General features: G+C 72.7%; 44 protein-coding genes and 1 tRNA gene (1 of these 45 only partly in view). 19 read left to right on the top strand and 26 right to left on the bottom strand.

The genetic code is table 11. The features are described from left to right. A protein-coding gene (locus tag ACIG5E_RS21360) for a pirin family protein (RefSeq protein WP_396535528.1) crosses the window boundary here: on the top strand, nucleotides 1-331 show its end. Its footprint begins 446 nt before the window's first position; only the last 331 of its 777 coding nucleotides appear in the window; its start codon lies off the left edge, out of view; the stop codon is at nucleotides 329-331. A 12-nt stretch (nucleotides 332-343) separates the two neighbouring features. On the opposite strand, the gene ACIG5E_RS21355 is transcribed toward ACIG5E_RS21360, so the two are convergent. Next, the gene (locus ACIG5E_RS21355; protein ID WP_396535526.1) at nucleotides 344-1,195 is read right to left on the bottom strand and encodes a serine hydrolase domain-containing protein; all 852 of its coding nucleotides are present in this window, start codon (nucleotides 1,193-1,195) and stop codon (nucleotides 344-346) included. Nucleotides 1,196-1,313: 118 nt separating this feature from the next. Between ACIG5E_RS21355 and ACIG5E_RS21350 the strand changes: the two genes are divergently transcribed. Together ACIG5E_RS21350 and ACIG5E_RS21345 are read left to right on the top strand one after the other, a co-directional pair. Further along, nucleotides 1,314-1,817 (top strand): MerR family transcriptional regulator, encoded by a 504-nt coding sequence (locus ACIG5E_RS21350; protein ID WP_396535524.1) that lies wholly within the window; start codon nucleotides 1,314-1,316, stop codon nucleotides 1,815-1,817. Next, complete coding sequence (locus ACIG5E_RS21345; RefSeq protein WP_396535522.1) at nucleotides 1,814-2,827, top strand: aldo/keto reductase; 1,014 nt, start codon at nucleotides 1,814-1,816, stop codon at nucleotides 2,825-2,827. The genes ACIG5E_RS21350 and ACIG5E_RS21345 overlap by 4 nt, the downstream gene beginning before the upstream one ends. A 75-nt stretch (nucleotides 2,828-2,902) precedes the next feature. On the opposite strand, the gene ACIG5E_RS21340 is transcribed toward ACIG5E_RS21345, so the two are convergent. After that, nucleotides 2,903-3,481 carry a TIGR03086 family metal-binding protein gene (locus ACIG5E_RS21340; protein WP_396535520.1) on the bottom strand — a complete coding sequence of 193 codons (579 nt, stop codon included), beginning with the start codon at nucleotides 3,479-3,481 and terminating at the stop codon, nucleotides 2,903-2,905. 114 nt (nucleotides 3,482-3,595) lie between these two features. Here ACIG5E_RS21340 and ACIG5E_RS21335 point away from each other — a divergent pair, with 114 nt between their 5' ends. Then, nucleotides 3,596-4,609, top strand: coding sequence for a helix-turn-helix transcriptional regulator (locus tag ACIG5E_RS21335; RefSeq protein WP_396535518.1), 1,014 nt, complete (start codon nucleotides 3,596-3,598; stop codon nucleotides 4,607-4,609). Here the strand turns inward: ACIG5E_RS21335 and ACIG5E_RS21330 are convergent, their stop codons facing one another. The 9 genes from ACIG5E_RS21330 to ACIG5E_RS21290 all read right to left on the bottom strand — a co-directional run bounded on the left by ACIG5E_RS21330 (nucleotide 4,610) and on the right by ACIG5E_RS21290 (nucleotide 16,342). Beyond that, complete coding sequence (locus ACIG5E_RS21330; RefSeq protein WP_396535516.1) at nucleotides 4,610-5,824, bottom strand: alpha/beta hydrolase; 1,215 nt, start codon at nucleotides 5,822-5,824, stop codon at nucleotides 4,610-4,612. A 186-nt stretch (nucleotides 5,825-6,010) separates the two neighbouring features. Beyond that, complete coding sequence (locus ACIG5E_RS21325; protein WP_396535514.1) at nucleotides 6,011-6,358, bottom strand: MmcQ/YjbR family DNA-binding protein; 348 nt, start codon at nucleotides 6,356-6,358, stop codon at nucleotides 6,011-6,013. Between the two features lie 84 nt (nucleotides 6,359-6,442). After that, nucleotides 6,443-8,872: a Dyp-type peroxidase gene (locus ACIG5E_RS21320; RefSeq protein ID WP_396535512.1), complete on the bottom strand. Its 2,430-nt coding sequence runs from the start codon at nucleotides 8,870-8,872 to the stop codon at nucleotides 6,443-6,445. 31 nt (nucleotides 8,873-8,903) lie between these two features. Next, nucleotides 8,904-10,817, bottom strand: coding sequence for a galactose oxidase-like domain-containing protein (locus ACIG5E_RS21315; protein WP_396535510.1), 1,914 nt, complete (start codon nucleotides 10,815-10,817; stop codon nucleotides 8,904-8,906). Nucleotides 10,818-11,056: 239 nt separating this feature from the next. Beyond that, the gene (locus ACIG5E_RS21310) at nucleotides 11,057-12,286 is read right to left on the bottom strand and encodes an acyltransferase (RefSeq protein WP_396535508.1); all 1,230 of its coding nucleotides are present in this window, start codon (nucleotides 12,284-12,286) and stop codon (nucleotides 11,057-11,059) included. A 35-nt stretch (nucleotides 12,287-12,321) separates the two neighbouring features. Continuing rightward, nucleotides 12,322-13,443, bottom strand: a complete 1,122-nt coding sequence (locus ACIG5E_RS21305; RefSeq protein WP_396535506.1) for an alpha/beta hydrolase — start codon at nucleotides 13,441-13,443, stop codon at nucleotides 12,322-12,324. Between the two features lie 143 nt (nucleotides 13,444-13,586). Continuing rightward, the gene (locus ACIG5E_RS21300; protein ID WP_396535504.1) at nucleotides 13,587-14,261 is read right to left on the bottom strand and encodes a response regulator; all 675 of its coding nucleotides are present in this window, start codon (nucleotides 14,259-14,261) and stop codon (nucleotides 13,587-13,589) included. Further along, the gene (locus tag ACIG5E_RS21295) at nucleotides 14,258-15,577 is read right to left on the bottom strand and encodes a sensor histidine kinase (RefSeq protein WP_396535502.1); all 1,320 of its coding nucleotides are present in this window, start codon (nucleotides 15,575-15,577) and stop codon (nucleotides 14,258-14,260) included. The genes ACIG5E_RS21300 and ACIG5E_RS21295 overlap by 4 nt, the downstream gene beginning before the upstream one ends. Before the next feature lie 84 nt (nucleotides 15,578-15,661). Continuing rightward, nucleotides 15,662-16,342 (bottom strand): TetR/AcrR family transcriptional regulator, encoded by a 681-nt coding sequence (locus ACIG5E_RS21290; RefSeq protein ID WP_396535500.1) that lies wholly within the window; start codon nucleotides 16,340-16,342, stop codon nucleotides 15,662-15,664. Nucleotides 16,343-16,558: 216 nt separating this feature from the next. Here ACIG5E_RS21290 and ACIG5E_RS21285 point away from each other — a divergent pair, with 216 nt between their 5' ends. Beyond that, entirely contained in the window at nucleotides 16,559-18,160 is a 1,602-nt protein-coding gene (locus ACIG5E_RS21285; RefSeq protein WP_396535498.1) for an MFS transporter, read from the top strand. 67 nt (nucleotides 18,161-18,227) lie between these two features. On the opposite strand, the gene ACIG5E_RS21280 is transcribed toward ACIG5E_RS21285, so the two are convergent. Beyond that, a complete protein-coding gene (locus ACIG5E_RS21280) occupies nucleotides 18,228-18,686 on the bottom strand; it encodes a nitroreductase/quinone reductase family protein (RefSeq protein WP_396535496.1) in 459 nt (152 codons plus the stop codon). A gap of 107 nt (nucleotides 18,687-18,793) precedes the next feature. Continuing rightward, nucleotides 18,794-21,544, bottom strand: a complete 2,751-nt coding sequence (gene aceE / locus ACIG5E_RS21275) for a pyruvate dehydrogenase (acetyl-transferring), homodimeric type (protein ID WP_396535494.1) — start codon at nucleotides 21,542-21,544, stop codon at nucleotides 18,794-18,796. A 517-nt stretch (nucleotides 21,545-22,061) separates the two neighbouring features. Here aceE and ACIG5E_RS21270 point away from each other — a divergent pair. From ACIG5E_RS21270 to ACIG5E_RS21250, 5 genes are all read left to right on the top strand, one after another. Beyond that, nucleotides 22,062-22,502, top strand: a complete 441-nt coding sequence (locus ACIG5E_RS21270; protein WP_030287538.1) for a DUF3052 domain-containing protein — start codon at nucleotides 22,062-22,064, stop codon at nucleotides 22,500-22,502. A gap of 297 nt (nucleotides 22,503-22,799) precedes the next feature. Continuing rightward, nucleotides 22,800-23,258 (top strand): peroxiredoxin, encoded by a 459-nt coding sequence (locus ACIG5E_RS21265; protein ID WP_396535492.1) that lies wholly within the window; start codon nucleotides 22,800-22,802, stop codon nucleotides 23,256-23,258. Between the two features lie 188 nt (nucleotides 23,259-23,446). Beyond that, entirely contained in the window at nucleotides 23,447-24,022 is a 576-nt protein-coding gene (locus ACIG5E_RS21260; protein ID WP_396535490.1) for a TerD family protein, read from the top strand. Between the two features lie 406 nt (nucleotides 24,023-24,428). Beyond that, nucleotides 24,429-25,007, top strand: coding sequence for a TerD family protein (locus ACIG5E_RS21255; protein WP_396236129.1), 579 nt, complete (start codon nucleotides 24,429-24,431; stop codon nucleotides 25,005-25,007). 147 nt (nucleotides 25,008-25,154) lie between these two features. Next, entirely contained in the window at nucleotides 25,155-26,249 is a 1,095-nt protein-coding gene (locus tag ACIG5E_RS21250; protein WP_396535488.1) for a DUF475 domain-containing protein, read from the top strand. Nucleotides 26,250-26,332: 83 nt separating this feature from the next. On the opposite strand, the gene ACIG5E_RS21245 is transcribed toward ACIG5E_RS21250, so the two are convergent. Then, nucleotides 26,333-27,508, bottom strand: a complete 1,176-nt coding sequence (locus tag ACIG5E_RS21245) for a DUF2637 domain-containing protein (RefSeq protein WP_396535486.1) — start codon at nucleotides 27,506-27,508, stop codon at nucleotides 26,333-26,335. Nucleotides 27,509-27,943: 435 nt separating this feature from the next. Between ACIG5E_RS21245 and ACIG5E_RS21240 the strand changes: the two genes are divergently transcribed. Further along, a complete protein-coding gene (locus ACIG5E_RS21240; RefSeq protein WP_396535484.1) occupies nucleotides 27,944-28,699 on the top strand; it encodes a Tellurium resistance in 756 nt (251 codons plus the stop codon). Nucleotides 28,700-28,775: 76 nt separating this feature from the next. Here ACIG5E_RS21240 and ACIG5E_RS21235 read toward each other — a convergent pair whose 3' ends face one another. Then, complete coding sequence (locus ACIG5E_RS21235) at nucleotides 28,776-30,071, bottom strand: TerD family protein (RefSeq protein WP_396535482.1); 1,296 nt, start codon at nucleotides 30,069-30,071, stop codon at nucleotides 28,776-28,778. Between the two features lie 317 nt (nucleotides 30,072-30,388). On the opposite strand from ACIG5E_RS21235, the gene ACIG5E_RS21230 reads away from it, so the two are divergent. From ACIG5E_RS21230 to ACIG5E_RS21220, 3 genes are all read left to right on the top strand, one after another. Then, the gene (locus tag ACIG5E_RS21230; protein WP_396535480.1) at nucleotides 30,389-31,582 is read left to right on the top strand and encodes an HpcH/HpaI aldolase/citrate lyase family protein; all 1,194 of its coding nucleotides are present in this window, start codon (nucleotides 30,389-30,391) and stop codon (nucleotides 31,580-31,582) included. A 217-nt stretch (nucleotides 31,583-31,799) separates the two neighbouring features. Further along, nucleotides 31,800-34,274 carry a phosphoribosyltransferase gene (locus ACIG5E_RS21225; protein ID WP_396535572.1) on the top strand — a complete coding sequence of 825 codons (2,475 nt, stop codon included), beginning with the start codon at nucleotides 31,800-31,802 and terminating at the stop codon, nucleotides 34,272-34,274. Beyond that, entirely contained in the window at nucleotides 34,274-35,083 is an 810-nt protein-coding gene (locus tag ACIG5E_RS21220; RefSeq protein ID WP_396535478.1) for an HAD family hydrolase, read from the top strand. Before ACIG5E_RS21225 ends, ACIG5E_RS21220 begins: the two co-directional genes overlap by 1 nt. Here the strand turns inward: ACIG5E_RS21220 and ACIG5E_RS21215 are convergent. Together ACIG5E_RS21215 and ACIG5E_RS21210 are read right to left on the bottom strand one after the other, a co-directional pair. After that, on the bottom strand, nucleotides 35,080-35,295 hold the full coding sequence (locus ACIG5E_RS21215) for a zinc ribbon domain-containing protein (RefSeq protein ID WP_396535476.1): 216 nt from the start codon (nucleotides 35,293-35,295) through the stop codon (nucleotides 35,080-35,082). The two genes, ACIG5E_RS21220 and ACIG5E_RS21215, sit on opposite strands and share 4 nt — an antisense overlap. A 97-nt stretch (nucleotides 35,296-35,392) precedes the next feature. Beyond that, on the bottom strand, nucleotides 35,393-36,808 hold the full coding sequence (locus tag ACIG5E_RS21210) for a hypothetical protein (RefSeq protein ID WP_396535474.1): 1,416 nt from the start codon (nucleotides 36,806-36,808) through the stop codon (nucleotides 35,393-35,395). A gap of 111 nt (nucleotides 36,809-36,919) precedes the next feature. Between ACIG5E_RS21210 and ACIG5E_RS21205 the strand changes: the two genes are divergently transcribed. From ACIG5E_RS21205 to ACIG5E_RS21185, 5 genes are all read left to right on the top strand, one after another. Continuing rightward, a tRNA-Val gene (locus ACIG5E_RS21205) sits at nucleotides 36,920-36,991 on the top strand. 317 nt (nucleotides 36,992-37,308) lie between these two features. Next, entirely contained in the window at nucleotides 37,309-38,238 is a 930-nt protein-coding gene (locus ACIG5E_RS21200; RefSeq protein ID WP_396535472.1) for an ABC transporter ATP-binding protein, read from the top strand. A 5-nt stretch (nucleotides 38,239-38,243) separates the two neighbouring features. Further along, nucleotides 38,244-38,981, top strand: a complete 738-nt coding sequence (locus ACIG5E_RS21195; RefSeq protein WP_396535470.1) for an ABC transporter permease — start codon at nucleotides 38,244-38,246, stop codon at nucleotides 38,979-38,981. Between the two features lie 50 nt (nucleotides 38,982-39,031). Further along, nucleotides 39,032-40,147, top strand: a complete 1,116-nt coding sequence (locus ACIG5E_RS21190) for a sensor histidine kinase (RefSeq protein ID WP_396535468.1) — start codon at nucleotides 39,032-39,034, stop codon at nucleotides 40,145-40,147. Next, on the top strand, nucleotides 40,144-40,746 hold the full coding sequence (locus ACIG5E_RS21185; RefSeq protein WP_396535466.1) for a response regulator transcription factor: 603 nt from the start codon (nucleotides 40,144-40,146) through the stop codon (nucleotides 40,744-40,746). Before ACIG5E_RS21190 ends, ACIG5E_RS21185 begins: the two co-directional genes overlap by 4 nt. A gap of 38 nt (nucleotides 40,747-40,784) precedes the next feature. On the opposite strand, the gene ACIG5E_RS21180 is transcribed toward ACIG5E_RS21185, so the two are convergent. From ACIG5E_RS21180 to ACIG5E_RS21140, 9 genes are read right to left on the bottom strand one after another with little or no spacing between them, the layout of a single operon-like run. Next, complete coding sequence (locus tag ACIG5E_RS21180) at nucleotides 40,785-41,891, bottom strand: thiopeptide maturation pyridine synthase (RefSeq protein WP_396535464.1); 1,107 nt, start codon at nucleotides 41,889-41,891, stop codon at nucleotides 40,785-40,787. Then, nucleotides 41,888-44,290, bottom strand: a complete 2,403-nt coding sequence (locus tag ACIG5E_RS21175; RefSeq protein WP_396535462.1) for a lantibiotic dehydratase — start codon at nucleotides 44,288-44,290, stop codon at nucleotides 41,888-41,890. Before ACIG5E_RS21175 ends, ACIG5E_RS21180 begins: the two co-directional genes overlap by 4 nt. Then, nucleotides 44,287-46,140, bottom strand: a complete 1,854-nt coding sequence (locus ACIG5E_RS21170; RefSeq protein ID WP_396535460.1) for a TOMM precursor leader peptide-binding protein — start codon at nucleotides 46,138-46,140, stop codon at nucleotides 44,287-44,289. The genes ACIG5E_RS21175 and ACIG5E_RS21170 overlap by 4 nt, the downstream gene beginning before the upstream one ends. 13 nt (nucleotides 46,141-46,153) lie before the next feature. Beyond that, nucleotides 46,154-47,569, bottom strand: a complete 1,416-nt coding sequence (locus tag ACIG5E_RS21165) for a nitroreductase family protein (protein WP_396535458.1) — start codon at nucleotides 47,567-47,569, stop codon at nucleotides 46,154-46,156. A gap of 5 nt (nucleotides 47,570-47,574) precedes the next feature. Next, on the bottom strand, nucleotides 47,575-48,561 hold the full coding sequence (locus ACIG5E_RS21160; protein WP_396535456.1) for a lantibiotic dehydratase C-terminal domain-containing protein: 987 nt from the start codon (nucleotides 48,559-48,561) through the stop codon (nucleotides 47,575-47,577). Further along, nucleotides 48,554-51,217, bottom strand: coding sequence for a lantibiotic dehydratase (locus ACIG5E_RS21155; protein ID WP_396535454.1), 2,664 nt, complete (start codon nucleotides 51,215-51,217; stop codon nucleotides 48,554-48,556). The genes ACIG5E_RS21160 and ACIG5E_RS21155 overlap by 8 nt, the downstream gene beginning before the upstream one ends. Beyond that, nucleotides 51,217-52,806 (bottom strand): SagB family peptide dehydrogenase, encoded by a 1,590-nt coding sequence (locus ACIG5E_RS21150; RefSeq protein WP_396535452.1) that lies wholly within the window; start codon nucleotides 52,804-52,806, stop codon nucleotides 51,217-51,219. The genes ACIG5E_RS21155 and ACIG5E_RS21150 overlap by 1 nt, the downstream gene beginning before the upstream one ends. Nucleotides 52,807-52,817: 11 nt before the next feature. Beyond that, nucleotides 52,818-54,488 (bottom strand): TOMM precursor leader peptide-binding protein, encoded by a 1,671-nt coding sequence (locus ACIG5E_RS21145; protein WP_396535450.1) that lies wholly within the window; start codon nucleotides 54,486-54,488, stop codon nucleotides 52,818-52,820. Beyond that, nucleotides 54,481-56,481, bottom strand: a complete 2,001-nt coding sequence (locus ACIG5E_RS21140) for a hypothetical protein (RefSeq protein ID WP_396535448.1) — start codon at nucleotides 56,479-56,481, stop codon at nucleotides 54,481-54,483. The genes ACIG5E_RS21145 and ACIG5E_RS21140 overlap by 8 nt, the downstream gene beginning before the upstream one ends. Between the last annotated feature and the right edge of the window lie 208 nt (nucleotides 56,482-56,689).

The following is a 56,689-nucleotide window of genomic DNA, read 5'->3' as shown; positions in this document are numbered from 1 at the left end:
CGGCGGGTTGACGCTGCTGGCCTCCGGCCTGGAGCGGGACGCCGGGACGGGCGCCCTGCGGCTGCGCCGCCGCGACGCCGCGCTCTGGCTGGCCACCGCCGGCCCGTGGCAGCCGCTGCCGCAACTGCCCGGGGCACCCTGGCGGTACGCGCACCTGACGGCCGGCTCGCTGGGCTACCGGACGATCCCCGGCCCCAAGGGCGGCGGGCGCTCGATGGTGCCCGGCGACAGCGTGCGGATCACCGGAGAGGCGTTCGCCGACCCGACGGCGGGCGAGACCGGCGCCGAACTCCTGCTCTGGGAGATGCACTCGCCGGTCTCGTACGGCTAGCCCTTCGGCTGTTCAGCCCTTCGGCTCGGCGAGCTCGGCGAGCTCGGCCAGGACGGCGTCGGACAGCGGCGGCCAGGCGTCGACCGACCAGGGGCCGAAGTCCCGGTCGGTGAGCGCGATGCAGGCCGCGCCGGCCTGCGGGTCGACCCAGAGGAAGGTGCCGGACTGGCCGAAGTGGCCGAAGGTCTCGGGGGAGTTGGCGGTGCCGGTCCAGTGCGGGCTCTTGCCGTCGCGGATCTCGAAGCCGAGGCCCCAGTCGTTCGGGCGGCGGTGGCCGTAGCCGGGGAGCACGCCGCTGGTGCCCGGGAAGGCGACCTCGCGCGTGGCGCGGCGGACGGTGGACGGGTCCAGCAGCTTGGGGGACTGGAGTTCGGCGGCGAACCGGGCGAGGTCGGCGACGGTGGACAGGCCGCCGGCGCCGGCCGGGGACTTGCTCGCGGTGTTGATCAGGGTGTCGTGCATGCCCAGCGGCTCGAACACGGCCTCGGCGGCGTACTGGTGGAACGCGATCCCGGCGGCCTCGGCCAGGGTCCGGGCGAGCACGTCGAAACCGGCGTTGGAGTAGAGCCTGCGGTTGCCGGGCTCGGCGTACACCCGGTCCTCGTCGAAGCCGAGGCCGGAGGTGTGGGCGAGCAGGTGGCGGACGGTCGAGCCGGGCGGGCCGGCCGGGTCGTCCAGCTCGAACACGCCCTCCTCCAGGGCGACCAGCGCCGCGTAGGAGGTGAGCAGCTTGGTCACCGAGGCGAGCGGGAAGAGGTGCTGCTGCGGCCCGTGGGCGCCCAGCACCGCGCCGTCCGATCCGCGGACCACCGCCGCGGCGGCGTGGGGCACGGGCCAGTTCTCGATCATCCGCAAGCTCTCCATGCCGTCGACTCTAGTCGGGGCCGAAACCGGGTGGCGGGGCCACCCGGCTGGGCGGCTTGCTTGGAGTGCACTCCAACTCGGTAGCGTCATTCTCGTCACAGGACAGGGGGAATCGATCATGGCCACAACCGCACGTGCCCAGGCCGGTCTGCGCAGCTGTACGGAGGTGTTCAACCGCCCGGTCGGCGACCCGGACCGGACCGCGCGGCACACCATCAGCGAGGTCTCGGCGGCCAGCGGTCTGACCGCCCACACCCTGCGCTGGTACGAGCGGATCGGCCTGCTCGACCCGGTCGACCGCGCGGTCGGCGGCCAGCGCCGCTACAGCGACGGCGACCTGCACCGGCTGGCCTTCCTGGGCCGGCTGCGGCTGACCGGGATGTCGGTGGCGGACATGCTCAAGTACGTCGACATGGTCCGCCGCGGCGAACAGACCTACGTCGAGCGCCGACAGCTGCTGGAGGCGCAGCGCGAGGAGGTCCGGCAGAAGATCGTCGACCTCCAGGCCACCCTGTCCGTCCTCGACTACAAGATCGATCTCTACGCCGGGAAGATCGTCGACGCCGCCGGCACCCCGGTCCAATGCCAGTACTACCGAGTAGAGGAAGAGCAGAGCGCATGACTCACCCCCTCCTTCCCACCGCCCCCCTCGGCACCGACGGCCCGCTGGTGGGCGTCCAGGGCCTCGGCTGCATGGGCATGAGCGAGTTCTACGGCCCGACCGACTCCGACGAGGCGCTCGCCACGCTGGACGCCGCCCTGGAGGCCGGCGTCACGCTGTTCGACACCGCGGACATGTACGGCTCCGGCCGCAACGAGGAGTTCATCAGCCCCTTCGTCCGGGCCAACCGCGACCGGGTGCTGGTCGCCACCAAGTTCGCCATCGAGCGCGACCCGGCCGACCCGACCAAGCGCGCCATCCGCAACGACCCGGCGTACATCCGCACCGCCGTGGAGGGCTCGCTGCGCCGCCTCGGCGTGGACGTGATCGACCTGTACTACATGCACCGCCGCAACCCGGAGGTGCCGCTGGCCGAATCGGTCGGCGCCATGGCCGAGTTGGTCCAGGCCGGCAAGGTCCGGCAGCTGGGCCTGTCCGAGGTGACCGGGGCCGAGCTGCGCGAGGCGCACGCCGTCCACCCGATCGCCGCGGTGCAGTCCGAGTGGTCGGTGTTCGCCCGCGACGTCGAGCGCTCGGCGGTGCCGGCCGCGGCCGAGCTGGGCGTCGCCTTCGTGCCGTACTCGCCGCTCGGCCGCGGCTTCCTGACCGGCGCGTTCCAGGACGCCGCGGCGCTCGCGGCGGACGACTTCCGCCGCACCCACCCGCGCTACACCGGTGAGAACGCCGTCGCCAACGGCGAACTGCTCGCCCCGCTTCGGGAGATCGCCGGGGCCCACGACGCGACGCTCGCCCAGGTCGCGCTGGCCTGGGTGCACCAGCGGGCCGAGGTGCACGGGCTGACCGTCGTGCCGATCCCGGGCACCCGCAAGCGCATCCGACTGGCCGAGAACACCGGCGCGGCGACCCTGCGGCTGAGCGCGGAGGAGCTGGCGCTGCTGGAGCCGCTGGCCGGCCGGGTGGCGGGGGACCGCTACGCCGACATGCGCAACACCTCGGTCGGGCGGGAGTAGTGCCGCCGGGGCCCGGGGAGTCGGCGACTCCCCGGGCCCCGTTTTCCTCAGCCCTCAGCCCTCAGTCCTCAGCCCTCAGGCCTTGCGGCCCATCCAGGCGGCCAGCCGGGCGTGGACGTCGGCGTCCTCGGCGACCGGCTGCACCGCGCCGAACGGGGTGCCCTCGACCCGGCTCTCCGGCGGCAGGACCACCTCGGCGACGGCCAGCGCGGTGCGGGCCACGTCGTCGTCCAGCACGAAGCCGTTGTCGAGGGCCGTGGCGATGTCCCAGGAGTGGGTGGCGAGCTCCATCACGTAGCCGCCGACCGCGATCGCTCCGGGCACCTCGCCCCAGGGGGCGAAGGTCGGGCGGCCCAGCTTGGTGTCGTCGGCCCAGGCGGCGGTCACCCGGCCGCGGGCCCGGTCCAGTGCGGCCGTCCAGCCGTCGTCCGACGGGTCGTCGATGGCGGCCACGACGTCCCGGGCGTGACCGCCCTCACCCATGTACGCGAAGCGGTGGATGCCGCCGATCACGTGGTTCAGCAACTGACGCAGCGTGTACTCCTCGCAGGGAGTGGGCCGGTCGAGATCGGCGGGGGTGACGGCGGCGAACAGCCGCTCCAGCTGGCCGAGGGCGGTCAGGTACTGCGGACGGGCGTCCTGGACGGCGCTCATCTGTGATCAGCTCCCTTGTGCGGTGCGGTGGTTCGGGCCGCCCTTGCGGGCGCGGAACGCAATCTCCCAGTAAAACCTGACAACGGCCGTCAGGATTGTTGGGATCCTGGTGACATGAAGGCCGACCGCCTGCTCTCGATCCTGCTGCTGCTCCAGACCCGCGGCCGGGTGCCCGCCACCGAACTGGCCGAACGGCTGGAGGTGTCCGTCCGCACCATCTACCGGGACGTGGAGTCGCTCTCCGCCGCCGGGGTGCCGGTGTTCACCGAACGCGGCCGGCACGGCGGCATCAACCTGCTGCCCGGCTACCGCACCGACGTCACCGGGCTGACCGCGGACGAGGCCCGGGCGCTGTTCGTGCTCTCCGCCCAGGGCGCGCACAGCGACCTCGGGCTGGACGGCGCGCTCGGCTCGGCGCTGCGCAAGGTGATGGCCGCGCTGCCCGCCCCGCACCGCCCGGCCGCCGAGCGGGTCAGCGAGCGCATCCTGGTCGACCCGGCCCGCTGGATGCAGAACCCCCAGCCGGCCGCCGCCGGCGGTCCGGACCTGGGCGAGCTGCAGTACGCAGTGTTCGCCGACCGGCGGCTGCGGCTGCGCTACCGGCACAGCGGCACGCCCGCGCCGGTGGAGTACACCGTCGACCCGTACGGCCTGGTGAACAAGGCCGCGGTCTGGTACCTGGTGGCCGATCTGCACGGCGAGCCGCGGCTGTTCCGGGCCGACCGGGTGCTGACCGCCGAGGCCACCGGGGAGACGGTGCGCCGCCGGGGCGGGGTGGCGCTCGGCGAGGTGTGGGCGGCCCTGCGCGAACAGGTGGAGCGGGTGCCGAAGGACGTGCCGGCCCGGGTGCGGGTCCGGCGCGGGCGGCTGGACATGTTCCTGCGCATCCACGGCGGCCGGCTCACGGCGCCGCCGCCGGACGCGGGCGCCGGGCCGGCCGAGGAGTGGGTGGAGCTGGCGATGGCCTTCCCGGCCGCGGCGGCCGTCCGCTCGCTGCTGGCCTTTGGCGCGGACGTCGAGGTGCTGGCCCCGCAGGCCGCCCGGCGCGAGCTGGCCCGGGCGGCGGCGGAGGCCCTGCGGCTCTACCAGGACGAGGCGCGGCTCTACCAGGACGAGCTGGGGCCCTGACTAGGCGTTGGGCTGCGCCCGGACCACGTCGCCGTAGTCCCCGAGGGAGATGGCCGCGAAGTTGTGCAGGCTGTCGGTGCCGTCGGTGAAGTAGCCGTTGTGGCCGGAGGCCCGGGCGGAGGAGATCTGCTCGGCGCCGAAGCCGCTGCCGGTTGGGTCGGCGCCGTGGCCGAGCTTGCCGACCTCCAGGAACGGGACGTTGCCGATCCAGTCGCTGGGGTTGCGGGTGGCCCACACGTGCACGCCGCCGCCAAGTTCGCCGGCGGACTGGACGCCCATGCCGGGGCTGCCGAACACCATCATGTCGGTGATGCCCGAGGTGTCGGACGGCGAGGCGGCCGCGCGCGGGATCTTCGGGGCGGCGGTGCCGCAGACCACCGAGCCGTACGAGTGGCAGAGCAGCGCCGGGGGCGCGTCCGGCCGGGTGGTCTCCTTGAGGCCGGCCAGCAGGCGCTGCAGCCGGGGCGCGGCGACGTCGGCGAGCCGGGAGGTGGCCGCGTCCGGGCCGAGGCCGGAGGGGGTGACGTACCCGGTCCAGGCGATCACGGCGGTGCGGGTGCCCGGGGCCTGGCGCTGCTCCTCGGCGTGCAGGGCGCGGGCCATGCCGGCCGGGGAGCGCAGCGGCTCGGCCGTCTGGTCGAAGTGGCCGAGGTCGGCGTCCGAGCCGGGGACGAGGACGGAGACCCGCTCGGCGTCGGCGAGGTCGCCCCAGACCTCGGAGACCAGGCCGCGGCCGCGCGGGTCGAAGGCAAGGATCTGCCGGCCGGGGCTGAGCAGGTGGTCGACGTCGTTGGCGCGGGAGACGGCCAGCGCGCGGGTGTCGGCGTCCAGCTTCTTGTCGGCCGCGCGGACCCGGGCGGCGTCGCGCTCGTTCGCCAGGGCGATCCGGTTGGCGCGGTAGCGCAGGTCCAGCGGGGCGCCGTCGTAGTTGCCGACGACCAGCGGGTAGTCCTTGATCAGCCGGTCCAGCTCGGTGGGGGCGAGCGAGGCGAAGAAGGCGGCGGCGTCGGCCGGGCTGGTGGTGGCCGGGTCGGGCAGGGAGCGGCCGAAGGAGTGGTCCTGCACCCAGGCGGCGCTGCCGGCCGGGGGCGTGGAGATCGCCAACTGCTCGGAGGAGACCGCGGCCGCGGCCGCCGAGGCACCGGCGTCGGCGAGCACGGCACAACCCGCGAACGCCCCGATCAGTACCCGCTTCCAGCGTCGGGGCTTGCGCACCGCACCAACTCCCTTTGGGGCCCGTCACCGTTTCTCGGGCGGTGCCCGGAGGGTGCGATTGGACTGCTGACTTCCCTGCGCAAGCGTAGAGGTCACAGGAGGGTGACGGACCCGCCCAAACTGTGGGATGGATCACATGAACCGCGCGTGTCCTTCCGGCGTCCTCGTGTGGCCCTGCGGACGGTGCTAAGCGGGATGCCCGGCGTCGAATTCGCCGACCAGCCGCTTGGGTGCCGTCCGCCGCCAGGCCTCGGTGACCAGGTCCTGCAGCTCCTCCGGGTCGACCAGGTCCAGCCGGACGCTCACCCAGCCGTGCCGCCCGACGTACCGGGCGAAGGAGAACACCTCGGGCTCGGCGGCGAGCAGTTCGGCCTGGTCCTCGTGCGAGGCCTTGACGGTGACGCTGTCACCCTCGGGGGCGCCCATCGCGAAGACCTTGCCGCGGACCCGCAGCGTCTCGATGCCCCAGGTCGGTTCCTGGGCGGCCTCCGGCAGGGTCAGGGCCATCGCGCGGAACTCCTCGAACGTCACCATGGCGGCAGGTTAGAGCACCGCGCCGACAGTGCGCCCCCGGTGCGCGCGGTGGCGCACCGGGGGGCGCAAGGCCCGGCAAGGACCTCAGCCGAGCGAGGCCCAGTTGTCGCAGGTGCGGTCGCCGTCGACCAGCCGGTCCGGGTGGCCGCTGCCGCCGGCGATCGAGATCCGGCGGTAGCTCTGGCCGCTGAACACCCAGGACTCGAAGGGGCCGCCGACCGGCTGGCGGTCCGGGACGGGCAGGAAGCAGTCCACCCGGCTCAGGCCGTTCAGCGAGGTCCACTGGGAGAGCTCACGGTCGGTGCGCTCGCGCACGTCGGTGTGCCCGGAGCCCCCGGCGATCGAGACCAGCCGGTACTGCTGGCGGCCGCCGGTGGTGTGGAACACCCAGTACCAGCTCTTGGTCCGGCCGGTCGGGTCCTGCTGGTCCGGCACCGGCAGCCAGCAGTCGACCTGGCCGACGCCGCTGAGCGATCCCCAGTAGGTGAGGTCGCGGTCCGAGCGCTCCAGGGCGGTGGTGTACCGGCCGCCGTTGCAGGTGATCGAGACCAGCCGGTACTGCTGGCGGCCGCTGGTGCTGTGGAACACCCAGTACCAGCTCTTGCCGGCCGGGTCCTGCTGGTCCGGTACGGGCAGGACGCAGTCCACCCGGCCGATGCCCTGGAGGCAGGTCCAGCTGGTCAGCCAGGTGTCGTCCTCCACCCTGCGGTCGGTGTGGGCGTCGCCGTCGGCGATCGAGATCACCCGGCAGCGGTCGCCGTGGAAGGCCCAGTACTGGCTCTGGCCGTTCTTGCGGTACTGGTCCGGGACGCGGATGAACTCGTCGCACGGGTAGGCCTTCACCGGCTGCGGCTTGGGCTGGCCACCCGTCTGGCCCCAGGTCTGAGTGCCGGTCTGCCCGCCGGTCTGGCCGCCCGTCTGCCCGCCGGTCTGCGTGCCGTTCTGCCCGACCGGGGTGAGCCGCCCCTCGCAGAGCCCGCGCAGGATGCTCAGCGAGGGCATGAAGGCGTACACCGAGCCGGTGGTCCGGACGAACTGGGCGAAGCTCAGCGGGGTGTGCTCGATCAGGCCGGCCGCGTCCCGGCTCTCGAAGTCGACCGGGGTGTTCTCACGGGTCTCCGGGTCCAGGCAGTTCTGGGTGACCGGGTCCCGGCCGGGTACCGGGCGGGGCTTGGCGTGCCCGGGCGGGATCTCCTCCTGGCTGTCCCGGTTCGGCGGGAAGTTCCGCTGGTCCATCCAGTCGGCCTGGATGAACTCGAACTGCCGCTGGATGTCCGCCTGGTAGCAGATGAACAGCAGGCCGCGCGGGTCGTCGGGGCCGCCCGGGCCCTCGGAGGCCGGGTCGAACGGGGCCCCGTACGGGGTGCCGCGGCGCATGATCCGTCGGCCGTTGAGGTCCTTGGCCGGGAACGGGGGCTTGTCCGGGGCCTCCTGCAGGCCGGCCCGCGGCTCGGTCTTGCGCAGGTGCGACCAGAGCGGGGTGACCAGGCCCTCCGGGTCGTCCCGGAAGTCGAAGTCGTTGTCCTTGGCGGCGGTCGGGTTGTTCGGCACGTCCCGGTCCTGGTACTTGCAGACCGGGGCGCCGGAGCGCCAGCGGCCGACCATCCGGGCGGCCAGCCACTCGGTGGTGGCGTGCTCCGGGACGGCCTTGGCCCGCCGGAGCTCCTCCAGCTTGACCGCGACCTGGGACCACCAGCCGGGGACGTCCTGGGCGAGCCGGCGGATCACCTGGAACGAGCCGTTGCGGGACCACTCCGGGTACTGGTCCCTGGGGAAGCTGAACCGGTCGTTGTCCAGGCCGCAGACGAACTCGCCGGCCGGGATCAGCCGGGTGCCCGGGTGGCCGTCCACCTCGTCCGGCTTGTTCGGGTTCGGCCTGTCGAAGCCGATGACGCCTGGCTCGCTGATGCCGTCCTTGAAGCCGAAGTGCTCCTTGCCGCGCCGACTGCCCAGCAGGGTCTGGGCGTTCTGCTGGTAGACGATCAGCACCCGGCACTCGGCGGCGGCGATCCGCTGCGCCTCGATCGCCGACTGGAGGTCCCGCTCGGTGTCCGCGGAGATCTTCAGCACGGCATGGACCGGCTGGTTCTTCCCGTTGCCGAACAGCCAGTTCTCCGGGCGGTTGTCGCCGGTGTCGCCGAGCGCGCTCGCCCGCTGGGCCGAGCCGTCCTTGAAGGCCTCCAGCCCGCTGCCGACCGGCGGGGCGGTCGGGAAGGGGTCGGTGGTGGCCAGCATCCGCAGGCCCTCGTAGGTGAAGCTGACGCCCAGCCAGGTGGCGGTCAGCGACTTGGGGTCGTCGCCGCCGGAGGCCTGCCTGGCCTCGCTGAACCTCTCGTTGAACTCGGCGACCTCGCGGGTGGTGGAGATCTGCGGGGTCAGCCGGCGCAGCCAGTCGCGCGCCCGGGCGGCGTCCTCGAACTTGAGGAACAGGACGCTGACGTTGTCCTTCTTGAAGCCGGCGAGGATGTCGCCCTGGATCTCCACGCTGTCGCGCAGGCTCAGATCCGTGGTCATGGGGTGGGATTTCCTTTCGTGCTGCGGGGGATCAGGAGCCGAGCTGGACCCACTGCGCGACGCTGGGCACGCCCTTGTCACTGAGCAGGAAGAGCATGTACCAGCCGGGCGGGGCGGCCTTGGTGTCCGGCGGGGCCTGGAACTCCAGCCGGTTGCCGGCCCGGCTGGTCATCCGCAGGTCGATGTGGCGCTGGCTGGTGTTGACCGAGTGGGTGGAGGTGGTCGGCGCCAGCAGGACGGCCTTGGCGGCCAGGCCGGGGGTGGTGCTGGTGACGGTGAACTTCCGGTCGTAACCGACCGGCACGGTGGGCGCGTTGGCGAGCGCGGGCCGCTCGCCCTGGTGCAGGTACGGCGGCTCGTAGATCTCGATGGTGCCGTTCATGGTGATCGGGCCGGCGGTGCCCGGGACGCCGTCGACGGTGCCGTTGATGTCCGTGTTGTTGGCCATCTGCTGGAGCTCGTCGCCGGTCACCATGACCCGCCCGTCCGGCAGCACCACCGCGTTGGAGTGGTAGCCGCGCGGCAGCCGCTGGACCGGGCCGAGCTGCCAGTTGCCCTGGTCGTCGCGCAGTTCGACCTGGCGGTACTTGAGGTCGGCGTTGGGGTTGTACGGGCCGTTGCCGTAGTCGCGGATGTCGTAGGCGCCGTTGACCGTCATCAGCCGGCCGGTGGGCAGCAGGATCGTGTCGTCCTGGGTACGGCCGAAGGCGCGGGGTTTCTCGGCGGTCCAACTGCCGTTGGAGAAGCGCAGGGTGCTCGGGTTGTCCCGGTCGCCGCCGAGGATCAGCGCGGAGTCCGGGCCGTTGGCGCCGCTGGGCAGCATCACGGCGGAGCCGTAGTTGCGCTTGTGGCCGTCGGGGCGGGCGGTGAGGTCGGTGCGGGTCTCGGCGAACGGGTCGAACTTCCACTGCTCGTTGGCCGCACGGCCGAAGCCGTAGACGTTGCCGTCGTTGAGCGAGAACAGGTGAGGGTAGTCGAAGCTGAACGGCGCGTCGACCTTGAACCGCTCCACCGGGGTGTCCCTGGGGGTGTCGGTCTTCTTCACCGGCACCGGGTAGGCCTTGGCCGGGAAGCGCTCGACCACCGGGGTCGGGGTGCCGTAGCCGAGTTCGGACTGGCCGGACATGATCAGCTGCCGGCCGTCGGCGCCGGTGACCACCGAGGGGTACCAGCGGCCCACCGACATGTCGGGGTTGCGGCTCCAGGTCTCCGTCCACGGGTCGAAGACGAGCGAGAGCTTGGCGCCGGTGCCGCCGTTGCCGCCCAGGTTGCCGCCGAAGACGCCGAGCATGCCGTTGGGCAGGAAGGAGTGGCCGGAGCAGAAGAACGGCACCGGGCGGGGCTCGTTCAGGCCGTCCGGCATGTCCGAGACCGGCGGGTTGACCTGCTTGAAGGCCTCCTTGCCGGTGCCCTTGGCCGGATCCCAGAGGAAGGCCCGGCCGGCGTTCTCCTTGCCGGTGGTCTGGGTGGGGGCGGGTTCCTTCTCCGGGTTGGTCTCGATCCGTTCGAAGGAGAACAGCAGCACCTTGCCGGTGGGCAGCAGGGCGACGTGGTCGCCGAAGTCGGGGGAGGGGAAGTACTCCTTGAACGCGCCCCAGGTCTCCGGTGCGAAGGCCTTGTTGTGGTTGGTCTGGGAGGCCGTCAGGGCGTTGTACCGGTTGGTCCGGGTGGTCTGCGGGTAGTCGCCGATGCCGCGGACGGCCGCGCGCATCCGGGCGTGCTCCTCGGCGTGCTCCTGGCCGAGGGCCGCGACCTCGTCCTGTCGCAGTTCCTCGGCGACCCGGCGGGAGTCGACGTGCGGGGTGAGGTCGTCCCCGCCGTGGGCGAGCGCCGGCGCGACGGCGCTCAACAGGGTGCCGGTGGTGACCGCGAGGACCACGGCAGTGGCCGACAGCCGACGGCCGGCCCGGGGCCGGGGCTGCGGGCGGGTGTGGGGCGGGGGCATGGGTCTCCTCGGGAAGGGAGGGGTTCGGGGGAGGAGTGGCGAATGCGGACGGACGGGCCGTGGGGCGGGTGCGGTCCAGCGATGGTCGCCGACCGTCACAGAACATCACAGTGCGTGGTGGTTCGCATGCGGATTCGCCCCTTGGGGGGAGCGGTCCGGCCCGACCGGCGCCCCGGACGGTCGAAGGGGCGCGGACCGGCTGGTCCGCGCCCCTGTCGTGCCGTGGTCGACGGCGTGCGTCACACCATCCCCAGCGCGTACGCGGCGAAGAGCGCCGCCGCGGCGCCGGCCAGCGCCTTGCCGACCCGGGAGAAGGCCGTCCAGGGGCCGTCGAAGCGCCGGGTGAACCACCCGATCGCCACCAGGGCGGCGCCGAACAGCGGAAGCAGGGCCAGCCGGGCGGCCACCCAGCCGAGCGAGTCCGGCGCGGTGGTCAGCCCGGGTACGGCACCGAGGCCGGCCGCACCGGGCACCGCCACCGCGAGCATCGCGCTCTGGTGCCAGCAGAAGATCGTCATCGCCGACAGGTTGACCAGCACCACCGGCAGCCAGAGCAGCGGACGGCGGGCCAGCAGCCGGCCCAGCCGCTCCCGCAGCAGCACCGCGGCGCCGCACTGCACCGCCGCCAGGGCGAGCACCAGCAGGGACGGCGGGTGCGAGTTGGTCCGCTCGACGCCCGGCACGCCCACCATGCTGGCCGGGTAGTGGAACACGACCAGCAGCACGGCGAACAGCGCGCCGCCGCCGAGCAGCAGCACCCGGGCCGCCGGGCGGCCGAGCCGGCCCTGCGCCCACAGCACGCCCAGCTGGTAGCCGAACATCCAGCCCGGCAGCAGGTTCAGCAGGCCGAGCCAGGAGGGCACCGCCTCGGCCCACGGGCCGTACCGCAGCAGGTCCACCACCGCGACCGAGGCCACCAGCAGGCCCGCCGACCAGAGGCCGAGCCGCCGCCCGAAGGCCACGCAGAGCGGGGTGAGCGCGGTCAGCGCCAGATACACCCCGATGTACCAGAGCGGCTGCACCACCAGCGTCGCGCCGGTGCGCAGGGTGTCCGCGGGCAGGCCGAGCCGGGGCAGCAGCGGGATCAGCAGCGCCCACACCGCCGTCACCCCGAGCACCGGGCGCAGCAGCCGGACGGTCCGGGCGCGCAGCCAACTCCCGTAGGTCAGGCCCTTCGCCGCGGCCCGCTCCAGCGAGCGGACCGAGGAGTGGCCGCCGACCAGGAAGAACACCCCGAGCATCTGGAGCACCCAGCTGACCGGGGCGAAGAAGCCGAGCGAGGAGAGCGGGCTGGCGTTGTGCAGGGCGCCGTCGGGGGATCGGGTCAGGCCGCCGAGCATCCAGTGGCCGATCGGGACGGAGAGCAGGGCGAGGGCGCGCAGCCCGTCCAGGGCGCGGTCGCGGGTCGCGGGGGTCTTCGCGTCGACCTTCTCGGCGGCGCGGCGCAGGGTGGTGAGCGGGTGGGCCATGGCGGTGCTCCTTCCAGTGCGGGTCTCAGCGGGCCTCAGTGGCCCTGGGCGATGGCGGCGTAGGCGGCGAGCGAGGCGGTGCCGGGGGCGAAGTAGCCGGTGTGGCCGTGGGATCCGGTGGCGGGCAGCGGGCGGGCGCCGAAGCCGGGGCCGGTCGGGTCCGCGCCGTGGCCGAGGCCGAGGAACCGGACGTTGGGCACGTTGCCGATCCAGTCGGAGCCGTTGCGGGTGGTGGCCCAGAGCGGGACGCCCGGGTCGAGGTCGGCGGCCGAGTCGACGCCCATGCCGGGCGAGCCGAGCACCACCAGGCCGGAGGCCCGGTCGGGGGTGGGGCGGGCCAGGCCGCAGACCACCGAGCCGTAGCTGTGGCAGAACACCGTGGGCGGGGCCTGCGGACGGGTGCTGACGGCGAGTCCGTCGAGCAGCCGGGTGAGGCGGGCGGCGCCGGCCCGGGCGAGGTCCTCGGTGGCGGCGTCGACGCCGAGGCCGACCGGGGTGGTGTAGCCGGCCCAGGCGATCACGGCGGTGCCTCCGTCGGTGGCCTGCCGCAGGGCGCGGGCCATGCCGGCGGGGGTGCCGTACGGGTCGGTGGCGCGGTCGAAGGTCCGCAGGTCGATGTCCGAGCCGGGGACGATCACGGCGGTGCGGGGGGCGGTGGCGAGGTCGCCGAACACCTCGGCGATCTGGCCGCGGCCGCGCGGGTCGAAGGCGAGGATCTGCCGGTCGCCGTCCAGCAGGGTGCGGTAGCGCTCGGCGCGGGTGCGGGCGGCCTGCTGGTCCTGCGGGGTGAGGGCCGGGTCGGTGGCCCGGGCGAGTTCCCGGGTGCGTTCGGCGGTGAGGGCCAGGGTGTTGGCGTGGTACCGGAGTCGGACCGGGGCGCCGTCCAGGTTGCCGACCACCAGGGGGTGGCGGGCGGCCAGGGCCTCCTGCTGCGCGGGCGTCAACCCGGCGAAGAACGCGGCGACTTGGGCCGGGGTACTGGTGGCCGGGTCGGGCGGGTGGAGACCGAGCGCGGTGTCGGCGGTCCAGGCGGCGCTGCCGGGCGGCGGGCCGGTGACGGCGGTCTGGGTGTCGGCGGCCCAGCCGCCCGCGCCGAGCACGGCCGCCAGTGCCACCGCGGTGGCGGCGATCGCCCGCCTGGTCCGGAACCTGCGCATGTCCTTGCCCTCCCTTGCCCGTTGGGCCGGCGACCGGATTCGGTTGCCGACGGGGAGGAAGGTAGGAATGCGACGGCCCCGCGGACGTCACACCGCGGGGCCAACTCCCGGGTGCTACCCGGGTATGAGGGGGATATCCCCCCTTATTCGCCGGGGGTTACCAGCCCCGACTCGTACGCCAGCACCACCGCCTGGGCGCGGTCGCGCAGGTCGAGCTTGCCGAGGATGCGCCCGATGTGGGTCTTGACGGTCTGTTCGGCGAGCACCAGCCGGGCGGCGATCTCCTGGTTGGACAGGCCGCGGGCGATCAGCTCCAGCACCTCGGTCTCGCGCGGGGTCAGGCCGTTGAGGCGCAGCTTGGGGTCGCGGCGCTTGGCGGGCCGGTTGCGGGCGAAGTCCGCGATCAGCCGTCGGGTGACCGAGGGGGCGAGCAGTGCCTCGCCGGCCGCGACCACCCGGACCGCGGCGATCAGGTCGGCCGGCGGGGCGTCCTTGAGCAGGAAGCCGCTGGCCCCCGCGCGCAGCGCCTCGTACACGTAGTCGTCCACGTCGAAGGTGGTCAGCATCAGCACCTTGGGCCGGTGGGCGCCGGGGACGGCCGGGTCGAGGAGCTTGCGGGCGGCCTCCAGGCCGTCCATGACGGGCATCCGGACGTCCATCAGCACCACGTCCGGGTGGGTGCGGCCGGTGACCTCCAGGGCCTGGGCGCCGTCCGCCGCGTCCCCCACCACGTCGATGTCGCTCTGGGCGTTGAGCAGGGCGGCGAAGCCGGCCCGCACCATGGCCTGGTCGTCGACGATGATCACGCGGATGGTCATGCGGGTTTCTCCCCGGGGGTGTCTGGGCGGTCGGGCAGGTCGATCGGCAGGACGGCGGCCACTTTGAAGCCGCCGTCCGGCAGCGGACCGGTGTCCAGCCTGCCATCGACCAGCCGGACGCGTTCCCGCATTCCGACCAGACCGTGCCCGGTGCCCTCGGCCGAGGCCTCCAGCGACTCGGTGCGCTGCGGTGGGGCCGCGTTGACCACGGTGAGCCGCAGTTCCGGGCCGTCCGCCGAGAGCGACACCCAGGCCTGCGCGCCGGGGGCGTGCCGGACCACGTTGGCCAGCGCCTCCTGGACGATCCGGTAGGCGGAGAGGCCGACGGCCTGCGGAACCCGCTCGGCCAGTCCCTCGGCCACGGTCAGCTCGGCGGGCACCCCGGCCCGCCCCACCGTCTCGACCAGCTGGGCGAGTTGGCCGACCCCCGGCTGCGGGGCCGTCTCCCCGGCGGACTCCTCGCTGCGCAGCACGCCGAGCAGCCTGCGCATCTCGGCCAGCGACTCGCGCGCGGTGTTGGCGATCGCGGTGAACTCCTCGGCGGCGTCGGCCGGGACGCCCTCGATCCGGTACGGCGCGCTGGCGGCCTGCACCGCGATCACCGACATGTGGTGGGCCACCACGTCGTGCAACTCCCGTGCGATCCGGGCGCGTTCCTCCAGCAGGGTGCGGCGCTCGCGTTCCACCTCGCTGATCTGCTCCTGCTCGGTGAGCAGCCGGCGGACCTCGGCGCGTTCTCGCAGGGCTCCGCCGAGCACCAGGACGGCGCCGGTCAGGGCGATCGCGAGGATGACGTTGTCCCCGGTGTAGCGGGAGCCCATCCCGGCGACCGACAGGGCGATCCCGGAACCGGCGGTGACCAGCCAGACCGCGACCAGGGTGCGCCTCGGCTCGCGGAGGGAGAGCGGAACCATCAGGAACAGGTAGCCGACCAGGCTGGTGGGGACCCACGGCCAGGGGCCGCCGGTGTGGCTCCCGGTGGTCAGGACCAGCAGGGCGGCCAGCAGGTCGGTGGCGCCGATCATCCACCAGGCGGCCAGCGGCCGGCTCACGGCGAGCAGCAGCGGCGCGGTCTGCGCGACGGCCAGGGCGCCGGCGATCCCTCCGTTGAGCCCGTAGTCGTGGGCCATCACGTTGATCCCGCTGGGCAGCAGCGAGGCGATCGCGGCCACCGCGAGGACGTACGGGAGGTGCCGGATCCACGGACGGGGAGACTGGGCCAGCAGCGGGGTGTGGTCGGAGGACGGCCGGGCGAGCGTGCCGAGCAGGGCCCGCAGCGCGCCGACGGAGCCGGACCCGGCGGTCGAATTGATCATCCGGCCAGACTAGGGGCGCGCTGGTGGTCCGGCGTCGGACCAGGGACCGGAATCCGCCGTAGTACTCGGGTATGACCCGCGCGCTCAGGGCCGCCAGTGGCCGGCCAGGGCGGGGCCGAGCTGGTCGAAGTACCGCTCGATCACCGCGACCATGCCCTCGGGGCCGGCCGGTTCCTGTTCGGCGGTCCAGGACAGGTGGGCGGCACGCAGCAGGCTGCCGAAGACGGCGGCGAGCACGACCGGGCGCAGGTCCCGGGTCGGGTCCAGCCCCTCGCGTTCGGCGAGCACCTGGACGACCAGCCGCTCCTGCTCGGTGACCCGGCGCAGGTGGGCGGCGAGCAGCGCGGGCGTCTCCTCGATGATCCGCAGCAGTTCGAGGGCGCTGCTGATCGAGCCGGGGCCGGAGGTCCGGGCGTTCCCGAGGTCGCGCCAGGCCTTGACGATCGAGGCGCGCAGGGCCTGGAGCGGGGTCTCCTCGGCCGGGCGGTGGCGCAGGCACTCGATGAAGTAGTCCTCGGCGTCGGCCATCACGGCGAGGGCGACCTCGTCCTTGTTGGCGAAGTACCGGAAGAAGGTGCGCTGGGAGACGTCGACGGCGGAGGCGATCTCGTCGACGGTGGTCCGGGCGAAGCCCTGGCCGAGGAAGAGCGTGTGGGCGGCCTGCACCAGGGCGTCCCGGGTCTGCTGCTTCTTGCGCTCCCGCAGGCCGGGTGCCCGGCCGAGGTCCTCCGGGGTGCCGACGGGGTGGGGGGTGCGAGCGGCCATGGTGGGGGCCTTCCGGGGGCGCTGGTGCGGAGGGTGGGAGGACAACCTTAGCCGCCTGACAAATGTCAGTGCAGGTCAGAAGTCACTGTTTGCCGAATGTCAGCAGCTGACATAATCTGCCGAGTGGCGCTCGTCGGCTGGGCACTCGTGGGGACGGGTGGGTCGTCGCAGCGCCACCGTCATGTCCCGGTCTCTGTCACGCCCACGGAGGGCCAGATGAGTCAGTCCGTCGTCAAGAACTCCGAGGCGGACGCACCGCCGCCACCGAATCCGCCGTCCGGGGGGCTCAAGGGGCACCCCTGGCTGACCTTGCTGACCGTCGCGGTCGGCGTCATGATGGTCGCCCTGGACGGCACCATCGTCGCCATCGCCAACCCGGTGATCCAGGAGAAGCTGAAGGCCGCGCCCTCCGAGATCCAGTGGGTCACCAGCGGCTACCTGCTGGCGCTCGCCGTCTTCCTGATCACCGCCGGCAAGATCGGCGACCGCTTCGGCCACAAGAGCACCTTCCTGGTCGGCGCGGTCGGCTTCGCCGCCACCTCGGCCGCGATCGGCTTCGCGGGTGACATCCGGACCGTGATCGCCTTCCGGGTGCTCCAGGGCCTGTTCGGCGCGCTGCTCCAGCCGGCCGCGCTCGGCCTGCTGCGCGGGGCCTTCCCGGCCGAGCGGCTCAACATGGCGATCGGCATCTGGGGCGGCGTGATCGGCGCCTCCACCGCGGCCGGCCCGATCGTCGGCGGCCTGCTGGTCGAGCACGTCAGCTGGGAGTCGGTGTTCTTCATCAACATCCCGGTCGGCCTGATCGCGCTCGCCCTCGGCCTATGGATCCTGCGGGACGCTCGGGCCGAGAACGCCGCCAGGTCCTTCGACCTGCCGGGCATCGGACTGCTCTCGGTCGGGATGTTCGCGCTGGTGTTCGGCATCATCAAGGCCCCCGAGTGGGGCTGGGGCGCCGGCAGGACGCTGCTGTTCCTGGGCGGCGCCGTGGTGCTGATGGTGCTCTTCGCGCTCTGGCAGGGCCGGGCGAAGGAGCCGCTGATCCCGCTCAGCCTGTTCCGCTCGGTGCCGCTGTCGGCGGGCGTGCTGCTGATGGTGCTGATGGCCTTCGCGTTCTTCGGCGCGATCTTCTTCGTGACCTTCTACCTGCAGAACGTGCACGGGATGAAGCCCGTCGACGCCGGTGTCCACCTGCTGCCGATGACCGGCATGATGATCGTCGGCTCGCCGCTGGCCGGCATCGCGATCGGCAAGCTCGGTCCGCGGATCCCGATCATGGTCGGGATGCTGCTCACCACCGGCGCCATGGTCGGCATGTCCACCCTGGACACCGGCTCCGGCACCGGCGTGATGTCGCTCTGGTTCGTCCTGATGGGCCTCGGCATCAGCCCGGTCATCGTCGGCGCCACCGAGGTCATCGTCGGCAACGCCCCGCTGGAGCTGTCCGGCGTGGCCGGCGGCCTCCAGCAGGCCGCCATGCAGGTCGGCGGGAGCCTCGGCACCGCCGTGCTGGGCGCCCTGATGGCCGCCAAGGTCGGCGACGTGCTGCCCGGCAACTGGGCCAAGGCCGGCCTGCAGCCGGTCGAGGGCCCGCAGGCCGAGGGCCTCAAGCAGGCCGCCCAGCTGGGCATCGCCCCGCCGGCTCCGCCCGGCACCCCGCAGCAGGCGGTGGACGCGATGGCCGGCGCCGTGCACCAGTCCTTCGTCAGCGGCATGTCGCTCGCCTTCGTGGTGGCCGCCGTGGTGGCCTTCGCGGCCGCCCTGCTCGCCCTGCTGACCCGCCGCGGCAGCACCGACGCGGGCCCGTCCGTGCACATCTGATCCGGTACGGCCACGGCCCCGGACGGCGTCGATGTCGACTTCGACGCGTCCGGGGCCGTCGTGCCGTTCAGGCCCGGACGAGCGCCACCAGAGGAACCGTCCGGGCCTCGGTGCGGAAGCCGGCGAACTGGGGCTGGGCGGCGATCTGGCGGGCCCAGAGCGCCTCGTGCTCGGCCGGGTCGACGGTGGCCGCCAGGGCCGGGTAGCGGTCGGTGCCGACCTCGACGGTGACCTCGGGGCGGGCGACCAGGTTGCGGTACCAGGCCGGGTCGGTGGGGCTGCCGCCGTTGGAGGCGAAGACCACCAGGCGTTCGCCGTCCGGGAGGTAGACCAGCGGGGTGGTGCGCGGTTCGCCGCTGCGGGCGCCGACCACGGTGAGCAGCAGGAGCGTCGCGTCGGCGAGGTCGCCACCGACCACCCCGCCGCGGGCCCGGAACTCGGCGATCACCCCGCGGTTGAACTCGCCCCCGCCGTCGGCGGGTTCGGGGTGCCCTCCGGCGGACCCCGGCGTCTTCTCGTTCGTCATGCCGCCGAGCGTACGACCTGACACCGGTGTGAAGGTCAAGCCGCCGCGGACGCCGAAAGGGCCGGACCCCACGTGGAGGTCCGGCCCCTTCAGGCGTCAGCGGGTGATCAGGCGTCGCCGCCGGCGGCACCCGGGTCGGCCGCGGCCACGTCCAGCAGCTGGTAGCGGTCGATCGCGTCCTTCAGCACCGAGCGCTCCACCTTGCCCTGCTTGGCGAGCTCGGTGAGCACCGCCAGCACGACCGACTGGGCGTCGATGTGGAAGAAGCGACGGGCCGCGCCACGGGTGTCGGCGAAGCCGAAGCCGTCGGCGCCCAGCGACTGGTACTGGCCCGGCACCCAGCGGGCGATCTGGTCCGGCACCGCGCGCATCCAGTCGGACACCGCGACGATCGGCCCCTGGGCGCCCTGGAGCTTCTGGGTGACGTACGGCACGCGCTGCTGCTCCTCGGGGTGCAGCAGGTTGAACTCCTCGGCCTCCACCGCGTCGCGACGCAGCTCGTTCCAGGAGGTCGCGGACCAGACGTCGGCCTTGACGTTCCACTCCTCGGCGAGGATGCGCTGGGCCTCCAGGGCCCACGGCACGGCCACGCCGGAGGCGAGGATCTGGGCCGGGATCTGGCCGGCGGTGCCCGGCGCGTACTTGTGCAGACCCTTGAGGATGCCCTCGACGTCCACGTTCTCGGGCTCGGCCGGCATCTTGATCGGCTCGTTGTAGACGGTGAGGTAGTAGAACACGTCCTCGCCGTGCGGGTGCTCGGCCGTGGAGCCGTACATCCGGCGCAGACCGTCCTGGACGATGTGCGCGATCTCGAAGCCGTAGGCCGGGTCGTACGCGACGACGCCGGGGTTGGTCGAGGCCAGCAGGTGCGAGTGGCCGTCGGCGTGCTGCAGGCCCTCACCGGTCAGGGTGGTGCGACCGGCGGTGGCACCGAGCACGAAGCCGCGGGCCAGCTGGTCGGCCATCTGCCAGAACTGGTCGCCGGTGCGCTGGAACCCGAACATCGAGTAGAAGACGTACACCGGGATCAGCGGCTCGCCGTGGGTCGCGTAGGACGAACCGGCGGCGATCAGCGAGGCGGTGCAGCCGGCCTCGGAGATGCCGTCGTGCAGCATCTGGCCGGTCGGCGACTCCTTGTAGGCCAGCAGCAGGTCGCGGTCGACCGACTCGTAGGTCTGGCCCATCGGGTTGTAGATCTTCGCCGACGGGAACAGCGAGTCCATGCCGAAGGTGCGGTACTCGTCCGGCGCGATCGGCACGAAGCGGTTGCCGATGCCCTTGTCCCGCATCAGGTCCTTGAGCAGCCGGACGAACGCCATGGTGGTGGCGATGGTCTGGTTGCCGGAACCCTTCTTGACCGCCTTGTACGCGTCCTCGCCGGGCAGCACCAGCTGGCGCGGACGCACCTTGCGGGTGGGCACGAAGCCGCCGAGGCCCTGGCGGCGGTCGTGCATGTACTGGATCTCCTCCGAGTCGCGGCCCGGGTGGTAGTAGGGCGGGTAGCCCTCGTCCAGCTGCTTGTCGGTGATCGGCAGGTGCAGCCGGTCGCGGAAGCGCTTCAGGTCGTCGACCGTCAGCTTCTTCATCTGGTGGGTGGCGTTGCGGCCCTCGAAGTTGGGGCCCAGCGTCCAGCCCTTGACCGTCTGGGCCAGGATGACCGTCGGCTGGCCCTTGTGCTCACGGGCCGCCTTGAACGCCGCGTAGATCTTCTTGTGGTCGTGGCCGCCGCGACCCAGGTGCTGGATCTGCTGGTCGGTCATGTTCTCGACCATGGCGCGCAGGCGCAGGTCGCCGCCGAAGAAGTGCTCGCGGATGTAGTCGCCGGTCTCGGTGGCGTAGGTCTGGAACTGGCCGTCCGGCGTGGTGTTCATCTTGTTCACCAGGACGCCGTCGCGGTCCTGCGCGAGCAGCGGGTCCCAGCTGCGGTCCCAGATGAGCTTGATCACGTTCCAGCCGGCGCCCCGGAACTGGGACTCCAGCTCCTGGATGATCTTGCCGTTGCCGCGGACCGGGCCGTCGAGGCGCTGCAGGTTGCAGTTGACCACGAAGGTCAGGTTGTCCAGGCCCTCGCGGGCGGCCAGCGACAGCTGGCCGAGCGACTCGGGCTCGTCCATCTCGCCGTCGCCGAGGAAGGCGTAGACCTGCGAGTCCGAGGTGTCCTTGATGCCCCGGTGCTCCAGGTAGCGGTTCATCCGGGCCTGGTAGATCGCGCCGAGCGGGCCGAGGCCCATCGAGACGGTCGGGAACTCCCAGAAGTCCGGCATCAGCCGCGGGTGCGGGTAGCTGGACAGGCCGTACGGGGCCTTCGACTTCTCCTGGCGGAACGCGTCGAGCTGCTGCTCGGTGAGTCGGTCCAGCAGGAAGGCGCGGGCGTAGATGCCGGGGGAGGCGTGGCCCTGGAAGAAGACCTGGTCGCCGGACTCGCCCTCGGCGTCCTTGCCGCGGAAGAAGTAGTTGAAGCCCACGTCGTAGAGCGACGCGGAGGAGGCGAAGGTGGCGATGTGGCCACCGACGCCGATGCCCGGACGCTGCGCCCGGGAGACCATGACGGCCGCGTTCCAGCGGGTCGCGTTGAGGATCTTGCGCTCGATCTCCTCGTTGCCGGGGAAGAACGGCTCGTCCTTGGTCGCGATGGTGTTGACGTAGTCCGTGCTGCGCATCTCGGGCACGGCGACACGCTTCTCGCGGGCGCGCTCGATCAGCCGCAGCATCAGGTAACGGGCACGCTCACGCCCCCGCTCGTCGATGGCCGCATCGAGCGACTCCAGCCATTCCGCGGTCTCCTCGGGATCGAAGTCCGGGACCTGACTCGGAAGGCCGCCAATGATGATCGGGTTGCGATCGGATCCGGAAGCCACGCTGTTCCTTCACTGTCGGTCGAAACTGAGGTGTGTCGCGCCGCCTCCATCGTGCTACCGCGCTCGGAGATCCGTCATCTCTACCGATCGGTAACCGTTCCGCCTGGTGGGCGGAGCGGCTTGGTGGCGCGCGTCGCGGGCGTCTTCGTCCGCTCCGAACACCCCCGGGTGTTACGAAAAGAGGTGGTCCGACCTGGTGTCCCCTCCGCCCGATGGCGGGCGGCCGGGGTGAGGGCCAACAGGAGACTCTACGCCCGCGCACGTGCGGACCCCGAATGCCGTTCGCATCTCGGGCACGCGTACGGCCTGTGGGCCGGGACCACCCGAAGCATCCTTGTCCCATGCGGAGAAGGGCAAATCGGTGTGATTCCCGACACGTCGACCGGCGTGTTCCGCTGTGACGCGTCAACCTTTGGAGGGGATCGGCGGTCGGGTACTTGCGCGAACCGCCGCGCCCGTGTGGACTACGGCCACAGCCTCGGCATGGATGCCGAGCCGAATACTGGAGGTTATTCCCGTGAGCGCGACCGCGGACCCCGCGGACAAGTCCAACCCGGCGACCCGTCTCGGCTTCGAAGAGGGCCAGATCGTCCAGGAGCTGGGGTACGACGACGACACTGACCAGGATCTCCGTGAGGGCATCGAGGAGATCACCGGGACGGATCTCGTCGACGAGGACTACGACGACGTCGCGGACGCCGTCCTGCTGTGGCACCGCGACGACGACGGGGACCTCACCGACGCCCTCGTCGACGCCCTGGAGTACCTGGCGGAGGGCGGTCTGATCTGGCTGCTGACGCCCAAGACCGGTCGGGACGGCCACATCGAGGCCTCCGACATCGCCGACGCGGCGAAGACCGCCGGTCTCTCGCAGACCAGCTCGATCGCGATCGCCAAGGACTGGGCGGCCACCCGCCTGGCGACCAAGTCCACGGCGAAGCAGCCCAAGCAGCGCTGAACGGAGCCCTGAGCCCCGTACCGGGCCCCGCCGGAGATCTCCTCCGGCGGGGCCCGGCGCATTTCCCGGGAAGGTTCGGGCTCGTCAGGGGGTTTCGGGCTCTCTCGGGGGTTGTGGGCTCTTTCGAGGGTGGAGTGCGCGCTTTTCCGGGCCCGCTCGCGCGTTCGCTCAGGGCGGAACGGCTGGGCCGCCCGGCGGAGCGGGGTCATCCGTTCGGCCGAACGCGGGTGAACGGATGCGAGGATGTCGCCTGCCGTGCCCGCCGCGCGGCCCGGTCGCGTCAGAAAGGTCCCGCTCATGGCCATCGAGGTCGGCACCCCGGCTCCGGACTTCGAGCTCAGCACTCAGCACGGGGAGACGGTCCGGCTGGCCGACTTCCGCGGCCTGCGGCACGTCGTCCTGGTCTTCTACCCGTTCGCCTTCACCGGTGTGTGCACCGGCGAGCTGGGCGCGATCCAGCGCGAGCTGGCCGGGCTGCAGAACGACGACGTCCAGGTGCTCGGCGTCTCCTGCGACTCGCAGTTCGCTCAGCGGGTGTTCGCCGACCGGGAGGGCCTGGAGTTCCCGCTGCTGGCCGACTTCTGGCCGCACGGCGAGGTCGCCCGGGCGTACGGCGTCCTGGACGAGGAGAAGGGCTGCCCGCTGCGCGGCACCTTCGTGATCGACAAGGCCGGCACGGTGCGCTGGAGCGTCGTGAACGGCCTCCCGGACGCCCGGGACGAGCAGGAGTACCTGAAGGTCCTGGCCGGCCTCTGAGGCCCGTGCGATCGGCCGCCCGGGCCCCGCGCGACGCGTCCGCCTCCCCCGTTCGGCCGTGCGTGCGGGAACCCGGTACTACGCTCGGGCCGTTGGCGGAGTGGGGCGTACGCCCGTTTTCGGCGGTCGGCGCCTCGAACCGCACCACCGGGGGCACCGGCCGGTGCCTCCCGATTCTTGGAGGACAAGTGGGAGTCAGCCTCAGCAAGGGCGGCAACGTCTCGCTCACCAAGGAGGCCCCCGGGCTCCAGGCCGTCGTGGTCGGCCTGGGCTGGGACGTCCGGACCACCACCGGGACGGACTTCGACCTGGACGCCAGCGCGCTGCTCTGCAACGAGCAGGGCAAGGTCGGCTCGGACGGCAACTTCGTGTTCTTCAACAACCTGAAGAGCCCGGACGGCTCCGTCGAGCACACCGGTGACAACCGGACGGGTGAGGGCGAGGGCGACGACGAGGCGATCAAGGTCAACCTGGTCGGCGTCCCGGCGGACGTGCAGAAGATCGTCTTCCCGGTGTCGATCTACGACGCCGAGAACCGGGGCCAGAACTTCGGACAGGTGCGCAACGCGTTCATCCGGGTGGTGAACCAGGAGAACAACGCGGAGCTGGCGCGCTACGACCTCTCCGAGGACGCCTCCACCGAGACCGCGATGGTCTTCGGCGAGCTGTACCGCAACGGCGGCGAGTGGAAGTTCCGCGCCATCGGCCAGGGTTACGCCTCCGGCCTGCGCGGCATCGCCCAGGACTTCGGCGTCAACGTCTGAGTCCTCCTGCGGCGCAAGGGTTTTGCGCCGGATTCCCCGGGGCGGGGGGCGGGCCCCGGGGGGGGGGGGGGCGCCCCCGGGGGGGGGGGGGGGCCGGGGGGGGGGGGGGGGGTGTTGGGGGGGGGGGGGGGCCCCCCCGGGCCCCGCCGGCGGGGCGGGGGGGGCGCCCCCCCCCGCGGGGGGGGGGCCGCGGGGGGGGCCGGCGGGGGGGGGGGTGGGGGGGGGGGGGGGCGGCGGGGGGCGCCCCCCCCCCCGGGGCCCCCCCCCCCCGCCCCGGCTTCGTCGGGGTCCGCTGCGCTGCGAGGATGTGAGTTCAGGAAGTTCAGCCGGCCGAAGCGGGCCGGCCGGGGCCGCGGGGGACTACACCTGTAAGGCGCCCCGGGAGAAGCAAGGGAGGAAGAACACCATGGTGGTAACGCTCGCCAAGGGCGGGAACGTCTCGCTCACCAAGGCCGCGCCGAACCTGACGCAGGTCCAGATCGGCCTCGGCTGGTCCGCCCGTTCGACCACGGGCGCACCGTTCGACCTCGATGCGAGCGCCCTGATCTGTGGTGGCGGACGGGTGCTCGGCGACGAGTACTTCGTCTTCTACAACAACCTCAAGAGCCCCGAGGGCTCGGTGGAGCACCAGGGCGACAACCTCGTGGGCGGCGACGACACGGGTGACGACGAGCTGGTCCTGGTCAACCTGGAGCTGGTCCCGGCCCAGGCGGACAAGGTGGTCTTCGCGGTCTCGATCTACGAGGCCGAGGCCCGGCTGCAGAACTTCGGACAGGTGCGCAACGCCTACATCCGGGTCGTCAACTCCGTCGACGGCCAGGAGATCGCGCGCTACGACCTGTCCGAGGACGCGTCCAGCGAGACCGCGATGATCTTCGGCGAGCTGTACCGGTACGCGGGTGAGTGGAAGTTCCGCGCGGTGGGCCAGGGCTACGCCTCCGGCCTGCGCGGGATCGCGCTCGACTTCGGCGTCAACGTACAGTAAGGGCGTAAATCGGACTTATCGCACCCGATCAACGATCATGAGAACAGAGGGCAGTGCGGGGGTGACCTGACCGGGCCCGGCCCGGTCGGGCGTCTCGGGACCAGGCCGCCCCCGACACGGCCAGAACCCGAAAGGTAGCCAACTCCCGTGTTCCTCCGCACATTCGGCTGGTCGTTCGCGATCACCGCACTAGGCCTGATCGCGGCCGGACTGCTCTGGGGAGCCCAAGGCTTCGGCATCGTGCTGATCCTCTCCATCCTGGAGATCTCCCTGTCCTTCGACAACGCGGTGGTCAACGCCACGGTGTTGAAGCGGATGAACCCGTACTGGCAGAAGATCTTCCTGACGGTCGGTGTGCTGATCGCCGTCTTCGGGATGCGGCTGGTCTTCCCGCTGCTGGTCGTGGGGCTCACCGCGAAGCTCAATCCGGCGACGGTCGTCGACCTCGCACTGCACTCCGACAAGACCCACGACGGCCTGACCTACGGCCAGTACCTGGCGGCGGCCAACCCGGCCATCGCGGCCTTCGGCGGCGTCTTCCTGCTCATGATCTTCCTGGACTTCGTGTTCGACGAGAAGGAGCACAACTGGCTGGGCTGGCTGGAGCGCCCGCTGGAGAAGGTCGGCAAGCTGGACGCCCTCTCCAGCGTCGTCGCCCTGGTCGCGCTGGTGCTGGCCTCGCGCTTCTTCGCGGCGGAGCACGCCGAAACCGTTCTGCTGGCCGGTGTGCTCGGCCTGATCACCTACCTCGTGGTCGGCGGCCTCTCCTCGATCTTCGAATCGGGCCTGGAGGAGGAGGCCGAGCGCGAGGAGGAGGCCGAGAAGTCCGGCAAGTCGATCGTCCAGGTCGCCGGCAAGGCCGCGTTCTTCCTGTTCCTCTACCTGGAGGTGCTGGACGCCTCGTTCTCCTTCGACGGCGTGGTCGGCGCCTTCGCGATCTCCAACGACATCTTCCAGATCACCCTGGGCCTCGGCATCGGCGCGATGTACATCCGCTCGCTGACCGTCTTCCTGGTCCGCAAGGGCACCCTGGACGACTACGTCTACCTGGAGCACGGCGCGCACTACGCGATCGGCGCGCTCGCGGTGATCCTGCTGGTCGGGATCAAGTACCACATCCCGGAGATCGTCACCGGCCTGATCGGCGTCGCCTTCATCGGGCTGGCGCTGGCCTCCTCGATGCTGCGCAACCGGCGCGAGGGCGCGGCGGACGAGAAGGAACTCGTCGGCAGCGAACAGTAGTCCGCGACGGTTTTCGGCGAAGCGCGACGGCCGCCTCCGGGATTCCGGGGGCGGCCGTTTCGCGTTGCTCCTGCGGTGCAGGGTCAGCCCAGCTGCTGCTCGATCGCGCGCAGCTTGCGCTCCAGCGAGTCCAGCTTCGGCATCGACAGGGTGTCGTCGTCGACCGTCAGGTCGATCGTCGAGCTGCGGGAGGACGAGACCGAGCTGCTCGTCGAGCTGCTGGTCGAGCTGCTCAGCGAGGAGGAGAAGGAGTAGGACGAGCCGACGGCGGCGCGGGGGCGGCCGGCGTCGAGGGCGGTCGGCTCCAGCAGGCTCGTCGAGGCGGACGAACTGCGCGGGGTCGACGGGGCGAACGGGTCCTGCACGGTCGGGGTGGCGTGGTCGCTCCCGGCGGCTAGGGCAGGCTCCGTAGCGCTCGGGCCGTCTCCGGCCGCCGTGAGCGCGGGCACCTGACGCCCGCCGCGGGCCCGGGCGAGCATGCCGCCCTGGCGGGAGATGGCCTTCAGCTCGGCCCGCTCGCGGCGGTCGGCGGAACGGGCGCGCACCTTGGCGTCCATCTTCGCCTGGCGCTCCTCGCGCACCTCCTCCACCGCCTCGTCCAGGCTGCGGACGTTCTCCAGCAGCATCAGCGACCAGGCCGCGTAGGTCTCGCGCGGGGCGCGCAGCCAGCGGACGATGCGGATCTGCGGCAGCGGACGCGGCACCAGGCCCTGCTCGCGCAGCGCGGCCTTGCGGGTCTGCTTCAGCGCCCGGTCGAACAGGATCGCCGCCGAGATCGACATGCCGGAGAAGAACTGCGGGGCGCCGGCGTGGCCCAGGCCGCGCGGGGCGTGCACCCAGTTGAACCAGGCCGAGGCGATCGCGAACACCCAGACCAGCAGGCGGGAACCGAGCGCGGCGTCGCCGTGGCTGGCCTCGCGGACGGCGAGCACCGAGCAGAACATCGCGGCGCCGTCCAGGCCGAACGGGACGAGGTACTCCCAGCCGTTGGACAGGCCGAGGTTCTCGATGCCGAAGCCCACCAGGCCGTGGAACGACAGCGCGGCCGCGACGCCGGCGCAGCAGAACAGCAGGGTGTACGAGGAGATGCCGTAGATCATCTCCTTGCGGCGGCGGCGGTCCTCGCTGCGCTCCCAGGAGTCGGCGGACTCGTCCTTCTTCGAGCTCTTGAATCGCAGCGTCGCCATCAGGATGGCGACGAACAGCAGGGCTGCGCCGCCGATGACGGTCCAGACCAGCTGTATGGAGGTCAGGTTCATTGCGGGTCGGGCCTCGGGTTTCCGCAGGGGACGGGTTCACGGTGCGACACAGGCGGTCAGGACCAGCCGCGTGGGCACTGCCTGACGGTTCGTTCGTCACCGCACGGTGTGTCCACCGCGCCCGCGCAGGGGCGGACGGGACACCTGTGCGGCTAGACGATATCGCGTCCGAAGGGGCGGCATGTTACGGGAGGGCGGCTTCCCCGGGCCAATCGACCCACCGGTTCGCGTCACGGGTGGGCGTGAACCGCCTTACGGGGTAGGGAAAGGGGAAGTCCGGGTATCCGTCGCCCGGGCCGATGCCCGATCATGGACCGGCGGACCGGGACCGGCGGACCGGCGAGCGTTGGAACGTCGAGCGTTGGAACGTCGAGCGTGGGAATGTCGAGCGTCGGAACGTCAGATCGTCTGACGGCGGCAGGGGGAGAGGACTGGATGGTCTCGATCTGGGAGTACCTGCGCGGGGACAAGAGCTACACGTTCGACGATCCCGGCGCCCAGCACAAGGTCACGCTCACCAAGTCGGCGCCGCAGCACGCGCTCACCGGCTCGGCCGCCACCACCGGCTACCTCTACGTCAACCTGCACTGGACCATGCGCTCGGGCGCGACCCGGCCGAGCACCCGGGAGACCCTCAAGCGCTTCTTCAGCCCGCGGATCCTGAGCCCGATGGAGCCGGACTCACCGGGCGGCAACGAGCAGGTGAACGTCGACCTCGACCTGGCCTGCATGTACGAACTCTCCGACGGCACCCGGGGCGTGGTCCAGCCGCTCGGCGAACTCTTCGGCGACCTGCGCGAACCGCCGTACATCAAGCTCAGCGGCGACGACCAGTACGGGGCGCCCTCCGGCGAGACGATGTACGTCAACCTGGAGAAGAAGGACAAGTTCAAGCGGCTGCTGATCTTCGTCTACATCTACGACGGCACCCCGGCCTTCGAGCAGACCCACGCGGTGATAACGATCGTCCCGCAGAGCGGGCCGCGGATCGAGATCAAGCTGGACGAACGGGCCCGGGCGGCGCGCTCCTGCGCGGTGGTGCTGATCGAGAACGGCGGGGACAACCAGCTGACGGTGCGCCGTGAGGTGCGGTACGTCAACGGGTTCCAGGCGGACATCGACCGGCTGTACGGCTTCGGGATGCAGTGGCAGCGCGGGTACAAGGGGCAGCAGCCGACGCGCGGGGACTGAGCTCCGGCGGGGCCGTGATGCTTCTTCGGCGGCCCCGCCGGGGGTGGGTCGGGTGGGTGCTCCGGTGCGTGCCGGCTCAGTGGGGCTGGAACTGCGGGCCCTGCGGGGGCAGCGCGAACTCCTCGCCGGCCGGTGCCGCTGCCGGTGCTGGGGGCTGCGGCGGGACGGGCGGCTGCTGGCCGGTGCCGGGCTGCTGCTGGTGCGGGTAGCCGTAGCTGCCGGGGTGCTGCTGCGGGGGGACGGCCTGGGGCGGCTGGGGGTAGCCGTAGCCGGTGCCCGGCTGCGGCTGGGGCTGCGGCGGGTACGGCTGGGTGGGCTGGGGGTAGCCGTAGCCGGTCGCGGGCTGCTGCTGCGGGTAGCCGTACGCCGGGCCGGGCTGCTGCTGGGGGTAGCCGTAGCCGCCCGGGTGGTGGGTCGGCGGTGCGGGCGGGGCAGGCGGGACGTTCGGGGGCATGGTGGGTGGGGCCATCGGTGGGGGCGTCATGGCCGGCGGGGCCGTGGGCGGGGGCGGGGTCGGCGGTGCGGCTGGCGGCGGGGTCGCCGGGCCTGGAGTCGCCGGGCCTGGAGTCGTCGGGCCTGGAGTCGCCGGGCCTGGAGTCGCCGGGCCGTTCGCGGTGGCGCCGACGGCGGCCGGGGCCGGAGCGGTCGTGGGCTGGGCCGGGGTCTGGGGGTGCGGGACGGCCGGGCTCAGGGTGAAGGTGCCGGGCTCGGGCCGGGCCCCGGAGCGCGGGTCGGGCAGCGGGGTGGCGCGCGGGTCGACCGCACCGCTGGGGGTGGCGGTGGCCGCGGGCGCCGGGGTCGGGGCCGCCGCGGCCTCCTCCGCCTCGTCGTCGACGGTGATGCCGAAGTCGGTGGCCAGGCCGATCAGTCCGGAGGTGTAGCCCTGGCCGATCGCCCGGAGCTTCCAGGCGCCGTTGCGCCGGTAGAGCTCGGCCGCGACGAGGGCGGTGACGTTCTCGGCGTCGGCGATCGCGAACTCGGCGAGCGGGACCGCGCCTTCACCGGCCGCGGCGTCGAACAGCAGCAGCCGCAGCCCGGGGACGGCGCGGAACGGGCCGCCCTCGGAGGAGCCGGCCAGCACCACCCGGTCCACCTCGACGGGCAGCTTGGCGAGTTCGACCTCGACCGTGTCGATGATCTCGGCGCCGCCGGAGGTGTGCTGCTTGGGCAGGTGGCGCACCAGCCCGGAGGGGTGCCGCGGCTGGTTGTAGAAGACGAAGTCGGCGTCCGAACGGACCCTGCCGTTGGCGCCGAGCAGCAGCGCGGACGCGTCCACGTCCGGCGCACCGGGCGTGGCGCTCCAGCGCAGCACGGCGCGGACCGCCGCCGCCGGCAGTGCGATGTTGGCGCCCTTGGCCATCACGTGCGTCATAGCGGACCATCCTGCCTGTTCGCCACCGCTTCGGACAACGTGACCGGGAGCGCCTGCGCGGGGGTGGACTTTGCCAAGACTTGCGCTTGATCGAGGTTTGCCGTCGGCCTCGCCACGATCGGGGGGCGACCGTCCGGGTGGGCCCCGCACCTGCCCGATGTTCCGGGAGTTCAGTGCCCCGGCGCCCGGAAAGGCCGGATTCCGTCCGTACGATGGGCGTTCGAACAGGCCCCCGGAGGGTCGGCGGAGGGGAGTCCGCCGGCGGTGCGTCCAGGTGAAACCGCGGGCCGGAGGCCGTCCACCCCGAGGAGACCACCTTGCGCCATTTCGGCCACCTCGCCGATGACGTCCGCGCCCGGCTGTTCCTGGAGCAGCCGCGGACCTTCACCGCGCAGAGCGAGCCTGTTGTGCTCGCCACCGCCCTGGGCGGCACCCTCTACAGCCCCGCCACCAGGCCCGCGTTGGCCGCCGACATCCGCAAACAGGCTGCTCAGGGCGTGGTTTCGATGGTCCTCTGCCTGGAGGACGCGATCGCCGACCACGAGGTGGACGCGGGCGAACGGAACCTGGTCGAGCAGATCGCAGACCTGGTCAATGATTTCACCGACTGTACACAGGGTCATCCACTTCTCTTCATCAGGGTTCGCGCCGCCGCGCAGATCCCCGACCTGGTCGAACGGCTCGGCCTGGCCGTCGGACTGCTGAGCGGCTTCGTGCTGCCCAAGTTCACGGCCGAGGGCGGCGGCGCCTATCTGTCCGCCCTCGCCGCCGCCGAGGCCGCGACCGGTCGGCGGCTGTTCGCCATGCCCGTCCTGGAATCGCCCGAACTCGCCCACCTGGAGACCCGGCGCGAGCAGCTCTTCGGCGTCGCCGAGCTGCTCGCCGCCCACCGCGAACGGGTGCTCGCCGTCCGGCTCGGCGTCACCGACCTGTGCTCCGCCTACGGACTGCGGCGCTCGCCCGACCTCACCGCGTACGACGTGGCGCTGGTCGCGGGGGTGATCGGGGACGTGGTCAATGTGCTCGGCCGGGCGGACGGCACCGGGTACACCGTGACCGGGCCGGTCTGGGAGTACTTCCCGGTGCAGGAGCGGATGTTCAAGCCGCAGCTGCGCCGCACACCGTTCGCGGCGAGCGCCGGCACGGCCCGGGCCTCCGGCGAGGAGGTCCGCCGCCGGATCATCGAGCACGACCTGGACGGGCTCATCCGCGAGGTCGAACTCGACCGCGCCAACGGCCTGTTGGGCAAGACCTGCATCCACCCCAGCCACGTCCCCGCGGTGCACGCGCTCTCCGTGGTCACGCACGAGGAGTACTGCGACGCCCGCGACATCCTCCGGCAGGAGCAGGGCGGCGGCGGGGTACTGCGCTCGGCGTACACGAACAAGATGAACGAGGCCCGGCCGCACCGCGCCTGGGCGGAGCGGGTGCTGCTGCGGGCGGAGGTCTTCGGGGTGGCCCGCGAGGACGTGAGCTTCGCGGAGCTGCTGTCGGCCTGCCTGTGCGGCTGACCCCTGACTGACGCGCGTGATCCGACCAGCGCATCGGACGGGCGCTGGCGGACGAGTGCTGGCGGACGAGCGCCGGCAGACGGGCGCCGGCGAACGTGCACCGGCGAACGAGCACCGGCGAACGAGCAGTATCGAACGAGCACCATCGAAGGCGGGACCAGTAGTGACGGCAGCGGAACAGAATCGGACCGGCGGGCGGCGGGGCGGGCAGCAGGGCGTGCGGGGTGGAGAGCGGAGTGGAACGCGGAGCGGAGCGCGGCGCGGCGAGTGGACCGGGCGCTGGGTCGCCGAGCGGGCCGGGATAACGCTGACCGGATCGGAGCGCCTGCCCGACCTCGTCGGCCTGGCCCTGCGCGCCGGCAACCCCAAGCGCGCCCACCTGCTGGTCTCCAGCGTGCTCGGCAAGCACGTCCCGCAGCGGCCCGCCGTGGTGCACGGCGCCGGGCTCGAACTCGGCCGCCGGGTCCACGAGTTGCTCGGCGACAAGGCGGCCGCGCGGACCGTCGTGCTCGGCTACGCGGAGACGGCCACCGGCCTCGGTCACAGCGTCGCCGACGGCCTCGACGCGCCCTACCTGCACTCCACCCGCCGTCCCGTCCCCGGGATCCCCCCGCTCGGCGGGTTCGAGGAGGAGCACTCGCACGCCACCGGGCACCTGCTGCTCCCCGCCGATCGCGAACTCCTCGGTGGCGGCGGACCGTTGGTGCTGGTGGACGACGAGCTCTCGACCGGCCGGACGGTCCTCAACACCATCCGCGAACTGCACGGCCGCCACCCGCGTGACCACTATGTGGTGGTCGCCCTGGTCGACCTGCGCTCGGCCGACGACCGGCGCCGGCTCGCCGCGGCCGCCGCCGAACTCGGCGTCCGGCTGGACGTGGTGGCCACCGCGAGCGGCGGCGTCGACCTGCCCGAGGACATCGTGATGCGGGCCGAGCGGCTGATCGCCGCGGTGCCCCCGGCCGCCGCGCCCCCGGCGGTCGAGCCCGCCCCGCTGGTCCGGGTCGAGCTGGACTGGCCCGCCGGGCTGCCGGACGGCGGCCGGCACGGTTTCACCGCCCGCGACCGCGAGCGGCTGGACGCCGTACTGCCCGCGCTGGCCGGGCAGTTGGCCTCGGCATTGGCCGGTACGGAGGCTTTGCCCGGCGGGGCGGATCGGGTGCTGGTGCTCGGCTTCGAGGAGCTGATGTATGCGCCGCTGCGGCTGGCCGAGGCGCTCGCCCAGCGGCTCGGCGGCGACCGCGTCCGCTACTCCACCACCACCCGTTCCCCCGTCCTCGCCGTGGACGATCCCGGCTACGCGATCCGCACCCGGCTGGTCTTCCCCGCCCACGACGACCCGCAGGACGGCGCCTCGCGCGAACGCTACGTCTACAACGTCGCCCCCGGCGCCGACGGGGTCCGCCGCTTCGACGCCGTGGTGCTGGTGGTGGACGACGTAGCCGACACCCCGGCCCTGCACCAGGGGGAGTACGCGCTGCTGCGCCAGCTGCGGCAGGTCACCGACCGGGTGGTTCTCGCGGTGCTGCCCTCGCACCGGCCGGCGCTGCCCGCCCCGCTGTACGGCCCGGCGTTCTCCTCGTACCGCCCGGAGGAGGTGGCCTGGCTGCTCAAGGACCTCTCCGACGTCCGACTGGAGGCCCCCACCGAGGAGCGCGAGGAGGCCGTCCAGAGCGGCGGCGCGCACTACGCCGAGTCGCTGCCGGTCGAGTACCGGCCCAGCCCCGAGTACCAGGAGCTGTTCCACCAGGCGCTGCGCGGCTCCGCCGGCCGGATCGCGCTCGCCGTCGGCACCGTCGCCGAGACGCTGCTGCGCGAGCGCGGGCCCGGACTGGTGCTGGCCTCGCTGGCCCGGGCCGGGACGCCGGTCGGCATCCTGGTCCGCCGCTGGCTGGCCTTCGCCCACGGCCTGGACGTATCGCACTACGCGGTGTCGATCGTCCGCGGCCGGGGCATCGACCGGGTCGCCCTGCGCTACCTGGCGGCCCACCACCGGGCGGCGGACGTGGTGTTCGTGGACGGCTGGACCGGCAAGGGCGCGATCACCCGCGAACTCGCCGCGGCGCTGGCCGGCACCGGCTTCGATCCGGACCTCGCGGTGCTCGCCGACCCGGGCCGCTGCGTGCGCACCTACGGCACCCGGGACGACTTCCTGATCCCCTCCGCCTGCCTCAACTCCACGGTGTCCGGGCTGGTTTCGCGCACCGTGCTGCGCGCCGGGCTGATCGGGCCGGAGGACTTCCACGGGGCCAAGCACTACGCCGAACTCGCCGGTGGCGACGTGTCGGAGGCCTTCCTGTCCGCGGTGGCCGCGTGCTTCCGCGATGTTCGCGCGGAGGCGGTCGAGGGCGCCGAGCGGCTGGCCGCCGACCCGGACCGCACTCCCGACTGGGCCGGCTGGGCCGCCGTCGAGCGGATCAGCGCCGAGTACGGGATCGACGACGTCAACCTGGTGAAGCCCGGGGTCGGCGAGACCACCCGGGTGCTGCTGCGCCGCGTCCCCTGGCGGGTACTGGCCCGGCGTGGCGCCGGTGCCGACCTCGACCACGTACGACTGCTCGCCGCGCAGCGCGGAGTTCCGGTCGAGGAGGTGGACGGGCTGCCGTACAGCTGCGTGGGCCTCATCCACCCCCGCTACAGTCGGGGCGCGACGGGGGCGAGCGGGCGGGCCGTGCGGGGGAGGGAGTCCTGATGGGTGACGTGCTGGTGGCCAGTGATCTCGACCGTACGCTCATCTACTCCGAGCGGGCCCTGGCGCTGGACGGTCCCGACCGGGAGGCGCCGCGGCTGCTCTGCGTCGAGGTGCTGGACGGGCGGCCGCTGTCCTATCTGACCGAGCGGGCGGCCGCGCTGCTGGCCGAGCTGGGGCGGAAGGCCGGCTTCGTGCCCGCCACCACCAGGACCGTCGAGCAGTACCGGCGGGTCAACCTGCCCGGCCCGCAACCGACTTACGCGATCTGCGCGAACGGCGGACAGCTGCTGGTGGACGGCGCGCCCGACCCGGACTGGCGCCGCGAGATCACCGCCCGGATCGCGGCCGGCTCGGCGCCGGCGGCGGAGGTGGTCCGGCAGCTCGCGCTCTGCGCCGACCCGGAGTGGACCCGCAAACGGCGGGTCGCCGACGAGCTGTTCGCCTACCTGGTCGTCGAGCGCGACCGGCTGCCAGCCGGCTGGCTGGCCGAGCTGACCGGCTGGTGCGCCGAACGCGGCTGGCGGGTCTCGCTGCAGGGCCGCAAGGTGTACGCCGTGCCCCAGCCGCTGTGCAAGAGCGCGGCGCTGGCCGAGGTCCTCCGCCGCAGCGGCGCGGACACCGTGCTGGCAGCCGGGGACTCGCTGCTTGACGCCGACCTGCTGCTCGCCGCCGACGCCGGGTGGCGCCCCGGGCACGGCGAACTGGCCGACAGCGGGTGGACGGCCCCCGGCGTCACCGCCCTCGCGGAGGTGGGGGTGGCGGCGGGGGAGGAGATCGCCCGTCGGTTCCTCTCGGCTGCGGTCGGCTAGCCGCAGCACCCACCGCCGCAGCAGCCGCCCCCGCTCGGGGCCTGCTGCGGCGCGCCGCCGGCCGCCGCTCCGGTGACGGCGACGGTGGACAGCAGCTTCACGGTGTCCGGGTGGCCCTGCGGGCAGACGGCGGGGTCGTTGGCCTGCGCCATGGGGCGGCTGAGCTCGAAGGTGGCGCCGCAGGAGCGGCAGCGGAAGTCGTAGCGTGGCATACCGGCAGGGTACCGATGCGCGGTCACCGGTTGTCGACGGTGTCGGTGGTCATCGGGTGGTCATCGGGTGGTCATCGGTGGCCGAGGGGATCGGTGGTCACCGGTGGCCGAGATCGCCGCGGATCAGGCCGATCACCTGCGCCGCCGTCTCCCGCACCGCCGCCAGCTCGGTCAGGAAGTACCAGTAGTCGGGGTGCCGGCCGGCCGCCTGGAGGTTCGCCACCGCCCGGTCCAGCCGGGCCACCGCCTCGTCCAGCGGGGCGGCGTGCCGCGGGTCCGGCGCGCTGCGGCCCGCCATCGCCAGGCGCTGTGCGTCCCGTACGGCGAAGCGGGCCCGCTCCACCTCCCGGTTCGGGTCGTGCTGCACCTCGTTCAGCTGCCGCAGCCGCTCGTTCACCGCCTGCACCGAACCGTCCGCGGTGTCCAGCAGCGCGCGGACCGTACCGATCGCGGCCGTGGCGTCCGCCCAGCGTTGCTCGTCCCGGGCCCGGGCGGCCTCGGTGAGCTTGCGCTCCGCGGCCCGGCCGGCCTCGGCGACCTGCTCGGGCACCCGCTGGAGGTCCTGCCAGCAGACGGTGCTGAACCGGCGGCGCAGCTCGCTCAGCGCCGGGTCGACCGTCCCCGCCTTGGTCTCCAACGCCTGGATCCTGGTCCGCAGACTCGACACCCGCCGGTCGAGTTCGCGGGCCCGCTCGGGCAGCTGGGCGGCGTCGGCGGAGATCGCCTCGGCGCGCCGCTTCACGTCCTCGGCCCGCTGCAGCGTGGCCGCCACCCCGTGCCGTGCCGCGCCCTCGTTCAGCCGCCCCAACTCGGGCGCCAGCTCGGCCAACCGGGCCGCCAGGTCGTCGGCCCGCAGGCCGGCGCCGCGCACTCCGTCCAGCGTGGTGGTGGCCTGCAGCAGCGCGCGCTTGGCCTGCTCGACGGCCGGAGTGACCCGCATCAGCTGCTGCTCGGCGTGCTGGAGGGTCGGCTGGAGACGGCGCAGGAAGTCGGTCAGCTCGGCGCGGGCGGAGTGCAGCTGGCCCTTCACGTCCTCCAGCAGACGCCGCGCCATGGCGGCGGAACCGGCGTCCAGGGCCTCGTTGTCCAGGTCATGGGCGTCGAGGGCGGCCAGGTAGTTCACCGTGACCTGCTCGACCCGACCGGAGATCGCCGGCAGCTCGGCCAGCGCACGCTGCGCCCCCGCACCCTCCTCCGCGGCCCGGACGGTCTCCACCGCGAGCTGCACCTCGCGCTGCGTCTCGTCCAGCTCGTAGAACGCCTCCTGCGCCGCGGCCCGGGCCTCCTTGGCCTCCGCCCGCACACCCTCCCCGGCCCCGCGCCGACCCCACCAGCCGCCACTGCCCGCCGACGCCAGCCCCACAGCCCCCAACGCACCCGCCAGCACCACCGGCAGCACCAGCGCATCGCCCAGCGCACTCCCCGCCCGACGCCGCCCCCGCCGCCCGCTCCCGCCGGCCACCGCCACTGCGCGCTCCCTGCTCCCTGCTCCGACCCGCTGATCCGCGCCCATTCTCCCCGATCCGCCCCACCCGGCGGCACCCCGGGGCCCGCCCCCCACCACACCACCCCTCGGGACCAGGTACCCTAGGCTCTCGTCGTGCGCCCACCAGGCCACGACCGGGGGCGCGTAGCTCAGTGGTAGAGCGCTGCTCTTACAAAGCAGATGTCGGCGGTTCGAAACCGTCCGCGCCCACAGCGAACATGCAGGTCAGGGGCCGTGGTGTCAGCTCGAAGGAGCTGGCACCACGGCCCAGAACACATTGAGAACACATCACGCCGCAACGGTGGCGGCAGCTGCCTCCAAGGCAGCCACTTCGGCGGCGAGTTGGCCGCCTACTTCTGTGTCTTCTCGGCTTCCCGGCCAGAGGTTCAAGTGCCCCCGCTATAGTGCGAGCACCCCCGATCCCTCCTCCCGGGGGATCCCCGGTGAGCAGGGATTACTTTCGTCATCTCGGGATGGTGACAGGGCGGCACTGCCGAGCACGGTCACCGGACGGGAGTCTGGTGACCATGGCAACGACACAGGCGGTGCTGACGGCCGAAGGGCTGCGGTACCGGTACGGAGAGACGGTCGCACTGGACGGCGTGGACCTGCGGGTCGACCCGGGAGAGTGCGTCGCGCTGCTCGGCCCCAACGGGGCCGGGAAGTCGACACTGGTGGCGCTCGCGGTCGGACTGCTCGCGCCGCAGCACGGGACGGTGCGGATCCTGGGCGGTGACCCGCGCCGCGCGACGACCCGCCGACGGCTGGGTGTGGCGCAGCAGACCCTGGGATTCCCGAACACGCTGACCGTGAACGAGTTGGTGAGCGGTGCCGCCGTCCGCGGTGGGCTGCGGGCGGCGGCAGCCGGTCCGATCCTGGCGGAGCTCGGGCTGACCGAGCTCGCGCGCAGGCGGGTGTCGAAGCTCTCCGGCGGTCAGCGGCAACGCGTGCAGTTGGCGATGGCGCTGGTCACCGAGCCGGCGCTGCTGGTGCTGGACGAACCGACGGTCGGCCTGGACACCCGGGCGCGGCGGCACTTCTGGCAGGTCCTGGCGCAGCGCAGGGCGCAGGGCACCGCGGTGCTGGTGACCACGCACCTGATCGAGGAGTCAGCCGCGGTCGCGAACCGGGTGGTGGTGCTCGACCGCGGCCGGGTACTGGCGGACGCGCCGCCGGAGGAACTCGTGTCCCGCCTGCCGGACCGCACGGTGACCGTCCGGACCGGTCTGGACCAGGACGGACTGGAGCGGCTGCCGGGCGTGCTCCGGGTCAGGCGGGAGCGCGAGCTGGTAACGATCCAGACCCGCTCGCCGGAGGACCTGTTGCGCGTGCTGCTGGCCCGCGATCCGCAGTTGTCGGAGCTGCGGGTTCAGGACGCCGGTTTGGCGGAGGCCGTGGTCGCGCTGACCGGCGACCGTGAACTCCCGGAAAGCACTCGGGAAGGCAGGGCAGCGTGAACGTGATGACAGGACGGGTCTTCTGGGCCGAGCTGCGGGACGAACTCCGGTCGATCGTGCGGGAGCCCACCTCGTTGTTCTTCGGCGTCCTCATGCCGGTCGGGTTCTTCGTGCTGTTCAACCTGCTGTACGGGCAGGACGCCGTCCAGGGCCTCTCGGCCGGTACGGCGATGGTGGCCACGTTCGGCACCTACGGCGTGATCACGGTGGCCTCGTTGCAGCCGGGGGTAGGGGTCGCACAGGACCGGGACCTCGGCTGGCTGCGCATGAAGCGAGTGTCCGCGGTGCCGATCTGGATCAGCCTCGCCGCCAAGGCCACCGCCGCGCTCCTCTACGGGGTGGGCGTGCTGGTGCTGATGGGGGTGGCGGCCGCGGTCTTCGGCACGCTCCACGCCTCGCCCTGGGCGCTGGTGCGGGTGGTGCTGGTGCTGCTGCTGGGCAGCGTCCCGTTCACGCTGTTCAGTGTGGCGGTCGGTTTCCGGTTCCGCCCGGGTGCCGCGATCGCGCTGCTCAACGCGGTGCTGTTCCCGCTGGCGGTGCTGTCCGGGCTGTGGATCCCGATCCGGTTCCTGCCCTCGGCCGTGCGGGACATCGCGGAGTTCCTGCCCACCTACCACCTCGCACAGCTCGGGCTCGCTCAGCTCGGCGACGGCACCGCCCTGATCCATGTGCTCGCCCTGCTGGTCACCACGGCGGTGGCGGCCGGTACGGCGGCGACGTCCTACCGTCACGCGCGGCTCTGACGCATAACGACCAGGATCGGAGGCGGACCCGAGGTGGATACGAGGTGGACATGAGTGGCTTCGACGGCACTGCTTCCCGGTCCGTGGCCGAGCGGCTGCGGACCTGGGAGTGGGTCTACCTCGGCTACCTGCTGTTCATGCCGGCGCAGCCGTACTTCTCACCGAATCCGGCGTGGTGGGAGTGGCCGCTGGCGATCGTGGTGTGCACGGCCACGGTGCTGCTGTACGCCCTGGCCCTGCTGCGCGGACGGTCGGCGTGGAGCGTCTGGGCGTCGCTGGTCCCGATGGCCGTGCTCGGCGCGCTGGCCACGCCGTTCAACGCCGCCGCGAGCGTGCTGTTCATCTACGCCGCGGCCGCCGCGGGCAACGCGCTGCCGTGGCCCGTCGCGCGGCGGTGGTTCGCCGGCCTGACCGTGCTGGACTGCGTCACGGCGCTGCTGTCGCAGGTACCGGTGTCCTACCGGCTGCTGGGATTCGCGTCGGCGCTCGTCATGATCTGGGTGATCGGGCTGCTCGAACTCAAGCAGCGTGACCGGCGGCAGGAACGGGAGAACCAGCGGCTGCGCACCTCGCAGGTCGAACTGCTCGCGACGCTGGCGGAACGCGAACGGATCGCGCGTGACCTGCACGACCTGCTCGGGCACTCGCTGACCGCGGTGGTGATGCGGGCGCAGCTGACCAAGGAGTTGGTGCTCGCCGACCCGCAGCGGGCGCGCGCCGAGTCCGAGGAGATCGAGCGCAACGCGCGGGAGGCGCTGGCCGCCGTGCGCAGCACGGTCACCGGCTGGCGACGGACCAGCATCCGCGCGGAGTTGGAGGTGGCGCGGCGTACATTGGCCGGGACCGGGGTGACGTTGCAGGTGAGTTGTGGCGACGAGCCCGTCCTGGTCGCGGCGACCGAGCACGAGCTGGGGCTGGCGCTGCGGGAGGCGGTGACGAACGTGGCCCGGCACGCGCGGGCTTCCACCTGCCGCATCGGACTGGACACGGACGAGGATGGGGTGCGCCTGGTGATCGCGGACGACGGGATCGGCGGCAACGCCCCGGAGGGTACCGGGCTGACCGGGCTCCGGGAGCGGATCACGGGACTCGGCGGCTCGGTGCAGCGCTTCGGTTCGGCCGGCACGACGCTGATCATCACGGTGCCGGTGGAGGTGACCGGATGATCCGGGTGGTGCTGGCCGAGGACCAGGGCATGGTGCTGGGCGCGTTCGCGTCCCTGCTGGACCTCCAGGCGGACATCGCGGTGGTGGCGACCGCGACCAACGGCGACGACGCGCTGGCCGCGGTGCGCGAGCACCGCCCGGACGTGCTGGTGACCGACATCGAGATGCCCGGCCGTACCGGTCTCGACCTGGCCGTGGAGCTGAACCGCCTGGGTGACCCCACCCGGGTGCTGATCGTGACCACGTTCGCGCGCAGCGGCTACCTGCGGCGCGCGGTCGACGCCGGGGTGGCCGGTTACGTGCTCAAGGACGCGCCGATCGGTGAGCTGGCGGCGGCGCTGCGCCGGGTGCACGCGGGCGAGCGGGTGGTCGCGCCGGAACTGGCGGTGGCCGCGTGGGACGCGGCCGATCCGCTGACGGAGCGGGAACGCGAGCTGCTGCGCGCGGTCGCGGAGGGGGAAGGCAACGCCGCGATCGCGGCGCGCCTGTGCCTGGCCGAGGGGACCGTCCGCAACTACCTGTCCGGTGCCATGGCCAAGCTGGGCGCGCGCAACCGGACCGATGCGGCCAAGATCGCGCGCGCCCGCGGCTGGCTCTGAACGGCTCCCGTCTTTCCCTCCTCGGGTGCGTGGGACGGTCACAGCCGTCCGCCGCTGTCGACGAAACCGATCAGGTCCTCGATGCGGTCCATCGCGGCCACTCCGTGCACGTCCTCGACGGCCCGGGAGACCAGGTGGCAGATCAGGTTGCGTTCCAGCTCGCCGATGCCGAGCCGGTACATGTTGAGGTACATCCAGTTGAGGACGACCCGGTACTGCTTGAAGGTGTTCCAGCCGCCGAGCTGGTCGGCCGCCGTCCGGTGGTCGCCGAGCACCCGGTGGAACGGGCTGCGGTCCGACCAGGCGTTCCAGGTCGAGCCCCAGGCCTCCGGGTCGCCGTTCGCGTCGGTGTCGAGCGCCAACTCGCCGGTCCCGATCAGCCCGTCGGCCTGGTTGCGGTAGCGCAGCAGGGTGTCGAGGAGGTCGCTGAACGGCACGACGTCGTGGTAGTCCGCGGCGCCGGTGATCTCGACGACCCGCTGCCGGAAGGTCCCGGCGTTGGCCTCGTAGACCTGGTCGAACCGGACGCGCAGGCCGTCGGGGTTCTTCGCCAGGAAGGCGTCGGCGTGTCCGCGGTAGGACATGTAGCCGTAGGTCACCGGCGGGAGGAAGCGGTTCGCCGCCGCGATGAACAGGTCCACCGCGAGGGCCATCTTCGAGCCGCCGCCGCGGATCCAGTCGAGGACGTCGAACACGAGGTCGTTGGTGTCGACGTAGTAGTCGGCGAGCAGGTCCGCCGCGGCCGGTCCGCCGAGCACGTACTGGCGCCGGTCGTAGGGCTCGGTCTCGACGGTGTTGTTGGGCGCCCAGGGAGTCAGCGGCCCGCGTTCGCACTCCTGCGCGGCCAGGCGGGCGTGCTCGGCGTGCGCGGCCTGCTCGTCGAGCAGGACCGTCGACGGGTGTGCCCGCAGGTACGGTTCCAGCACGCCGCCCACGGCCGGTGCCACGACGCCGTCGAAGACCTCGGGGCTCGCCTGGATCGGGATGCGGACGTGCGGCCCGCGCCGCCAGTGCGGATGGAAGTACACACGGCGCACCGAAGGGGCCACCTCCGCGATGAACGGGCGTACCGCGTCCAGCAGCAGATCGGTGCGGTCCTGGTCGTGGTGGAACACGTTCACGGTGCGCCACAAGGTCTCTGTCATCCCTGGTCTCCTCGGCAGTTGAGCTCGATGACGTATTCGGTCACTCTCGGCACCCCCTGGTGATCGGTGAGCGCCGCCTCGGGCCTTGGCGTGACCTCCTGGAACACCGCCGCGGTTGCCGGATCCCTGGCCAGTCGCTCGAAGGCCAGGACGAGTGGTGGTGATCCGATGTCGACGTACATCGGCTTGCGGTTGCGGTCGCCCGCGACCGACCCGTCCGCAACGACGCCTGTCGGCAGCACGGACACGAAGAACCGCGGTGGGAGTCCGTGCTCGGTCAGCCAGGTCGTCAGCAGGAGCAGGAAGTCCGCGTCGGACTGACCGGCCGCGCGGCGCGGCAGCGTCCCCGGCTGGGCCACCCAGGTGGCTCGCCGCAGCACCGCGTGCCCGATGCTCAGCCGCGGCGCGTGCAGGACCCGGCCCTGCCCGTTCCCGGCGCCCGCGTCGTGCTGCAACGGCTGGTCGGGCCGCAGCAGCAGCGGATTCTCGCCGAACGCCTCGACCAGCAAGGCCATGACCGGCGGGAACTGCCGCTCGTAGGAGAGCCCGCCGTGGACGGGACGGACGACCGATCCGCCGTCGTACAGGGCCGGCAGTCCGTCGTCGTCCAGGCCGACCGTCAGCCGGGCGGGCGGCGGGTAGTCGAGCCGGTCCGGCAGGGCCGGCTCGCGCTGGTTGAGCGAGGTGGCGAGGGTATGGGTGAACTCCGCGTACGTCGGTGTGCCCGGGTACACCGCGTCGACCGGGAGCGGGTCGTCCGCGACGTGGCGCAGCAGTCGGCGCACCTGCGACCGGGCCCGGCCGAATCCGGAGTTCACCGCGTTGACGATCAACTGGTCGCCGTCGCGTTGGGCGTACACGGCGACCGAGCCGACCGGTCGCACCCAGGCCGGCAGCGCGCGGAGCACCGTCTCGATCCGCTGACGGTCCGGCAGTGCGCGCCGGACCTCGGCTACCAGGTCCACCAGGTGGCGCACCTCCGCGACCGGACTGGCGGCCAGGGTCGCGGTCAGCCCGGTCATGTCGAAGGCGACCGCGGCAGGGTGCAGCCGCCTGGCCTCGTGTCCGTCGCGGAGGAGTTCGGCGTAGAACCGGTCGAACGGCACCGGTGCTTCCGCGCCGAAGCGCTCCCGGATGAACGCGGCGATCGCCAGTTTGAACGGCAGCGTGCAGTCGAAGACCGCGAGCAGTCGGCAGGCGAGGGCCAGGTCGTCCAGTGCGTCCTGCCAGGACGGCAGGCCCGCCTCGACCACGACTCCGGGGATCACCGACTGCTCGGTCACCACGTCCCGCAGTTTTGCCGTGGTACCGAGGTCCCGTAGCCGCTCGTGGAGCGCGGCGCCGAGCACGACCCGGTCGGCTCCCTTGGAGCTGCCGTACGCGCGCAGACCCTCCCGGAGCGGCACCAGTGCGGGGACCCGCTCGGCCAACTGCCGCACCGGATCGATGCCGTGGTCGTCGAAGTCCGGCTCGACCAGGAGCAGTCCGCTCGTCACGAGTGAGCGCAGGTATCCGGCCGCCTGCTCCGGCGGCGCGGGAAAGCCGGCCGTCAGCGCGGCGAGCGTCGGGCGGCCGGCGGCGGCGCGCAGGCAGTGCCGCAGCGGCGGGGTCAGCGGGACGGTGAGGAGTTCCTCCGCCGGTGCCGGGCCGAGGAACCTGACGGTGTCGGCCACGAGGCGCGCGCTGGGGTTGACCCGGACCGTCGCCCCGGTCGAGCCGGCGGCCAAGGGCGTGAGGACCGACAGGTCGAGTTCGACGATCGATCGTGCCTGCTCGGTCGCGGCCCACCGCAGGGCAGGCCCCTCCGGGACGAACCGGCCGAGGCCGCTGGCGGTGAACGTGCTGAACGGGCTGGTCTTGACGGCGGCGCGGGCGGCGTAGACAGCCAGCCGGATCAGCTCCTGCCGCCCGGGCCTGCGGCCGAGCACCTCGTACAGGGTGGGGCTGGCGTGGGCGAGGCCCTGGTCGAACCGGGGATCCGCGCGGATCTCGCGCAGGCCGGCGTCGACGGCCCTGGTCGCTTCGGCCAGCACGGTCGGCAGCTGCGCCCGGTCGGCGCGGTACCGGCCCAGCCTGCGGCCGAACTCGGCGACGTCGGCGGCGAGTTCGTCGCCGAGGGCGGCGGCGACCTGGGGCTCGGCGAGCAGCCGGGCCGGGTCACGCAGCTGATGCACCGCCCGGCGCAGCGCGACCAGTTTGGGTTTGGCCACGGGGTCTTCCAGCGCGCCGATCACGGCGTGGCAGCGCTCGGACAGCGCCGCGGCGCCGGCCGTCAGCTCGGCCGCCACGCGGGACAGCGCGAGCAGCTCGCGCCGCAGCCGGTGGTCGACGAGCCGCTCGACCACGTCCGCGGGCAGGCCCGCGACGCGTACTCCGAAGGTGATGGCGTGGGCGGTCATGGGAACGGGTGGGGGTGGGGGTTGAGGTCGTCGTCGGTCAACGGGCGCGGCGCGTGGCCGAGCCGGTGGGGCACCTCCCGCAGCCGGGGCAGCCCGGCGGTGCGCCGGTTGCGGTGGCCGAAGGTCATGGACAGGGCGCCGGGCGCGATCACCTTCACACAGTGCAGGTCGGCGGCCTCGTGCAGGGGCGAGGTCTGGTTGACGACCACGACGTCCATGCCGCCCGCCAGCATCCGGTCGACGGCCAGGGTCAGGTCGTCCCGCAGGTCGGTGTGGAGCGGCCAGGGGCTGCGGGTGATCACCTCGTCCCAGCCGATCAGGCGGTCGCCGTCGAGTAGGAACGAGAAGCGGTCGAAGGCCTCGGGCGTCGCGTTGCACAGCGAGTGGTCGGTCATGATCCGCACCAGGTCGGGGTCGGTCACCATCCGCCTGGCCCGCTCGGCCTCGGCCGGGTACCTGGCCTGTTCCTGTTCGACGATGGGTGCCAGTTCGCCGAGGGCGGTGAGCACGGCGGCGACCGGGTCCAGCGCCGAGCCGCTGGTGCAGACGACCTTCGGCCGGGTGTCGTCACCGGTGGTGTCCTGTGCGAGGACCCAGAACGCGCGGATCCCCTCGGCCAGGGTGATGTCGAAGGCCCGCACCCGGCGCCCGGTGTGCTCGATGCGTTCCACCAGGAGCCCGATGCGCGGATCCGGCGCCCGGCGGAGGTCCACCTCGGGAACGGGCAACCTGGCGTACCAGGTCATCAGGAACGCGTCGCGCTCCACGACCTCCAGGATCCCGTGCAGGATCGCCTCCTCGACGCAGCCGCCGAGGGCACAGCCGTTCGAGATCTCGAAGGTGAACGGCTTGTCCGTCCGGGCCCCCGGCTGGAACTGCGTCCGGTAGTACGCGTGGGTCTCCGGCACGAGCACCGGCCGGGCCTGGCCGAAGGAGTACGCCCACACCCAGTCCACCACGGCGTCCTCGGTGAACGGCTGGTAGGCGCAGTCCGGCTCCAGGTAGCGCTCCGGGGCGAGCAGTCCGAGCGACCGCGGATCCAGGGCGTCGCCGGCCAGTTCCGCGTAGCTGCCGCGCACGGTGGTCCGCTTGCCCCAAGGCCACTGGCCGCCGAGCCGTTCCAGTGCCTCGGCGACCGCGGTGGCCCGGCTGGACGCGAAGTCGCGGGTGCGCCCGAACCCCGCCTCGCCCCGGTATCCGTACTCGGCCAGGACCGCTTCGGTCAGCGGGACCATCGAGTCGCGCATGCCGCGGGGCGGGGCGACCACCCCGGTCTGGGCGTCCACGTAGAGCTCGGTCAGCCGGGACTCGGAGAGTTCGCGGATCCGGCTGGAGCGGGCCCGGGGCTTGGGCCGGGCGAGGGGCACGATCGCGGCCCGCGCCGCCGTGTCCTCGGGCAGCGCGCCGCAGACCGCGCACAGCGGGTCCGGGAGGAACGCGTGCCGGGTCAGCGACAGGTCACGCAGGTCGAGGTACCAGCAGCAGTCCGTGGCGGCGCCCGCGTGCACCACGTCGCACACGGCCTCGGCGGCGAAGCCGGACAGCCAGGCCGACGGGCTGGTCGCGATCCGGTCGTCCTCGCGCAGTTCGCCCGTCCGGGGCTCGCGTTCGGGCGCGCTGGAGCGCCAGGTCTGCACACACCAGACGCAGCCGCGCTCGCCGGGCCGGACCAGCGGGCCGATCACGACCCGGTCGAGTTCGGTCCACACCGGCAGCCAGGGCTCGCCCCGGTCGTGCGCCGCGGTCCAGTCGCCGGTGTCCCAGCTGTCCCGCGCCACCACCAACATCGATGGTGGGCGCCGGGCGATGGCGTCGGCCAGCAGGCCGTCGCCGAGTACGGTGTCGCTCACGAGTCGTTCTCCCTCACCAGGTCAGCCGGAACTCGGGGCGCAGCCCGGCGGGGTGCTCGGTGCCCAGTTGCGCCATCAGCAGGCTCCGCTTCCGCCCGTCCAGGCCGAACCAGGCGTCCAGCAGGTGGGTGAGCACGTCGTTCTGGATCCGGCCGGCCACGTCGACGGCGGCGGCGGCGAGGCAGGCCCGGTGCAGTGCGGCGCCGGCGGCCGCCTGCTGCACGCGGTACCAGCGGGGGCCGAACCGTTCCTCGGCCGCCTCGGCGTCGCCCACCGGCAGCAGCCACACGTTCGCCGTGCGGGCGCCCTGCTGGGTGAGCGCGGCCAGCGCGGCTTCGCGCAGCCGCTGACGGGGGTCGCCCTCGCCGACCAGCTCCAGTCGGTGCTCGTCGGGAAGGTAGCGGTAGGCACCGTCCGGGACGCCGGCCACGTCGGCGATGACGCAGTAGAACTCGACCAGGTTGGCCGGCAGGTCCCAGCGCTCCTGCTGACCGTAGGCAGTGAGGATCGTGGCCAGCGTGCCGATCGACATGGTCTCGCCCTTGAAGCCTCGCATGGCCGCGTGCCGGGTCCGCGTACCGGCCCGCAGGTCCACCGCCGCCTGCGGCAGGCTGATCCGCTCGGCCTCCCCGGGGGGTGCGGACGGCAGCGGTTCGGGGGCGGGCCGGCTCTGCCGGTGCACGGCCGCATGTGCGGCGAAGGCCTGCGGGAAGGCGGACAGCGAGGGCCCCTCGAAGGCGGCGGGCACCGGCGCGACCAGCTCGACGACGGCGTGCACGCCCTCCGCCCTCGGGTCGATCCCCAGCAGTTCGGTGAGGTCGGCGTCGGGGAAGCACAGCCGGGCCGTGGCGTCCTCGTCGGCCGCGACCACCAGCGCCTGGGCCACCTGGATCCCGGCCTCCAGGCAGGCGAGGCGGTAGTACATCTCGCCGTACTTGGCGGCCAGCCGCCAGAACACGTTGGTCTGCACGAGGACGGTGGTCGCCGGTCGGGACGCCACCCAGCCGAGGTAGTCGCCCGAACGCAGGCGCACCAGGTCGTGCCGTGCCGGGTCGTAGTAGTAGACGCCGGTGGGCACGTCCGAGTCGGGCCCGGCGATCACGTACCACTCGGCGCTGTACCGGGCACCCCCCGAGGGCGTCGGACGGCGGGTCACCAGCCACTGCAGCGGATCGTCGTCCGGGATGGCCTCGAAGCTGTCGGTGAACGGCAGCATGTCCAGCGGGGTCAGCCACTGGGACCGGGTGATGCCGCCCAGCTCGGCGAGCCGCCTGCCGAGCCGGTGTCCGGACTTCTCGGGCGGCCAGGGCAGCGGGTGCCGCGGTGCGCCCGGGTAGCTCTTGACCAGCCGGGGCGGGTACGCCTCCGGGTTCGCCACCTCGGTCGGCGTGTGCACGCTGTCCTGGTAGCGGGTCGCCTCGTCGCTCATGGGGATCACACCGCGCACAGGTCGAAGGCGGTCCTGGTCAGCAGCAGTCGCAGGTGGGACTCCTGGGCCAGGCTGATGCCGAGCCGGTTGCACATCAGGTGCGTGCACCGTTCCACGATCAGCTGCGGGACCAGGTGGTTGATGTGCTGCAGCACGTCGGCCGGCGCCTCGAAGTCGGGGTAGGCGTCCAGCCGCCCCAGCAACTCCAGTTCCACCAGGGTGTCGTTGGCCTCCCGCACGGTCTTGAGCCAGCTGCCGGCCACGGACGCGTCCGGCAGGGCCACTCCCCGGGTCGCCGCCCACACCGTCTCCAGACCGGCGCGCAGCTGGGCCCGGTTGGCGTCGAAGTGCCGCTCGAAGTCCGGCGATCCCAGCAGCTCCGCCCCGGCGCTGCCGCTCTCGACCATGAACCTTGCCTGGTAGGCAAGTTCGGGCAGGATGCCGGTGAAGACCGTGCGGTTGGCGGCCAGCATGGAGAAGGCGTCCATGGCGCGCTGCCCCGGGGTCCGACCGCGGGCGATCAGCTCGACCGCCAGCACGCTGGACGCCATGAACTGCTTCTCGACGGCCTCCAGTGCCCGGCCGGTGCCGAACGCCTCGGTCTCGGGCACGTAGTCGATGAACGCGACCGAGTTGTCCGGGTGCAGCACCGTGTCGTAGTCGGCCATGCGCTCCAGCGCGGCGAGTTCGGCCGCGGCCTCGGCGTAGCCCTGCTCGGTCAGCGGGGACTGCGACGGCGACGTGCGGTAGAACTCCGCGGCCGTCTCCTCGATGACCGAGCGCACCTCCTGGACGTGCTCCGGCCGGGTGCGCACCCGCAGCCGGACGTGCGGGCCGCACTCCCAGTAGCGGAGGAAGAAGAAGCCGTCGACCAGCCCGGATCGGCCCAGCCGCTCGACGGCGGGTTTGACGACACCGACGATCACGGCGTCCTGGTCGCCGTGGTAGAAGAGGTGGGCGCTGACCCAACTGTGCTCAGACATCTCAGACATGGGTGACTCCGGGCTCGTTCAGTTCCACGATGTACTCCGCCACGTGCTCGCCGCGGACCTGGCCGGGATCCGGCAGCATCTCGCTGATCTGCACGATCGCGTTCGGCTCGGTGAGCCGGCGTTCCAAACCGAGCAGCAGCAGCATGCTCGCGAAATCCACGTAGTTCGGCTTGGTGTCGTTGCTCGGCCCCTGGCCGTTCTCGCCCTGGCCGAGGGAGGCCGGGTCGAGGACGGTGACGAAGCACCGCTCGGGGATGCCGTGTTCGGCCAGCCAGTCGGCCGTCTTCAGCATCCAGGCCGCGCCGGTCGCGGCGTCGGCCCGCCGGGGCAGCCGGTCCGCGCGGGTCATCCACACGGCGCGGCGCAGCACCACGTTGCCCACCATCAGCCGGGGCAGGTGGAACACGCCGTCGTCCGCGCGCGGGTCCGACGTCATCCTGAGCTCGGTGTGCGCGCCGAACCAGGTGTTGGACTCGCCGAACGCCTCGATCATGAAACGTGCGGCGGGCGGCAGTAGCCGGTCGGCGCCGAGGCCCGGATGCACCGGGCAGATCCGCTTGCCCAGCCGCCGCGACACCAGCGCGAGCAGCCCGTCGTCGCCGCACTCCACGTGGAGGTCGTTGACCGGTAGCCGGTCGTCGTCCTCGCGCGTGCTGCGGACACCGGGGTAGTCGACGACCAGCCCGACGCCCGGCTTCCTGACGTTGACGGCGGAGCGGGCCACGGCCTCGAACTCGGCGAAGAGAAAGTCGTCGCGCTCCGCGGCCAGCCCCGGTTCGTCCGGGACGTCCGCGTGCAGGTCGAGCACGTCCAGGATCTGCCGTACCCGGTTGCGGCCGCGGCCGAAGCCGCAACCGATGCTGTTGACCACCAGTTCCGGGCCGTGGGCGGCGTCGGCGAGCTGGCAGTAGACCGCGAGCGAGGTCGGTGTGCGGACCCAGTCCGGCCATTCCTCGGCCAGCTTGCGCACCTCGTCGGCGTCGACCCGGACCACGCCGTCCGCGTCCGGCGTCCGCTCGCCCAGCAGCCGCTTGACGGCGGTGCGCAGGCGGTACAGCTCCCGCACGGCCTCGACCGGGCCGTCCGCGGCGGCGAACCGGCTGTGCGCCAGGCGCGACCCGCGTCCGGCCGGGCCCGGGGCGGCGCCGGCGGACTGCTCGGTCAGCACGTCCCGGTAGAACACCAGCAGCGGGATCTGCGCGCCGGCCGGGTACTTGCTCCGGAACACCGAGCCGAGCGTGAGCTTGAACGGCAGGTCGGGGCCGATCAGCCCGAGCAGGGTGCGCACCGCGTCGAGGTCGTCCAGCAGCGGCCGCCAGCTCGCCCGGTCCAGCACGGCCGTCGTGCCGGGGTGCACCGCGTTCTCGTAGAAGCTGTACCGGGCGAACTCCTGGGCCATCTTCGGGTTGTGGGCGTGGGCGTGGTCACCGACCTCGCGCAGGGCGGTGTCCAGTGCGCGGACCACGGCGTCGCGGACGGCGACCCGGTCACCGGGTTCGGTGATCGTCGGGTAGCTCGACAGCGCCTCGGCCATCTCCTGCAGGGTCCGGTCCAGCCGTTCCAAGCCGGGCTGCCGGCGCTGGTGGAGCCAGGCGCGCAGGTCGGCGACCGGGTCCGCGGACTGGTCGGCGAGCGGCGGGACCAGCTCCAGCAGGCCCAGCGTCACCAGGCGGCGCAGGAACACGTCGACCTGGTTCCCGTCGGCCGCCAGGGCCAGGAGCGTGCCCCGCAGGTCGTCGAAGGTGCTCTCCTGCGTGGTCAGTTCCAGCACCCGGCGCAGGGTCGGGGTGAGTGCGAGGCTGTGCACGTACTCGTCCGGTCGGCGGCCCAGGAACAGCAGGGCGCCGTCGTGGACGGTGGCGCTGGGGTTGGTCCGGATCCGGCAGCCGCCGACGAGCTCCGGGCGTTCGCAGACGGCGCGCGCGATCCGGTGCAGCGATCCGACGCTGACCTCGGTCGCGGTCACCGCGGCGCACCGCTGCCCGGCCGGCTCGACGATGGACTCGGCCCGGCCCCAGGCGGCCAGGCCGCTGCTGGTGAACGTGGAGTACGGGCTGGTCTTCGCCGCGGAACGGGCCAGGTACTGCGCCAGGCGCAGCACGGTCTGGCGCTGCGGTGCGCGGCCGGTGTCGAACCACTTCCGCAGGGCTAGGAACATGTCCGGGTTGGCGTGCACGAGGCCGAGTTGGAACGCGGGCAGCCGGGCGGCGGCGAGCAGGGACTCGTAGCTCGCGGTCCAGTCCTGTTCGAGCTGCCCCGGCAGTGCCGCCAGCAGGCGGTCGCGTTCGGCGAGCCGTGCCGTCCATTCCTGGACCGGGGCGGCCAGTTCGGCGGGGACGTCGACCAGACGTGCCGGGTCGACGTGGCGGCCGCGGTGCACGGCCCTGCGCACCGCGACGAGCCTGGCCTTGCGCTCGCCGCCGCCCGTGGCGCCGATCGCGGTGTGCAGCAGCTTCGACAACTCGTCGGCCGCTGCGGCGATCTCGGCGCGCAGCGGCACCAGGCCGGTGGCGGTGCGCCAGCTCTCCGTGCACCGCAGGCCCTCCAGCGCGGCGACCGGGCTGCCGGCGAGGCGGACCACGGCTGCCGGGCCGAGCACGTACGGAGCCGGCTCGGGGCCGGTTTCCCTCAGGTTGTCCATCACCAGCTCGTCCATCACTCCGCCGCCTCCGGCTCTACGGGCACGATCACGCGTCCGCCCGGTCCGGTCCTGGCCAGCAGGATCTGGAAGACGGGGGTGTGGCGCTGCTCGGTGAGTCCGAGCGCCGCGCGCACTCCCTCGCTGTGGTAGGCGTTGACGATCCGGCCGGAGAGGCCCTGCGCCGCGGCCGCGACGCACACGCGGTGTGCGAGCAGCCCGGCCTCCTGGTTGAGCACCCGGTAGCCGCGGTCACCGAAGGTGTCGAACGCCCAGTCGCGGTCGACGACGAGGTGGACGATGGCGTTCAGGTCCTTGAAGACCGGTCCGGGTATGGTGACACGTTCGATCGCGGTGACGGCGTCCGTGCCGGGGCCCGCGGGGCCTACCGGGTGCAGTGCGCCGGTGGCCTGGTCGAGCCGGTAGCAGCCGGCCGGTACGCCGGTGAGGTCACCGACGGTCAGGTAGATCTCCAACGGCACCGGCGCACCCGCCGGGACGGCATCGCTGCTGACCCCGGTGCGGGCCCGCGCCAGCCGCGTCCACAGTTCGAGTCCGTCGACCTGCGAGGCGACCGGCCGGAAGATCCCGGGACCGGAGTCGCGGGCCCGCAGCACCTGCGCCAGGTCCGCGTCCGGGACCTCGGTCGCGGGCAGGGCCAGCAGTTCGCGGCCGGGCACGGCGGGCACGGCGGTCGGGATGGGTTCGGCCGTCGCGAAGCTCGCGGTGTCGGTGCGCAGGGACGCGCGGTTGACCGCCGTCAGCCTCGGGCAGGCCTGCGCGACGTCCAGTCCGCTGCGGACCACGTGCGGCTCGATCGGGTCGATGGTCGCGGCCAGTGCCGCCGCCGTCTCCGCGACCGCGTGGCGCGGGATCTCGGCGTCGGCACCGGCGAGGTGGAGCGGCAGGACCACGAGTGCCGGCTCCTCGTCGGGGTCGAGCCCGAGCAGCTTGTCGACCGGCTCGTCGAGGAACTGGTGGTGCACCTGCGCCCGCAGGCCCATGGACCGCGCGACGAGGTCGAGGTTGCCGGTGAGCAGGCCGGCCTCCTGGGTGCACAGCCGGTAGGCGTAGTCGCGGTAGATGTAGGCGGCCTTGGAGAACAGTCCGGAGAGCACGAACACGGCCTCCGGCGGTGTGCCGCCGGTTCCGGTCGCCCTGGACAGCAGCTGCCGGTGGTCCCCTTCGCGCAGCAGCACCAGCGAGTGGTGCGGGGCGTCGTAGTGGTAGACGCCGTCGGCCAGGCAGACGTACAGCTGGACAGCGAACAGGCAGCGGGCGGACGCGACCATCCGGTGGTAGGGCCAGGTCCCGTTGGTGTCGAACTCCTGCCGGGAGATGCCGTAGCCGTAGCGCAGCAGCGTCGACAGCGCCGACTCGTCGAGCGCCTCGACTCCGGTCAGCTCCCTGGGCACCCTGGTCGTCAGGGCGCGTCGGGGCCGGTCCCGGTAGATCTTGAACTTCAGCGGCTCGTCCGGGTTGGCGTACTCCGACTGCCGGGTCTCCATCGCCTCGGCGAGGTCCTCCAGGCTGACCCGCAGGAACTCCCGGCCCACGCCGGCCTCGTGCCCGGTCTCGGCCGGGTCGATCACGGTTTCGTCGATCACGGTTGCCTCGATCACGGGAAGGGATGCGGGTGCGGATTGCGCACCTCGGACAGCCTGGGCAGTCCGGTCACCCGCCGGGCCGCGTGTCCGAAGGTCATCGGCACCGATCCCGGTGCCATCACCTTGACGCATCTGAAGCCTCCCGCTGTGTGTTCCATGGAGGTGGTGTCGACGGCGACGACGTCCATGCCGGCCGCTGCGAAGCGCCGGACGGCCTCGTCGAGGTCCGCGCCGATGTCGGTGTTGCTCGGCCAGTGCCAGCGTTCGAGTCCCTGCTGCCAGGTCGACGTCACCGGGGCGTCGAGCAGGAAGGCGTACCGGTCGAAGGTGGCCGGATCGGCTGCGCAGAGCAGGTGGTCGGCCATCGACAGGACGTCGTCCGGGTGGTCGGTCAGGTACCGGGCCCGCTCGCTCCACTGCGGATCGAGCGCGAGGACGGTCATGTACTCGACGGTCTGGCTCAGTTCGTGCAGCGCGGCCAGGATCGCGTCGGCCGGACGCAGCCCGCTGCCGCCGGTCGAGACGGCCCTGGGCCGTCCGGTTCCGCTGACGTCCTCGGCGAGCGTCCAGAACGACGGGATCCCGTGTTCCCGTGTGCTGTCGAAGACGTGCACCCGGTACCCCTGCCGCTCGATGCGCTCGGCCACCAGCGGGATCCGGCGGTCGGGCACCGTGCCGAGGCTGATCCGGGGCAGGGGCGTCCGTCCGTACCAGGCCATCAGGAACGCGTCGCGTTCGGCGACTTCGAGGATCCCGTGCAGCACGGCCTCCTCGTAGCAGCCCCCGAGCGCGAAGCCGCTGGAGATCTCGCCGGCGAACCTGCGCTCACCGGCGGGCAGCGGCGCCCGGTAGTAGACGAAGCCCTCCGGCACCAGCACCGGCCTGCCGCGGCCGAAGGAGTAGCCCCACACCCAGTCGGTCGGCGCGTCCTCGGTGAACTTCCGGTACGGGAAGCCCGGGGTCAGGAACCGGTCGTCGGGGTACAGGCCGAGCGAGCGGGGGTCGATCGCGGCATCGGCCACGTCGGCGTAGCCGGCCCGGACTCCGGTCCGCTTGGCAGGCGTGTACGCGGCGAGCCGTTCCAGCGACTCGGCCACCGCGATGGACCACGCGGACGCGAAGTCCCGGGTGCGGCCGTAACCGGCCGGCTCCATCGAGGCACCGGGTACGGCCATGACGGCCCCGGTGAACGGGAACGAGTGCTGGGTGTAGGAGGTGACCGAGGGGATCAGGCCGCTCTGCTCGTCGACGTAGGTCGCCCGGAGTGCGTCCCGGTCCAGCAGGCGGATCCGGCTCGACCCGGGCGACAGCTTGGGCCGCGGCTCGCGGTCGGGCTTCGCGCCCTGCTCGGTGTCGGCCGGCACCACCGAACAGGCCTGGCAGTGCGGATCGGTGAGGAAGGCGTGGCGGGACAGCGCGAGCGTGGCGGTGTCGACGATCCAGAACTGCTGCGCCCCGGGCCGGGCCGAGGCCAGCTCGGCGACGGTGTCGGCCAGGAAACTCGGCAGCTCCCGGTCCGGCGCCTCGGCGGCCATCTCGGCGGTGCGTTCGGCGGATGCCGACGCGGCGCGACGCGTGCGCAGGCACTCCGGGCAGCCCGGCGCCCACGGCCCGACGACCACCTGCTGCGGTTCGCGCAGGACCTGCGGTGGTTCGAGGAGCAGCTGCGGCTGGTCAGCCATGGACGACCACGGCACGCACCACGAACGGACACGACCGGGCCAGGGCGGCATCGTGGTCCAGCGGGACCGCGACCACCCGGCCGCCGTCCCGGGTCAGCCAGGCCACGACCTCCTCCAGGGTCACCGAACGGGGCCACGCTCCGGCCGCCTCCTGGGCGGCGGTCCCGCGCAGGTGCCCAGGCAGCTCGGGCACGGGCGCCGGCGCGTAGCCGGGCTGGTCCGTGGCCCGGGCCTGGTAGGCGAGCAGTGCCCGCTCCAGCCCCTGCTCCAGCGCCACGGCGGCGTCCAGGTCGCTCACGTACGCGACCGTGCCCGCCGGGGTGGTGAACGCGAACGTGGGCAGTCCGAGCAGCCCGGACAGGTCGTGGACCTCGAACGACTCGTCGACGATCGCCAGCAGCTTCAGGTAGCGCTCGGCGCGCGTGGTGAGCTCCGCGGCGTCCAGGTCCAGCAGTGGCAGCGGTTCGGTCGCGGTGGACAGGGCTGCCGCCACGGTGCCGTTGGCCACGGCCACCACCGCGGCGCGCACGGCGTCGGACCAGTCGTTCCCGGAGGCCGCGGTCCGCGCGGGGAAGACCGCCGAGGCGTCGACCGCGACCGGTTCGCCGGTCAGCACGTCCAGGCCGTGCAGCCGGTCGCCCTTGCGGGAGTCGACCATGACGGCCGCGTAGCGCTCGAACGCGTGCCGGACGGCCCGCTGGCGCGACTCGACCACGGTCTCGCCGCAACCGTGGACCGGGAACGGACCGCCGGCCAGGCCGACCGGGTCGGAGACCACGACCTCGCTGACGAACAGCGGCAGTTGCTCGTAGTCCCGCTCGGTGACCTCGGCGAACACACCGGTTCGCGGGTCGACGAAGTCCACCGCGCGCCGGGCCAGTTCCTCGTCGTCGACGGGCGCCGCGGCCGCCAGGGCGGCCAGCCGTGCCGGGTCGTCGGGGACCGCGGGCAGTGCGAGCGGGTGCGGCAGGAACGCGTGCTTCGAGGTCTCCAGCGTCTCCAGGTCGAACCGGACCAGGTGGTCGGCCCCGTTGCCCCCGCCGGCCCCGGTGCCCTCGTCGATGCCGGTGAGGTGGCGGAACGCCGCGAAGCACAGCTGGTTGGCGACCAGCGCGACGGTGGGTCCGCGCAGAAACTCGCTCGGGGCCACCTCCGGGTGGTCCCGCAGGTCCGCGCCGACCAGGTCCGAAGTGAGTGCAACCAATCGGCGCCAGGCCGAATCCCACGCAGTGGCGTCGTCGCTTGCGCCGATCACCGGACCGACCCACGCCTCGTCACCCGCCACGACCGCCTGGGCGAACGCGGCACCCGCGGCGACCGCGGCTGCGGGGAACCGCCGAGCGCGGTCGATCATGGGGCGGTCGGCGACGTGCAGCACCATGGTGGCGCCTTCGGTCACCAGGTCGAGGCGCTCGGTGTCGGCGTCCAGGTGGACGATCCGCTGCTCCGGGTCCTGCGCCCGTGACGCCTCCAGGTGCTCCTCGACGCGGTCACGGTCGAACGGCGACTCGCCGAACGGTGCGAGCGGGACCGTCCGCACACCGGCGTGCAGCTGCGAGTTGGCCAGGGCCTGCAGCAGCGGACCGGATCCGGCCAGCACGACGGAACTGTCGCGGTAGGTCTCGAAGCGCAGTTCGGGTGAGTCGGTGAAGTACTCGATGAATGAGATGTTGGCCGCGTAGGTGGTGGCCAGCTCGCCGGACAGCGTGTGCGGACGGTCGTCCAGCACGTTCTTGACGTATCCCTTGGCGAGCAGAAGCGTGATCAGTTTCGCCACCGCGGCGCGGCTGGACTCCGGCACGGCGGCGCACAGTTCGCCGAGTGTCCTGGTGCCGTCGAGCATCGGCGCGATCCGCTGGATGAACTCGTAGGTCGACGCGCCCTTCAGTATCGACCCGCCCAGGTTGCTGCGGATGTACGCACCCTCCGGAACGCGCATGACGTAGACGTCCCCGCGCAGTCGTGGCCGTACCCGCTCGACATCGACTCCCATGACCACCGCTTCTTTACGAACTCATTGATGACTGGCCAGCAGGAAGGACCGAGAGCCACCCGGTCCCCTTTGATGAACACGCACCGGCTAGAGCACATGTGCCGGGAAATCAGCACCGGATCAGGTGCAGGAGCAGCACGGGCAGCAGCAGCAGCAGCTGCTGGCGCCACCGGAAGCGGACAGCTCCGTGAGGCCGTAGCCGGCGGTC

Origin of the sequence: Kitasatospora sp. NPDC053057 (genome assembly GCF_044546945.1) — a bacterium.
Lineage (GTDB): Bacteria > Actinomycetota > Actinomycetes > Streptomycetales > Streptomycetaceae > Kitasatospora.
Note: the sequence above shows the minus strand (reverse complement) of the source record. Positions and strands in the feature narration are given on the sequence as shown.

What these genes read in the sequence shown, in the direction of transcription:
- ACIG5E_RS21300 (WP_396535504.1), bottom strand. Translation starts at nt 14,261, where the DNA reads ATGACCATCCGCGTGATCATCGTCGACGACCAGGCCATGGTGCGGGCC.
- ACIG5E_RS21240 (WP_396535484.1), top strand. Translation starts at nt 27,944, where the DNA reads ATGGTCTCGATCTGGGAGTACCTGCGCGGGGACAAGAGCTACACGTTC.
- ACIG5E_RS21195 (WP_396535470.1), top strand. Translation starts at nt 38,244, where the DNA reads ATGACAGGACGGGTCTTCTGGGCCGAGCTGCGGGACGAACTCCGGTCG.
- ACIG5E_RS21160 (WP_396535456.1), bottom strand. Translation starts at nt 48,561, where the DNA reads ATGTCTGAGATGTCTGAGCACAGTTGGGTCAGCGCCCACCTCTTCTAC.
- ACIG5E_RS21310 (WP_396535508.1), bottom strand. Translation starts at nt 12,286, where the DNA reads ATGGCCCACCCGCTCACCACCCTGCGCCGCGCCGCCGAGAAGGTCGAC.
- ACIG5E_RS21345 (WP_396535522.1), top strand. Translation starts at nt 1,814, where the DNA reads ATGACTCACCCCCTCCTTCCCACCGCCCCCCTCGGCACCGACGGCCCG.
- ACIG5E_RS21215 (WP_396535476.1), bottom strand. Translation starts at nt 35,295, where the DNA reads ATGCCACGCTACGACTTCCGCTGCCGCTCCTGCGGCGCCACCTTCGAG.
- ACIG5E_RS21350 (WP_396535524.1), top strand. Translation starts at nt 1,314, where the DNA reads ATGGCCACAACCGCACGTGCCCAGGCCGGTCTGCGCAGCTGTACGGAG.
- ACIG5E_RS21185 (WP_396535466.1), top strand. Translation starts at nt 40,144, where the DNA reads ATGATCCGGGTGGTGCTGGCCGAGGACCAGGGCATGGTGCTGGGCGCG.
- ACIG5E_RS21295 (WP_396535502.1), bottom strand. Translation starts at nt 15,577, where the DNA reads ATGATCAATTCGACCGCCGGGTCCGGCTCCGTCGGCGCGCTGCGGGCC.
- ACIG5E_RS21335 (WP_396535518.1), top strand. Translation starts at nt 3,596, where the DNA reads ATGAAGGCCGACCGCCTGCTCTCGATCCTGCTGCTGCTCCAGACCCGC.
- ACIG5E_RS21255 (WP_396236129.1), top strand. Translation starts at nt 24,429, where the DNA reads ATGGTGGTAACGCTCGCCAAGGGCGGGAACGTCTCGCTCACCAAGGCC.
- ACIG5E_RS21165 (WP_396535458.1), bottom strand. Translation starts at nt 47,569, where the DNA reads ATGAGCGACGAGGCGACCCGCTACCAGGACAGCGTGCACACGCCGACC.
- ACIG5E_RS21180 (WP_396535464.1), bottom strand. Translation starts at nt 41,891, where the DNA reads ATGACAGAGACCTTGTGGCGCACCGTGAACGTGTTCCACCACGACCAG.
- ACIG5E_RS21285 (WP_396535498.1), top strand. Translation starts at nt 16,559, where the DNA reads ATGAGTCAGTCCGTCGTCAAGAACTCCGAGGCGGACGCACCGCCGCCA.
- ACIG5E_RS21220 (WP_396535478.1), top strand. Translation starts at nt 34,274, where the DNA reads ATGGGTGACGTGCTGGTGGCCAGTGATCTCGACCGTACGCTCATCTAC.
- ACIG5E_RS21190 (WP_396535468.1), top strand. Translation starts at nt 39,032, where the DNA reads ATGAGTGGCTTCGACGGCACTGCTTCCCGGTCCGTGGCCGAGCGGCTG.
- ACIG5E_RS21320 (WP_396535512.1), bottom strand. Translation starts at nt 8,872, where the DNA reads ATGACCACGGATCTGAGCCTGCGCGACAGCGTGGAGATCCAGGGCGAC.
- ACIG5E_RS21145 (WP_396535450.1), bottom strand. Translation starts at nt 54,488, where the DNA reads ATGGCTGACCAGCCGCAGCTGCTCCTCGAACCACCGCAGGTCCTGCGC.
- ACIG5E_RS21245 (WP_396535486.1), bottom strand. Translation starts at nt 27,508, where the DNA reads ATGAACCTGACCTCCATACAGCTGGTCTGGACCGTCATCGGCGGCGCA.
- ACIG5E_RS21175 (WP_396535462.1), bottom strand. Translation starts at nt 44,290, where the DNA reads ATGACCGCCCACGCCATCACCTTCGGAGTACGCGTCGCGGGCCTGCCC.
- ACIG5E_RS21235 (WP_396535482.1), bottom strand. Translation starts at nt 30,071, where the DNA reads ATGACGCACGTGATGGCCAAGGGCGCCAACATCGCACTGCCGGCGGCG.
- ACIG5E_RS21140 (WP_396535448.1), bottom strand. Translation starts at nt 56,481, where the DNA reads ATGGGAGTCGATGTCGAGCGGGTACGGCCACGACTGCGCGGGGACGTC.
- ACIG5E_RS21280 (WP_396535496.1), bottom strand. Translation starts at nt 18,686, where the DNA reads ATGACGAACGAGAAGACGCCGGGGTCCGCCGGAGGGCACCCCGAACCC.
- ACIG5E_RS21325 (WP_396535514.1), bottom strand. Translation starts at nt 6,358, where the DNA reads ATGGTGACGTTCGAGGAGTTCCGCGCGATGGCCCTGACCCTGCCGGAG.
- ACIG5E_RS21290 (WP_396535500.1), bottom strand. Translation starts at nt 16,342, where the DNA reads ATGGCCGCTCGCACCCCCCACCCCGTCGGCACCCCGGAGGACCTCGGC.
- ACIG5E_RS21155 (WP_396535454.1), bottom strand. Translation starts at nt 51,217, where the DNA reads ATGGACGAGCTGGTGATGGACAACCTGAGGGAAACCGGCCCCGAGCCG.
- ACIG5E_RS21355 (WP_396535526.1), bottom strand. Translation starts at nt 1,195, where the DNA reads ATGGAGAGCTTGCGGATGATCGAGAACTGGCCCGTGCCCCACGCCGCC.
- ACIG5E_RS21315 (WP_396535510.1), bottom strand. Translation starts at nt 10,817, where the DNA reads ATGCCCCCGCCCCACACCCGCCCGCAGCCCCGGCCCCGGGCCGGCCGT.
- ACIG5E_RS21305 (WP_396535506.1), bottom strand. Translation starts at nt 13,443, where the DNA reads ATGCGCAGGTTCCGGACCAGGCGGGCGATCGCCGCCACCGCGGTGGCA.
- ACIG5E_RS21265 (WP_396535492.1), top strand. Translation starts at nt 22,800, where the DNA reads ATGGCCATCGAGGTCGGCACCCCGGCTCCGGACTTCGAGCTCAGCACT.
- ACIG5E_RS21200 (WP_396535472.1), top strand. Translation starts at nt 37,309, where the DNA reads ATGGCAACGACACAGGCGGTGCTGACGGCCGAAGGGCTGCGGTACCGG.
- ACIG5E_RS21340 (WP_396535520.1), bottom strand. Translation starts at nt 3,481, where the DNA reads ATGAGCGCCGTCCAGGACGCCCGTCCGCAGTACCTGACCGCCCTCGGC.
- ACIG5E_RS21210 (WP_396535474.1), bottom strand. Translation starts at nt 36,808, where the DNA reads ATGGGCGCGGATCAGCGGGTCGGAGCAGGGAGCAGGGAGCGCGCAGTG.